The 57,671-nt window shown below is 33.4% G+C and carries 49 protein-coding genes and 1 tRNA gene (1 of these 50 running past the window's edge); 20 read left to right on the top strand and 30 right to left on the bottom strand.

Going from position 1 to position 57,671, the window contains the following annotated elements:
• Nucleotides 1-1,230: the 5' portion of a hypothetical protein gene (locus EIG86_RS02740; RefSeq protein ID WP_240032163.1), read on the bottom strand. Its footprint begins 1,221 nt before the window's first position; only the first 1,230 of its 2,451 coding nucleotides appear in the window; the start codon lies at nucleotides 1,228-1,230; its stop codon lies beyond the left edge, outside the window.
• A 66-nt stretch (nucleotides 1,231-1,296) separates the two neighbouring features.
• Nucleotides 1,297-1,899, bottom strand: coding sequence for a ribonuclease HII (locus EIG86_RS02735; RefSeq protein ID WP_127844617.1), 603 nt, complete (start codon nucleotides 1,897-1,899; stop codon nucleotides 1,297-1,299).
• Between the two features lie 115 nt (nucleotides 1,900-2,014).
• Here EIG86_RS02735 and EIG86_RS02730 point away from each other — a divergent pair, with 115 nt between their 5' ends.
• The 3 genes from EIG86_RS02730 to EIG86_RS02720 are packed head-to-tail and all read left to right on the top strand — an operon-like array spanning nucleotide 2,015 to nucleotide 5,406.
• Nucleotides 2,015-3,994, top strand: a complete 1,980-nt coding sequence (locus tag EIG86_RS02730) for a putative porin (RefSeq protein WP_127844616.1) — start codon at nucleotides 2,015-2,017, stop codon at nucleotides 3,992-3,994.
• An 11-nt stretch (nucleotides 3,995-4,005) separates the two neighbouring features.
• Nucleotides 4,006-4,542 (top strand): DUF1697 domain-containing protein, encoded by a 537-nt coding sequence (locus EIG86_RS02725; protein WP_127844615.1) that lies wholly within the window; start codon nucleotides 4,006-4,008, stop codon nucleotides 4,540-4,542.
• Between the two features lie 39 nt (nucleotides 4,543-4,581).
• A complete protein-coding gene (locus EIG86_RS02720; protein ID WP_127844614.1) occupies nucleotides 4,582-5,406 on the top strand; it encodes a thymidylate synthase in 825 nt (274 codons plus the stop codon).
• 65 nt (nucleotides 5,407-5,471) lie between these two features.
• Here EIG86_RS02720 and EIG86_RS02715 read toward each other — a convergent pair whose 3' ends face one another.
• Nucleotides 5,472-5,942, bottom strand: coding sequence for a hypothetical protein (locus tag EIG86_RS02715; protein WP_127844613.1), 471 nt, complete (start codon nucleotides 5,940-5,942; stop codon nucleotides 5,472-5,474).
• Nucleotides 5,943-6,095: 153 nt separating this feature from the next.
• Between EIG86_RS02715 and egtB the strand changes: the two genes are divergently transcribed.
• Both egtB and EIG86_RS02705 read left to right on the top strand, forming a co-directional pair.
• The gene (gene egtB / locus EIG86_RS02710; protein ID WP_127844612.1) at nucleotides 6,096-7,238 is read left to right on the top strand and encodes an ergothioneine biosynthesis protein EgtB; all 1,143 of its coding nucleotides are present in this window, start codon (nucleotides 6,096-6,098) and stop codon (nucleotides 7,236-7,238) included.
• Between the two features lie 15 nt (nucleotides 7,239-7,253).
• Nucleotides 7,254-8,216, top strand: a complete 963-nt coding sequence (locus EIG86_RS02705; RefSeq protein WP_127844611.1) for an L-histidine N(alpha)-methyltransferase — start codon at nucleotides 7,254-7,256, stop codon at nucleotides 8,214-8,216.
• On the opposite strand, the gene EIG86_RS02700 is transcribed toward EIG86_RS02705, so the two are convergent.
• The gene (locus tag EIG86_RS02700) at nucleotides 8,213-9,298 is read right to left on the bottom strand and encodes an aminotransferase class V-fold PLP-dependent enzyme (RefSeq protein WP_240032162.1); all 1,086 of its coding nucleotides are present in this window, start codon (nucleotides 9,296-9,298) and stop codon (nucleotides 8,213-8,215) included. The two genes, EIG86_RS02705 and EIG86_RS02700, sit on opposite strands and share 4 nt — an antisense overlap.
• 51 nt (nucleotides 9,299-9,349) lie before the next feature.
• On the opposite strand from EIG86_RS02700, the gene EIG86_RS02695 reads away from it, so the two are divergent.
• The 4 genes from EIG86_RS02695 to EIG86_RS02680 all read left to right on the top strand — a co-directional run bounded on the left by EIG86_RS02695 (nucleotide 9,350) and on the right by EIG86_RS02680 (nucleotide 12,362).
• Nucleotides 9,350-9,763, top strand: a complete 414-nt coding sequence (locus EIG86_RS02695; protein WP_127844610.1) for a 2TM domain-containing protein — start codon at nucleotides 9,350-9,352, stop codon at nucleotides 9,761-9,763.
• Nucleotides 9,760-10,251 (top strand): dihydrofolate reductase, encoded by a 492-nt coding sequence (locus EIG86_RS02690; protein WP_240032161.1) that lies wholly within the window; start codon nucleotides 9,760-9,762, stop codon nucleotides 10,249-10,251. Before EIG86_RS02695 ends, EIG86_RS02690 begins: the two co-directional genes overlap by 4 nt.
• Nucleotides 10,187-11,095 carry a fructosamine kinase family protein gene (locus tag EIG86_RS02685; RefSeq protein ID WP_127844609.1) on the top strand — a complete coding sequence of 303 codons (909 nt, stop codon included), beginning with the start codon at nucleotides 10,187-10,189 and terminating at the stop codon, nucleotides 11,093-11,095. The genes EIG86_RS02690 and EIG86_RS02685 overlap by 65 nt, the downstream gene beginning before the upstream one ends.
• 100 nt (nucleotides 11,096-11,195) lie before the next feature.
• A complete protein-coding gene (locus EIG86_RS02680) occupies nucleotides 11,196-12,362 on the top strand; it encodes a BamA/TamA family outer membrane protein (protein ID WP_127844608.1) in 1,167 nt (388 codons plus the stop codon).
• 246 nt (nucleotides 12,363-12,608) lie between these two features.
• Here EIG86_RS02680 and EIG86_RS02675 read toward each other — a convergent pair whose 3' ends face one another.
• From EIG86_RS02675 to EIG86_RS02610, 14 genes are all read right to left on the bottom strand, one after another.
• Nucleotides 12,609-13,502 carry a DUF3078 domain-containing protein gene (locus tag EIG86_RS02675; protein ID WP_127844607.1) on the bottom strand — a complete coding sequence of 298 codons (894 nt, stop codon included), beginning with the start codon at nucleotides 13,500-13,502 and terminating at the stop codon, nucleotides 12,609-12,611.
• Between the two features lie 144 nt (nucleotides 13,503-13,646).
• Nucleotides 13,647-14,156, bottom strand: coding sequence for a DUF2480 family protein (locus EIG86_RS02670; RefSeq protein ID WP_127844606.1), 510 nt, complete (start codon nucleotides 14,154-14,156; stop codon nucleotides 13,647-13,649).
• Nucleotides 14,157-14,161: 5 nt separating this feature from the next.
• The gene (locus EIG86_RS02665; protein ID WP_127844605.1) at nucleotides 14,162-14,485 is read right to left on the bottom strand and encodes an SUF system Fe-S cluster assembly protein; all 324 of its coding nucleotides are present in this window, start codon (nucleotides 14,483-14,485) and stop codon (nucleotides 14,162-14,164) included.
• Nucleotides 14,486-14,489: 4 nt separating this feature from the next.
• A complete protein-coding gene (locus EIG86_RS02660) occupies nucleotides 14,490-14,924 on the bottom strand; it encodes a SufE family protein (RefSeq protein ID WP_127844604.1) in 435 nt (144 codons plus the stop codon).
• A complete protein-coding gene (locus EIG86_RS02655) occupies nucleotides 14,921-15,361 on the bottom strand; it encodes an META domain-containing protein (RefSeq protein ID WP_127844603.1) in 441 nt (146 codons plus the stop codon). The genes EIG86_RS02660 and EIG86_RS02655 overlap by 4 nt, the downstream gene beginning before the upstream one ends.
• Complete coding sequence (locus EIG86_RS02650) at nucleotides 15,358-16,602, bottom strand: aminotransferase class V-fold PLP-dependent enzyme (RefSeq protein WP_127844602.1); 1,245 nt, start codon at nucleotides 16,600-16,602, stop codon at nucleotides 15,358-15,360. Before EIG86_RS02650 ends, EIG86_RS02655 begins: the two co-directional genes overlap by 4 nt.
• A 38-nt stretch (nucleotides 16,603-16,640) precedes the next feature.
• On the bottom strand, nucleotides 16,641-17,954 hold the full coding sequence (gene sufD / locus EIG86_RS02645; protein WP_127844601.1) for a Fe-S cluster assembly protein SufD: 1,314 nt from the start codon (nucleotides 17,952-17,954) through the stop codon (nucleotides 16,641-16,643).
• 34 nt (nucleotides 17,955-17,988) lie between these two features.
• Nucleotides 17,989-18,744: a Fe-S cluster assembly ATPase SufC gene (sufC, locus tag EIG86_RS02640; RefSeq protein WP_127844600.1), complete on the bottom strand. Its 756-nt coding sequence runs from the start codon at nucleotides 18,742-18,744 to the stop codon at nucleotides 17,989-17,991.
• 13 nt (nucleotides 18,745-18,757) lie between these two features.
• Complete coding sequence (locus tag EIG86_RS02635; RefSeq protein ID WP_127844599.1) at nucleotides 18,758-19,171, bottom strand: hypothetical protein; 414 nt, start codon at nucleotides 19,169-19,171, stop codon at nucleotides 18,758-18,760.
• Nucleotides 19,172-19,196: 25 nt separating this feature from the next.
• Entirely contained in the window at nucleotides 19,197-20,642 is a 1,446-nt protein-coding gene (gene sufB, locus EIG86_RS02630) for a Fe-S cluster assembly protein SufB (RefSeq protein WP_127844598.1), read from the bottom strand.
• Nucleotides 20,643-20,660: 18 nt separating this feature from the next.
• Nucleotides 20,661-20,990: a HesB/IscA family protein gene (locus EIG86_RS02625; protein WP_127844597.1), complete on the bottom strand. Its 330-nt coding sequence runs from the start codon at nucleotides 20,988-20,990 to the stop codon at nucleotides 20,661-20,663.
• A gap of 286 nt (nucleotides 20,991-21,276) precedes the next feature.
• Nucleotides 21,277-21,750: a hypothetical protein gene (locus EIG86_RS02620; RefSeq protein WP_127844596.1), complete on the bottom strand. Its 474-nt coding sequence runs from the start codon at nucleotides 21,748-21,750 to the stop codon at nucleotides 21,277-21,279.
• Between the two features lie 22 nt (nucleotides 21,751-21,772).
• On the bottom strand, nucleotides 21,773-22,873 hold the full coding sequence (dprA, locus tag EIG86_RS02615; RefSeq protein WP_127844595.1) for a DNA-processing protein DprA: 1,101 nt from the start codon (nucleotides 22,871-22,873) through the stop codon (nucleotides 21,773-21,775).
• 13 nt (nucleotides 22,874-22,886) lie between these two features.
• Complete coding sequence (locus EIG86_RS02610; RefSeq protein ID WP_127844594.1) at nucleotides 22,887-24,812, bottom strand: cation:proton antiporter; 1,926 nt, start codon at nucleotides 24,810-24,812, stop codon at nucleotides 22,887-22,889.
• 98 nt (nucleotides 24,813-24,910) lie between these two features.
• Between EIG86_RS02610 and EIG86_RS02605 the strand changes: the two genes are divergently transcribed.
• The 3 genes from EIG86_RS02605 to EIG86_RS02595 are packed head-to-tail and all read left to right on the top strand — an operon-like array spanning nucleotide 24,911 to nucleotide 29,298.
• Nucleotides 24,911-25,768: an MBL fold metallo-hydrolase gene (locus tag EIG86_RS02605; protein WP_127844593.1), complete on the top strand. Its 858-nt coding sequence runs from the start codon at nucleotides 24,911-24,913 to the stop codon at nucleotides 25,766-25,768.
• Nucleotides 25,769-25,786: 18 nt separating this feature from the next.
• Entirely contained in the window at nucleotides 25,787-27,466 is a 1,680-nt protein-coding gene (locus tag EIG86_RS02600) for a S8 family peptidase (protein ID WP_127844592.1), read from the top strand.
• Between the two features lie 2 nt (nucleotides 27,467-27,468).
• A complete protein-coding gene (locus EIG86_RS02595; protein ID WP_127844591.1) occupies nucleotides 27,469-29,298 on the top strand; it encodes a M1 family metallopeptidase in 1,830 nt (609 codons plus the stop codon).
• A 435-nt stretch (nucleotides 29,299-29,733) separates the two neighbouring features.
• Here EIG86_RS02595 and EIG86_RS02590 read toward each other — a convergent pair whose 3' ends face one another.
• The 5 genes from EIG86_RS02590 to rbfA form a co-directional block, all read right to left on the bottom strand.
• Nucleotides 29,734-29,907 carry a hypothetical protein gene (locus EIG86_RS02590; protein WP_240032160.1) on the bottom strand — a complete coding sequence of 58 codons (174 nt, stop codon included), beginning with the start codon at nucleotides 29,905-29,907 and terminating at the stop codon, nucleotides 29,734-29,736.
• A gap of 48 nt (nucleotides 29,908-29,955) precedes the next feature.
• Entirely contained in the window at nucleotides 29,956-35,796 is a 5,841-nt protein-coding gene (locus EIG86_RS02585) for a fibronectin type III domain-containing protein (protein WP_127844589.1), read from the bottom strand.
• Between the two features lie 588 nt (nucleotides 35,797-36,384).
• Nucleotides 36,385-36,585: a hypothetical protein gene (locus tag EIG86_RS02580; protein WP_127844588.1), complete on the bottom strand. Its 201-nt coding sequence runs from the start codon at nucleotides 36,583-36,585 to the stop codon at nucleotides 36,385-36,387.
• Between the two features lie 213 nt (nucleotides 36,586-36,798).
• Nucleotides 36,799-37,995, bottom strand: coding sequence for an ABC transporter permease (locus EIG86_RS02575; RefSeq protein ID WP_127844587.1), 1,197 nt, complete (start codon nucleotides 37,993-37,995; stop codon nucleotides 36,799-36,801).
• Nucleotides 37,992-38,384: a 30S ribosome-binding factor RbfA gene (gene rbfA, locus EIG86_RS02570; RefSeq protein WP_127844586.1), complete on the bottom strand. Its 393-nt coding sequence runs from the start codon at nucleotides 38,382-38,384 to the stop codon at nucleotides 37,992-37,994. The genes EIG86_RS02575 and rbfA overlap by 4 nt, the downstream gene beginning before the upstream one ends.
• Before the next feature lie 59 nt (nucleotides 38,385-38,443).
• Here rbfA and mce point away from each other — a divergent pair, with 59 nt between their 5' ends.
• Both mce and EIG86_RS02560 read left to right on the top strand, forming a co-directional pair.
• On the top strand, nucleotides 38,444-38,845 hold the full coding sequence (mce, locus tag EIG86_RS02565; protein ID WP_127844585.1) for a methylmalonyl-CoA epimerase: 402 nt from the start codon (nucleotides 38,444-38,446) through the stop codon (nucleotides 38,843-38,845).
• Nucleotides 38,846-38,931: 86 nt separating this feature from the next.
• Nucleotides 38,932-39,005, top strand: a tRNA-Ile gene (locus EIG86_RS02560).
• Between the two features lie 198 nt (nucleotides 39,006-39,203).
• Here the strand turns inward: EIG86_RS02560 and EIG86_RS02555 are convergent.
• The 7 genes from EIG86_RS02555 to EIG86_RS02525 form a co-directional block, all read right to left on the bottom strand.
• The gene (locus EIG86_RS02555) at nucleotides 39,204-40,958 is read right to left on the bottom strand and encodes a T9SS type A sorting domain-containing protein (RefSeq protein WP_127844584.1); all 1,755 of its coding nucleotides are present in this window, start codon (nucleotides 40,956-40,958) and stop codon (nucleotides 39,204-39,206) included.
• 146 nt (nucleotides 40,959-41,104) lie between these two features.
• Entirely contained in the window at nucleotides 41,105-41,692 is a 588-nt protein-coding gene (locus tag EIG86_RS02550) for a hypothetical protein (RefSeq protein ID WP_127844583.1), read from the bottom strand.
• 156 nt (nucleotides 41,693-41,848) lie between these two features.
• A complete protein-coding gene (locus EIG86_RS02545) occupies nucleotides 41,849-42,631 on the bottom strand; it encodes an SH3 domain-containing protein (RefSeq protein WP_157983108.1) in 783 nt (260 codons plus the stop codon).
• A 272-nt stretch (nucleotides 42,632-42,903) separates the two neighbouring features.
• Nucleotides 42,904-43,368 (bottom strand): RDD family protein, encoded by a 465-nt coding sequence (locus EIG86_RS02540; RefSeq protein WP_127844581.1) that lies wholly within the window; start codon nucleotides 43,366-43,368, stop codon nucleotides 42,904-42,906.
• Between the two features lie 219 nt (nucleotides 43,369-43,587).
• Nucleotides 43,588-44,706 (bottom strand): tetratricopeptide repeat protein, encoded by a 1,119-nt coding sequence (locus tag EIG86_RS02535; RefSeq protein ID WP_127844580.1) that lies wholly within the window; start codon nucleotides 44,704-44,706, stop codon nucleotides 43,588-43,590.
• Nucleotides 44,707-45,003: 297 nt separating this feature from the next.
• Nucleotides 45,004-46,026: a HEPN domain-containing protein gene (locus EIG86_RS02530; protein ID WP_127844579.1), complete on the bottom strand. Its 1,023-nt coding sequence runs from the start codon at nucleotides 46,024-46,026 to the stop codon at nucleotides 45,004-45,006.
• A complete protein-coding gene (locus tag EIG86_RS02525; protein WP_127844578.1) occupies nucleotides 46,019-47,227 on the bottom strand; it encodes a DUF262 domain-containing protein in 1,209 nt (402 codons plus the stop codon). The genes EIG86_RS02530 and EIG86_RS02525 overlap by 8 nt, the downstream gene beginning before the upstream one ends.
• A gap of 408 nt (nucleotides 47,228-47,635) precedes the next feature.
• Here EIG86_RS02525 and EIG86_RS02520 point away from each other — a divergent pair, with 408 nt between their 5' ends.
• The 6 genes from EIG86_RS02520 to EIG86_RS02495 all read left to right on the top strand — a co-directional run bounded on the left by EIG86_RS02520 (nucleotide 47,636) and on the right by EIG86_RS02495 (nucleotide 57,547).
• The gene (locus EIG86_RS02520; RefSeq protein WP_127844577.1) at nucleotides 47,636-48,223 is read left to right on the top strand and encodes a DUF1684 domain-containing protein; all 588 of its coding nucleotides are present in this window, start codon (nucleotides 47,636-47,638) and stop codon (nucleotides 48,221-48,223) included.
• 213 nt (nucleotides 48,224-48,436) lie between these two features.
• Nucleotides 48,437-49,282 carry an alpha/beta hydrolase gene (locus EIG86_RS02515; protein ID WP_127844576.1) on the top strand — a complete coding sequence of 282 codons (846 nt, stop codon included), beginning with the start codon at nucleotides 48,437-48,439 and terminating at the stop codon, nucleotides 49,280-49,282.
• A 487-nt stretch (nucleotides 49,283-49,769) separates the two neighbouring features.
• Nucleotides 49,770-51,188, top strand: a complete 1,419-nt coding sequence (locus tag EIG86_RS02510; protein WP_127844575.1) for an RtcB family protein — start codon at nucleotides 49,770-49,772, stop codon at nucleotides 51,186-51,188.
• A gap of 49 nt (nucleotides 51,189-51,237) precedes the next feature.
• Entirely contained in the window at nucleotides 51,238-51,426 is a 189-nt protein-coding gene (locus EIG86_RS02505; protein ID WP_127844574.1) for a hypothetical protein, read from the top strand.
• A gap of 57 nt (nucleotides 51,427-51,483) precedes the next feature.
• Entirely contained in the window at nucleotides 51,484-52,002 is a 519-nt protein-coding gene (locus tag EIG86_RS02500) for a carboxypeptidase-like regulatory domain-containing protein (RefSeq protein WP_205030452.1), read from the top strand.
• 1,378 nt (nucleotides 52,003-53,380) lie between these two features.
• On the top strand, nucleotides 53,381-57,547 hold the full coding sequence (locus EIG86_RS02495; protein WP_127844572.1) for a glycosyl hydrolase: 4,167 nt from the start codon (nucleotides 53,381-53,383) through the stop codon (nucleotides 57,545-57,547).
• The last annotated feature ends 124 nt before the right edge of the window (nucleotides 57,548-57,671 follow it).

Raw genomic sequence — 57,671 nt, 5'->3', positions numbered from 1 at the left:
TCCCAATTCTTCAGCAGTGTTTTGAAATGCAACAGATTGACTCATCACCGAACCGTTTTTGATGTTGATCAGCGCATTTTCTAAAATATCCTGACTTTGTGCAAACAGAAAATGTCCATCGTACAATGTAAAATAGGACAATTTGTAATTTGGTAAAAGTGGTGTGAAGTCTGCGAAAATATTTTCCGGATCGAATTTATAAATTTTTTCATTTCTAAATTCTGCTACTTCTTCACTAAAACCTCTCAGAGAGTCTAATATTTTAGTGGAGCTTCTACTGACCAAATCATAAACCAAGTCAGATTCCAGCTGAATCAAACCAACTTCATTCACCGACTGAAATAAATTGTTAAACTTTATATCGGTTGAATATTTCAACTCCTGACGCTTTTCTTGTAATTTTTCAAAATCGCTAAAACTCAAACTCAAAAAACCAACGGCAGAATTTGGGGTAACTTCATGAATTCGATAAGGTTTCGGCTTATTATTACTGAATAATTTCAGTTTGTCACGAGAAGCTTCTGATAAAATTACACCACTCCAACGCAATTCATCAGGATCTAAATCTAAATCCAAACTCAACCAACTCCCCAAATCTTTAAAAACCACAGGACTGAAATCTTTCAAATCATTTTCCCATAAACGTTTTGTGTTTTCTAAGTCAATAAATAATGAAGTTTCTCCAGTAGCGGCTTTATAAGCTTTGTAGAAACTCTCATTGAATTTGAATTGATTATTATAGGAGCGAATCACGTTTTCAACAATTATTTTAGATTCTGAAGTCACACGAATTTGCTCGAGAACCGTGGAGTAAAATTGTTGCTTTTCAATATTAAATTCTGTGATTTCCTTGCCTGCGTATTCAATAATTTGACCTCTACTGAGCTGAACAGAATCCATCTGAAACGCATTGTTTTCAATAATTAAAGTTGAAGCCAAATCTCTTTCGCCAAGAGGTGTAATCGCTAAAATAGCTCGACTAGTTTGGTTAAAATGCTTCAGGAATTCAAAGTTTTCCTTCAAATCTTGAAATACAGGCAAATCAAGATTTGCTTTAAAAAAATCATTGTTCTGAAAGCTCGTCAAACTTTCGCTTAAATCTTCAGATTCTAAAATCAATAGAGATTTTGGCGGTATAAAATTAACACTTTCACCTTGTTTTTCAGACTTATCGAAATCACAAGATTGGCAAATCACCACAGCGATAAGAATTAAAAGCAAGTGTTTCATAGTTGAATTTATTTTTTGCAAAATTAGTTTGAAAACTGCAATTTACGAATTTTAAATCAGGGATATTTATTCTAAATTTAAGTAAAATTGTTCCGGCAGTAATCTAAAACTTCTTCTATGATATTTAGTAATTCCATAGGTTCTGATGGCTTCGCGATGCTTTTTGGTTGGATAGCCTTTGTTTTGCGCCCAACCATACATCGGATATTCTTCATGAATTTTCATCATAAAAGCATCTCTTGCCGTTTTGGCCAACACTGAAGCCGCGGCAATACTCAAAAATTTTGCATCGCCTTTGATGATGCATTCGTGTGGAATATTTACGTAAGGCTTGAACCTATTGCCATCTACCAAAATACATTCTGGTCGAGTTTTTAAATCATCAATAGCACGATGCATAGCCAAAATTGAAGCATTTAGAATATTGATGCTATCTATTTCTTTCATATCAACATGTGCAATCCCAAAAGATTCTGCTTCAGATTTCAAAATATGTTCTAATAAATCACGTTTTTTTAGTGACAACTGTTTAGAATCGTTTAGGATTTCATTAGAAAAATCAGGTTTTAAAACAACGGCTGCAGCTGTAACAGGTCCAGCTAGGCAACCGCGGCCGGCTTCATCTGTTCCGCATTCTAATCTGTTTTGTTTAAAGAATTTCTTTAGCATAATTTGAAATGTGGTTTCAAAAATATTAAAATCTAAAAGCAAATGGTATTAAGTCTGATATTAAAAATGAAACTAAACAAAAAATGATACTTTTGCGAAAGTTTTTAAATCACGAATGAAGGTATTTTCAATATTTATTTTTGTCCTTTTAGTTGCAATTTCAGCACCAGCACAAGACCTGAAAATTGACAAACGAAGTAGAGCAAACACTAATCGTAGCAATAATAACGATGAGCGTGGTGAAAATATGCGGTCTGTAAAAGATGGCCGAAAAAAACCACATATTTCTAAATACAAAATTATCAGTATTGAAAACGACACTACTTATGTGGATACAACACTGAATATTCACAAAGATTACAAATACAACTATCTTAGAAAAGACGATTTTGAGCTTTTACCATTTTCAAATATTGGCAGACCTTATAACCGCTTAGGTTACAATTTTGAAGATTTATCGCCCTTACCAAAATTTGGTGCAAGAGCAAGACATTTCAATTTTATGGAAGTTGAAGACATTCATTATTATGAAGTGCCGACACCTTTTACAGAATTGTATTTTAAAACCGTTTTGGAACAGGGTCAAAATGTTGATGCACTTTTTACGACCAATATAAGACCTAACCTCAACCTTTCTATTGCTTACAAAGGTTTGCGTTCGCTAGGTGTCTATCAAAACGATTTAACAAGCACAGGAAATCTAAGACTTGGCTTGAACTACAGAACGCCAAACGACCGATATTATGTGCGCTCTCATTTTGTAGCACAAGATCTAATGAATCAAGAAAATGGTGGTTTAACAACGCGTTCCGAGCAACAATTTAAAGACCAAATTGAAGAAATTGACAATCGTGCCGCTGCTGATGTTCAGTTTCAGGATGCTGAAAATATGTTGGATGCCAAAAGATTTTATTTGAATCAATTTTATAAAATTAGAAAAGGGAATGATTCTACCCAAAATGGGCAGATTCGCTTGAAACATGTTATGGATTTCACAGATAAAGAATACAGTTTCAACCAAGCTGAAGCCAGTCCAGTTTTCGGTTCAAGCTTTGAAAATTCTAACTTATCGGACGAAGTTGAATATCAAAATGTTTCTAACACATTCACTTTGTCTTATTTTCAAAATCACTTAGGAAAAATTGGCTTCAAAGCTGGTCATTCTCATCTTAATTATGGATATAGGTCAATTGTAGTTAGAGAAGATGAAACGATTCCTAACCGCATTAAAACCGATATCATCAGTTTAGGCGGAACTTATCATAAATCTATCAAAGATTTCCTTATTGCTGGTGATGTAACTTACAATATTTCTGGTGATTTTGACGGTTATAATATTCAAGGAAAAGCGAGCTATAAGCCAAGCGATTCGTTGGAGATTTCGGCTGGAATTCAGCTGAATTCCAGTGCGCCAAATTATAATTTCATATTGAACCAAAGCGACTACCAAAATTACAATTGGTACAATCCAAATCTGGAAAATGTCAATACACAGGTTTTAGATTTCAAGGCTGAATCCAAAAAATTTGGTTGGGCTGAAGCCAGTTTGACACAAATTGACAATCACGCTTATTTTGCGTTTACCAACGATGTAGAAAACCCTGCAATGGACAGTTTGGTCAAACCTTTTCAGGCGTCTGACCAAGTGCGATATTTAAAAATAAAAGCGGGAAAAGATTTCAAATATGGGCACATGAACCTTGCCAATACGGTAATGTATCAAAATGTAATGAATGCCGAAAATATTTTCCCCGTACCAGATTTTGTGACACGGAATTCGCTTTACTATGACAACTATTTATTCAAAAGAGCTTTGTATTTGCAAACTGGTTTTACGTTCAATTATTTTACTGAATTCCAATCCAAAGCCTACGATCCAGTTTTGGCAGAATTTGCCATTCAAGACCGTGAAATGCTCGATGGATTTTATACTGTAGATTTTTTCCTAAATGCGAAAGTTCAAGAAGCCAGAATTTTCTTCAAACTTCAGCATCTGAATAGTTTATTTGAAGGTAATAGTAATTTTTCTGCACCAAGTTATCCCTATCGAGATTTTGTGATCCGTTTCGGTTTGGTCTGGAATTTCTTTTTATAAATTTAAAATAAATGGATGTAAAAATCGCTTTACTTAGAGGCATCAACGTTGGCGGAAAACGCAAAATCCTGATGGCTGATCTTCGGCAATTATTAGAACAATCAGGTTTTGAAAACCCAAAAACCTATATCCAAAGCGGCAATGTGGTGTTCAAAAATGATTCTGAAAATTCTGAAATTGCAGAAAAAATTGAACAAAGCATAGCTGGAACTTATGGTTTTGAAGTTCCTGTAATTGTAAAATCCGCTAAAGATTTTGAAAAAATAGTTGATGAAAACCCTTTTAGAGAAATCGGAGCAATTGAAAACTTGCATCTGACTTTCCTAAAAAAGAAACCCTCAAAATCTGATATTGAAAACATCCAAACTTTCAATTTTCCAAACGATAAATTCATCGTAAATAACGATTGTATTTATTTGTATTGTCAAGGTCCTTACCACAAAACCAAACTTTCCAATACGTTTTTTGAGAAAAAATTAAGCACTGGAACGACCACAAGGAATTGGAAAACCACGCTCAAATTGTTAGAAATCGCAAATTCATTTTGAATTAAATTTCGTTACTTTTGAAAAATCAAATTCAAGACAATGAAACAATACCATGATTTAATTCAGCATATTTTAGAGCACGGCACACAAAAGGGCGACCGCACTGGAACTGGTACTAAAAGTGTCTTTGGTTACCAAATGCGTTTTGATTTGGCTGAAGGATTTCCACTGGTCACTACTAAAAAAGTGCATTTGAAATCTATTGTTTATGAGTTGTTGTGGTTTCTGAAAGGCGATACCAACATCAATTATTTGAAAGATCATGGCGTCAAGATTTGGAATGAATGGGCTAATGAAAACGGTGATTTAGGTCCAGTTTACGGTCACCAATGGCGCAATTGGAATTCTGAAGACATCGACCAAATCAAAGATTTGATTCACACGTTAAAGCATAATCCAAACAGCCGTAGAATGTTGGTTTCAGCTTGGAATCCAAGCGTAATGCCAGACACAAGTCAATCTTTTGCACAAAATGTTGCTGACGGAAAAGCAGCCTTGCCGCCTTGCCATGCTTTTTTTCAGTTTTATGTCGCAGATGGAAAATTGTCTTGCCAGTTGTATCAGCGTAGCGCTGACGTATTTTTGGGCGTGCCGTTCAATATTGCATCTTATGCATTGTTCACCATGATGATTGCACAAGTTTGCAATCTGGAAGTCGGTGATTTTGTCCATACGTTTGGTGATGCGCACATTTATAACAATCATTTTGAACAAGTTGAACTCCAATTGTCACGCACACCTAAACCATTGCCGATAATGAAACTGAACCCAGAAGTCAAAGATATTTTTGATTTCAAGTTTGAAGATTTCACACTTGAAAATTATAATCCGCACCCACACATTAAAGGAAAAGTCGCAATTTAAAAAACTAAGGTTAATTATAAATTTTTAAAGGCTGATTTCACTTTGAAGTAATTAATGATTAGCTTTTACTCATTTAATTTCAGTTCAAAAACTTCATCATCAATTATCAATGTTTTTATCTTTTCGTTTTTATCAAAACTAGGTATAAACTGAACAAAAATTGTTCTTGTTTTATTTGGTTTCAATTTTTGTTGAAATCTTTTATTTGTTGAAGTAAACTTCTTTGCCATCACCACACCATCCACTTTATGCAATGCTGAGTTTTGGTCACGAATAAAAAACTTTTCAAAATCAATGATTTGAATTTTTGAAGAATTATTTTTGAATTCAAATACAATAGAAATAAAGCGTCTACCTTTTTTGGCTATTTCAGTATATCTACCGTGATCTTTGTCGATAGTTCTTTTTTTGTTCATTCCTAATAACCTAAACTCAACATCTTGATTATAATCATAAAAAATATTTTTGTCATGAACAGGTCTGAAAACACAAGATACAAAGCAAAATGACAGCAAAATTAAAAAGAGTCTTTTCATTTTATATATTTTAGAAACACTAAACTACACCTTTTTATTTAGCACCCAAAAGAAATCAAAATGAATAGATCTCAACTTGAAAAATTTAGGTTAATTATTCATAAATTTTTACGTCTTAATTTCATTTTTTAGTAATTTTCGAAAAATCATTTTATGCTTCAGGAATTTATCAACACCAGACAATATTCAGAACAAATCTGTCAAGTTTTAGATTTAGAAGACTACTTACTTCAACCCGAAGAACACGTTTCTCCTGCAAAATGGCATTTAGCACATACAACATGGTTTTTTGAAGTTTTCATCTTGGAGAAATATGCTAAGGACTACCAACTTTACCACCCTAAATATCCGTTTTTATTCAATAGTTATTATGAGCTTAAAGGTGAGCGCATTCAAAGGAATCACCGTGGAAACCTATCCAGACCAAGTGTTTCAGAAATATATAAATATAGAAAACATGTCACTGAATCTATTGTGGATTTACTCAAAAATAATGATTCTCCTGAAGTTGAAAAAAGAATAGAAATTGGGATTCATCATGAAAAGCAACACCAAGAATTAATACACTCAGACCTTAAATTTTCATTTAATGAAAATCCACTTTTCCCGGTATTCGATTCCAACTTCAATGAAGACGATCAGGAAGATTTCATCGGAGAATGGATTAATTTTGAAGAAGGAATTTATGATATTGGTTTCGCTGGAGATGGTTTTTGCTATGACAATGAACTCGGTCGACACAAAGTTTTTTTACAAGATTTCAAAATCTTAAACAAATTAGTGACCAATATTGAATTTCTTGAATTTATGCAAGACGGTGCTTATAAAAACCCTTTGCTTTGGCATGCAGAAGCTTGGGATTGGATTAATGAAAAAGGCATAAATTCACCCAAATATTGGCATCAGATCGATGGTGAATGGCATGAATTTAAACTCAACGGATTACAAAAACTCGATAAAGAAGGCATTTTAAGCCATATTTCATTTTATGAAGCTGCTGCTTTTGCGCAATGGAAAAACTTAAGACTACCCACAGAATTTGAATGGGAAGTTGCACAAGAGAAATTCAACTGGGGAAAACGCTGGGAATGGACGGAAAGTGCCTACCTGCCCTATCCAAATTATCAAAAAGCAAGCGGCGCTCTGGGTGAATACAACGGTAAATTTATGGTCAACCAAAAAGTTTTGCGCGGTTGTGCAGTTACAACTTCCCCAAATCACTCTCGACCAAGCTACAGGAATTTCTTTCATCCGCATCTCAGATGGCAATTTTGCGGTGTAAGATTAGCAAAATAACTCGACAATATTTCTATGAATAAAAAGACAAAGAATACAGAATTTGAAAATAATGTAATTCAGGGATTGACAAATAACCCAAAGTATTTATCTTCAAAATTTATATACGATTCGCAAGGTGACAAGCTCTTTCAAGAAATCATGGCCATGCCAAGTTATTACTTGACGAGTTGTGAATTTGAAATTTTGAAAAATCAGTCTCAAGAAATTACTAAAACATTCAATAATAAAGAAGGTTTTGATTTGATTGAGCTCGGTGCTGGTGATGGCAAAAAAACCAAATTGCTGTTGAAACACTTGGTAGACAAACAATCGAATTTCAAATATTTCCCCGTGGACATCAGCCAAAATATATTGGACAGTTTAGAAAAATCACTCCATGATGAAATCCCTGAAGTTGATGTAGAAACTTTGCAAGGCACTTATTTCGATATATTGAATGAACTTTCAACTTACAACAAAAGGCAAAAAGTAATCTTGGTTTTGGGATCTAATATTGGGAATTTAATGCATGACAAAGCAGTAAATTTCCTTGAAAAAATTCAAGAGAATATGTCTGATCAAGACTTATTGTTTATGGGGTTTGATCAGAAAAAAGACCCAGAAATTATTCTGAAAGCCTACAATGACCCAGAGGGAATTACCGAAGCTTTCAATAAAAATTTGCTAAGTCGCATCAATCGCGAGTTTGACGCAGATTTTGACTTGGACAGTTTCAAACATTGGGAAACTTATAATCCTGAAACTGGCACTGCCAAAAGTTTTTTAGTCAGTCAAAAATCTCAAAAAGTCAATATCAAAGCTTTGGATTTACAAGTGAATTTTAACGCTTGGGAGAGTATTCATACAGAAATTTCACAAAAATATGATGATGAAACTGTAGAATGGTTGGCAGGACAAGCGAATTTAGAAATTGACAATATTTTCGAAAATGAAAATGGGTTTTATAAAAACTACATTTTCAAAACCAAACCTTAATCTTTTGAAATTGTAGAAACCAACTTATCCAAATCATCTTCAGTATTGAAATATTGAAACCCAACACGCACACGTCCGCCTCTGAAAGCTGTGAGAATATTATGATTTTTAAGTTTTTCAACTAAAGATTCATCGCCTTTCAAGCTAAAGATGTTGCTGGAAATATTGCGTTTTATGACAGTTTTTTCCAGTAAATCATGTTTTTCGAATTCTGCTTTGGCAAGTTTTGAAAGGTGTTGGATTTGTGTTTCGATTTGTTGAATTCCAACAGTTTCATAATGATATTTTAAGGCGAAATTCAAGCTGGCTAGAGCCACCAAATCATAATGTCCAGGTTCCAAAAAACCTGTTAAACGCGGTTCTCCATCAGGTTTTTCATCTAACGAATTACTGCCAATTGATTTGAAATGAAATTGCTTTAAAAAATTAGATTTGAACAGAAAAAAACCATTACCGAGTCCAGCATTCAACCATTTGTAGCCACTTGTGCCAAAAACATCTATTCCTGAATCTTCAAAATTAAATGATTCCACACCGCAATATTGTGTAGCGTCTGCGATAAAAAAAGTCTGAGGAAAACTGTGTTTCAAAGTCTTCAAAAATTCCAAATCAATTTTAATGCCGCTGATAAATTGTGTGATGCTGAAAATGAAAAAATCAGGTTGATTCTTTTCAAATGCAGATTGAATACCTTGTTCCAAATATTCACTAATTCCGACTTCAGAGACTAAAAAATCTCTAGATTTCACTGGAAAATTCACCGATGGATAATCTTCTTTAATTAGCAAGACTTTGGATTTTTGCGGCAAATCGTTCAAAATCAAGTTTATTCCGACAGAAAAATTACTGACCAATCCAATTTGTTCTGGCTTAGTTGAATAATACTTTGCCAAATTGGCCTTTGTAGATTGAATGATTTCTGCTTCATATTCATCGGCAAACAAACTGCCTTTTATTTGAAATTCATTGTCCAAAAATCGTCGATATTGCTTCAAATCTTCTGAAATCAGACCAGTAAAAGGCGTGTTGAGATATATGTGAGTGTTCAATAGTGGAAATGCAAGTTTAAAATCTTTCATCATTGGCTTTATTTAAAACAAATACTTAAATTTGAATAAACTAATATACATAAAATGGAATCAAAATCTAAGATAGATCAAGAAACAGCGGCACTTTATGAAAATGCACATCGAAGGATAAAACAAAAGAAAAGGTTGGCAACACATGCCGTTATTTTTGTTGCTGGATCAGTGATTCTAATTGTTGTCAATGTAGTCCTGGGCTATAAATCAGATTTTCAGCCTTTCAATACAGATTGGTTTGTTACAGCCATTGTCATTTGGTTATTTTTCCTAATTATTCATGCCATCAATGTATTTGTAGTGAACAAACTCATGGGCAAAGAATGGGAAGAAAAACAAATGCACAAACTTGTAGAAAAACAACTAAGCAGAATTAGCAAATTACAAGGAAAAGTAGATAAAAAACATCCGATTTCTAACGAAGAGACTCAAAATGAAACGCAAAAAACTGATAAGGATTCATGAAGGTTACAATGATTGCTGCAGCAGCTGAAAATGATGCATTAGGAAAAAATAATGACTTGGTTTGGCACTTACCTGATGATTTTAAGCGTTTCAAAAAAATCACTTCTCACCATCACATTATTATGGGACGCAAAACTTTTGAATCTTTTCCAAAACCATTACCAAACCGGACACATATTGTTATAACACGTCAGAAAAATTATGAAAAACCGGGTTGTATCGTGGTTCATAGTTTAGAAAAAGCATTGGAATTCTGCACGTCAGAATCTGAAGTCTTTATCATCGGTGGTGGCGAAATTTACAAGCAAGCCATGCCTTTTGCTGATAAAATTGAATTGACAAGAGTGCATGCTGAATTTGAAGCTGACACTTATTTTCCAAAGATCGATAAATCTGAATGGAAACTCGTCAATGAAAGTTTTCATGCAAAGGACGAACTTCACAACTACGCATTCACTTATCAAACATTCATTAAGATTGATTCATAAAGTTTTAGCTCATATAGAAGAAAAAAACAACTTTAAAGCGACCAATAATTTTGCTTTGAGTGGTGGTGACATCAATCAAGTCTTCAAAATTGAAACCAACATTCGAAATTATGTTATTAAGATCAATTTTGCTGATCGCTTTCCAGAAATGTTTCAAAAAGAAGCTTCAGGACTTGAGATTTTAAGAAATTCTAAAACATTCAAAATTCCTGAAGTTATTGACTTAGGTGAATTTGATGGCTTGTCCTATCTTCTGTTAGAATTCATAGAAAGCGGTCAGAAAAACTCAAGTTTTTATAAGGATTTCGGAGAAACTTTAGCTGAAATGCATCAGGTATCTTCAGAAGAATTTGGTTTGCAAGACAACAATTATATCGGAGAATTGCCACAATACAACGTTTCCAAATCCAGTGCTTCTGAATTTTATTTGAGCCAAAGATTAGAGCCACAATTTAAAATGGCGAAGCAACGAGGTTTTAGTTTTTCAAATTTAAATTCGTTTTACAAAAAAGTGGAACAAAGCGTTCCTGATGAAGCGCCCAGTCTTGTGCATGGAGATTTGTGGTCAGGAAATTATATGGTAGACAAACTTCAAAATCCTGTACTCATCGATCCTGCTGTTGCTTTTGCTCCTAGAGAGTTGGACTTTGGAATGATGAGTTTGTTTGGAGGATTTCCAGATTCAGTGTATGAATCATATCAAAACAAATTTCCTCTGCAATCTGGCTGGCGGTCTCGATTACCGATGTTTCAATTGTATTACCTTTTGGTTCATCTGAATATTTTTGGCTCAAGTTATCTAGGTTCTGTAGAACAAGCCATGCAACGCAGCCTTCAGCTTTAAAAATTCTCATTTCTTTGTTAAGACCCCAAGATTCTTGTTTTGACTCAAAAAAATAACTTAGATTTGAAGCCTATTTTAAAAAACCAGTCAATGTCTAAATATGAATAAAACTTTGATTATCACCATCTTTTCCTTAGCATTAACCTTGAATTTGATAGCCCAAGAAGGAGAAGAAGCGCAAAAAGAAAAAGCTGGTTTTTTTAAGCGCTATATCAATAAAATCATCAACAATAATACCGCACAAGAAGAAGCAGAATTTTTCCTCTATCCTACAATTGGCTATAAACCTGAAACAAATATAGAATTTGGATTCAGCCCTTTGTACGTTTATTATGCCAAAGAAGATACCAACAACCGTTTAAGCGAAGTCAATGGTTATGGATTCATCACTTTACAGAAACAATATGGTGCAAGAATCAATCACGCACTTTATTCCGACCAAGACAAATGGTTTTTTCTTGGCGATATCGATTTTCAACAATTTCCTTTGAAATATTACGGCATCGGAAATGACGTTCCTGAAAAAAATATTGCATTGGTTGATGCTACGCAATTTATTATCAAAGAACGAATTTTACGCCGTGTATTCGAAAACTTTTATATTGGTTTAGAGACAGATTTCAGAAGTTTTGAAAATGTGAAATTTGAAGATCCTGATGGCAATCCTGTAGAATTTGAATTGCCTTTCGGTTCAGAAGGCACCACAAACCTAGGGATTGGTTCTGGCGTTGTTTTTGACGAAAGACACAATGTACTGAATGAAAGGAATGCTTTTTTTACTGAAGTCGCTTATTTGAATTACAGCCCATTTTGGAAAGATAAAGTAGAATACCAAAGCATCACTTCAGATTCTAGATATTTTAGAACTATTGGTGAAAATAACGTAATTGCTGCGCAACTTTTGGGTGAATTCAATTTTGCTGGTGCAGTTCCTTTTAGTCAATTGTCATTTATGGGTGGACAAAATATGATGCGTGGTTATTTTAAAGGTCGATTTCGTGATAAAAATCAAATCGCATTTCAGGTTGAATACCGTATGTTGCCTTTGGATTTAAGTTTTTCCAATCGGCTTGGCGCAACAGTCTTTACTAGTGTTGGAGATGTATTTGACGAATGGAATGAACTTAGTTCCAAAGATTTAAAATTTGCAGCTGGTGTTGGTGTTAGATTTCTACTGTTCCAACAAAAAGACGTGTATTTACGTTTTGATTATGCAATTACGCCAGATGAAAATGGGTTTTACATCGGTGTTGGCGAAGCGTTTTAAAAGTTCACTTAAGTTTGAAGTTTGCTCTATTTTCGGTGGTAAGCTGCGCTGCCGATAGTAGTGGAAAGCCCGTAAAGCGTAAGGCAAAAATTTGTGACTGGACAAGCTTTGACCATCGGAAAAGCCTTGGACAGTTATACAAATTGCAGGCTTGCGCTGCGGACTTGTAACGAATAGCGGGAATTAGCGCCCAAATAAAAAAACCGCTAAAATATAGCTGTTGGAATTCTTTATATAATTAAACTTTTAGAATCCATAATTGAAACCTACGCCCAAAACTTCACGGATTTGAAATCCACGGACAGCATTGTCGTCATATATGGCCTGAAAAGTGAAATTTGCAGAAATATAATCGTTGACTTTCATCACGAGATTCATCGAGTAATCGATATCGATATTTTGCGGGTCTTCAAGATAATTGGAATATAAATTTAAAAGGTTTTCCATTTTGATGTTTTCCATCAATTTGAATTTTCCGTATGCATTGATGGCTGCACCAAATTCTGTGCGAATGGTTTTGCCTTGGTCTAAACCGAAAAAATCGCCGTCTTCGTAGCCTTCTGTTGTCGTAAACTTATCATTTGCAGTGATTATTCTGCCGGTGACTGGAGAAAAATTGACTTTCAGATTATCACTTTTTTTACACATTGCACCAAGACCGAGTTGAGTGAAAGAAGGTGATAAAAACTGAGTCTGAAGGGTTCTTGTTGGGTTACCTTCTTCGTCTTCTCCAAATTCATAACCATTGTCGAATTGGGTTCTGAAATTTACAAATGCTGAAGTATACCAATTAGACGCTTCTATTTGTCTTCCAACTGTGGAGTTGATTTCCAAACGGTCGTTGGTTTTTCTGGTGTATTCTTGGCTTTTGGTTTTGGTAATTCCGTAATCACCTAAAAATTTGGTATCCCAAGTATAACGACCCTTTTTGTAATTGATATCATAATTAACGATGACATTTGCTGAGTAATTAGAGGTTCCACCACCCTGCCATTCATGGTTAAAAGCGGCTTGATTGACTAAAAATTGAAAGTTACCTTCTGTAGTCCAAATGGAATCTTTTGGTGTTTGATTGTCATCTTGTGCTGTGGCTGTTTGACTTAAAATAAATAAGCTAATAAAAAAGTAAAAATACTTCATAAGTTTTTATCGTTTGCTGATTTTAGAATTTTTGAAAAAACAAATGTAAGTATTCTTGTAAATCTAAAACATTTAGATGTTCAAAAAAGGCTTGAAATTATTCTGATTTTAGGTTAAAATTATAACAGTCAGAAAAAAATATAATTAGCGGTTTTTCCTTTTATAAAGTGGCACTGCAGAACAGGCTTCACCGAACATGATAGACTTTGCGACAGGTTGTAGTTTTTGCAACGCCATCAAATAAGCATTTTCTGGCACCGGTTTATTTGAACATCCCTTTATTATTAAAGGCTTATCTTGGTAAATCGAAACATCTAAGTTTTGAATTTGCTCTTCGTATAAGATAGAATTCAGCAATTCTAAATCACCGTAAACCACACGATTGGCGACATCATTCAAGTAAGTTGTGATTAGCAAATAAGCCCAACTAGGCACAATAGCATCGGTTGAACAATATAATGCCACATAACAACCTTTATAATTTGACCAATCATGAGATTTCAAATCTGCTCTAAAATCTTTTTCTTTGAGAACAATGCCTTGAAACAACCAGTCTTTGATATCGATTTGCTTTCTTTCTCCAGAAGGGTAAAAATCTTCTAGATTGAAAGTAATCAGTGGGCTTTTAGCAATTTTATTTACAATTTCTGACATAAAAATTATAACATTCCGAGTTCTAACTTCGCTTCTTCGCTCATCAATTCTTGAGACCATGGTGGGTCAAATGTCAGTTCTACTTCACATTCATTGACAGAATCCAAAGAGGCCGCTTTTTCTTTGACTTCTTGAGGCAAAGATTCGGCAACTGGGCAATTTGGTGAAGTTAAAGTCATCAAGATTTTAACATCATTGTTTTCATTTACGAATACATCGTAAATCAATCCTAATTCGTAAATATCAACTGGTATTTCTGGGTCGTAAATGGTTTTGAGAACACGCACAATTTCGTCTCCTAATTTTTCTGTATTTATTTCTTCTGACATAATTTTAAGCTTGATTTTGTTGACTATTGTAAGCAATAGCGTACATTTTCATTTGTTTAATCATACTCACCAAACCGTTAGCTCTGGTTGGTGACAAGTGTTCTTTGAGTCCGATTTCATCGATAAAATCCGTGTCGGCTTCAAGAATATGTTCTGGTTTTTCATCTGAAAAAACACGAATTAAGATAGCAATAATGCCTTTGGTAATAATGGCATCACTGTCTGCTGTGTACTCAATTTTCTGGTTCTCGTCCATTTCCGCATACAACCAGACTCTACTTTGGCAACCTTTGATAATATTATCTTCTGTTTTATATTTCTCGTCTATAATTGGTAATGATTTCCCTAATTCAATCATATATTCATAGCGCTGCATCCAGTCATCAAACATGCTGAATTCTTCAATAATATCTTCTTGTTTAGTTTTTATACTACTCAATGTCTTCTGTTTTTTTTGGCTTTGATAAGAATTTCTCCTGACTTAGATTTCAAACTTAATGTGTTGTCTTTCAAAACAAAATTAGTAACTAATCCAGCTTTTTGAAAGAATTTAGATTCCAAATCCATACTATCTTCACAGTACATTTTGGTTGCAACGCCAAGTCCTAAATCTAAGCGACCATTCTCATCCAATTCATATTCAAATTTATAATTATTACAACCTGAATAACCCGAAATTCGCTGTTCATCCGCATCGACTTCCATTGTTAATTCTTCATCAGAAACAGTTTCGTCTCCCAAATGTGTAATAAGATAATCTGCATTGACGAGTTTTGTCGTATTTGCCTCATTTTGTTTTTGAGCTTTACAGGCCAAAAGCACCAAACTTGCAAAAATTACAAAACTCAAACTTTTAATTACTTTCATTGTTTTCATGATAACATAGATTTTGCTTTTTTCAAAGCACTAATGAACACATCGATTTCTGATATTGTGTTATAAAAAGAGAAAGATGCACGAACGGTACCAGGAATTTTATAAAAACTCATAATTGGTTGGGCACAATGGTGACCAGTTCTAACCGCAACGCCCATTTTATCTAGCAAAGTTCCTATATCATATGGATGAATTCCTTCTATATTGAAAGACAAAACCGCAGTTTTCTTCTCAGGTTTGGCACCGTAAATTCTTACGCCTTCAATCTCTTCCAATGCTTTGGTCGCATAAACTAAAAGTTGCATTTCATAATCCGCAATTTTATCAAAACCAATTGCATTCATATAGTCTAGAGCTGCACCGAATGCTATTCCGCCAGAGATATTTGGTGTTCCAGCTTCAAATTTATGTGGCAATCCTGCATAAGTGGTTTTTTCGAAACTAACTTCAGCAATCATTTCTCCACCACCTTGATATGGTGGTAACTCATTTAATAATTCTTCTTTTCCGTACAACATTCCAACGCCGGTTGGTCCACAAATTTTATGTGCCGAAACCGTATAAAAATCTACATCCAAAGCTTGAACGTCTGCTTTCAGATGTGGTGCAGCTTGAGCGCCATCTACTAGGACTTTTGCGCCAACTTTATGAGATTTATTAATGATTTCTTCAATAGGATTGATGGTTCCCAAAGCATTTGACACGTGATTCACAAACACCATTTTGGTGCGTTCTGATAATAAATCATCAAAAACTTGCAAATCCAATTCACCATTGTTCAACATTGGGATGACTTTGAGTGTTGCACCAGTTTTATTGCAAAGCATTTGCCAAGGCACGATATTAGAATGGTGCTCCATGGCAGAGACCAAAATCTCATCTCCAGATTTTAAAAAATGAGAATAACCATTGGCTACTAGATTGATACTGTGAGTTGTACCAGCCGTCAAGATAATTTCATTGGCAGATTTTGCATTGAAATGTTTCCTGACAGTTTCACGTGCATTCTCATATGCATCGGTTGCAATTTGTGATAAAGAATGTACGCCACGGTGAATATTGGCATTTTTATTTTCGTAATAATCTACAATGCAATCTATCACGGCTTTAGGTGTCTGCGATGTTGCTGCATTATCGAAATAAACAAGAGGTTTCCCGTTAATTTCTCTTTGAAGTATAGGGAAATCTTGTCGTATTTTTTCAACATCCAAAATTTGTTCAGAAGTATTTATCATTTTCATTGTCTTTTTAACTTCTAAACAAGTTGACTGAATTGAAATTATAGGTTAAAACCTAATTCAACACCTAATTTCAATGCAATTTGTTTAGTAATTCTTTTTTTAATTTCAGGTATTTTCACGCTATCCAGGACATTATTAGCGAATGCAAACATCAATAAAGCACGAGCTTCTTTTTTAGGAATACCTCGTGACCTTAGATAATATAATGCTTCATTGTCTAATTGTCCAATTGTACAACCGTGACTACATTTCACGTCATCGGCGAAAATTTCCAACTGAGGCTTGGAATTGCAAGTCGCTGTATCGTCAATAATAATGTTATTGTTACTTTGAAATGCATCGGTTTTTTGAGCTATACGATCGACGTAAACATTTCCATTGAATACGCCAACTGATTTATCTGAGAAAATTCCTTTATAGTCTTGGTGACTTTCACAATTTGGTTGCGTATGATGAACCAACGTATTGTGGTCAACATGTTGCTTTCCTTCTAAAATTGTAACACCTTTCAAAATCGAATTAATATTTTCACCGTGTTGGTAAAAATTCAAATTATTTCTAGTGATTTTTCCTCCAAATGAAAACGTGTGCATAGAACAAACACTGTCACGAGACTGCTTGATATATGTATTATCAATTAAAGACGCTGAAGTTTTGTCATTTTGAATTTTGTAATAATCCACATTGGCATTCTTTTCAACGAAAACCTCTGTAACAGAATTCGTTAATACTGGATTTTCCGTCAAACTTTGGTGACGTTCAATAATTTGAACTTGTGCACCTTCTTCAGCTATAATCAAGTTTCGTGGCTGAATCATCAACGCACTTTCATTTCCTGTTGAGAAATTCAGTATTTGAATTGGCTTTTCAGCGGCCACGTTTTTAGGAATTCTAATATAAGCTCCTTCGTTAGCAAAGGCTGTATTTAAAGCAACCATGCTTTCTTTCGGCGCAATTTTGTTAAAATACTTATCAACTACTGGCTTATATTTAGGTTTGTTCAATGCTGAAGACATCAAACAAGCATCCAGTTTATCATGTGTTGTTCTAGACAAATGTGAAGAATAAATACCATCTACAAATACAATTGTATAAGTATCAATATCATGAATTAAGTATTTCTTGATGTCTTTGTAATCTATTGCGTCTTCTTTTTTAGGGAAAATGCTGTAGTCTTCTTTCAAAATAGAGTTCAGCGAAGTGTACTTCCAAGCTTCCAATTTTTTGGTTGGAAAACCTGTGGTTTCAAAAAATTTAATCGCTTCGTCCCTAACCTGATGTATATCGTGATCAATATCAACTTGCTCTTCAAAAGCTAAGTAAGATGACATTAATTTATCTTTAAGTTTCATGCTTTTCTTTTTCTTATTCAATTAAAAAGGCAAATTAGGCGTTGACCTGTTCTGCTTTCAACCAGTCATAACCGCGCTCTTCCAATTCTTTAGCCAATTCTTTATCGCCAGATTTCACAATTTTACCGTCTAACAAAACATGAACAACATCTGGCACTACATAATCTAGTAATCTTTGGTAGTGTGTGATGACAAGTGTAGCGTTGTCTTTTGTTTTTAAACGATTTACGCCATCTGAGACAATGCGCAGTGCATCGATATCTAAGCCTGAATCAGTTTCATCTAAAATGGCGAGTTTTGGCTCTAGCATTGCCATTTGAAAAATTTCGTTTCGCTTTTTCTCACCACCAGAAAAACCTTCGTTTAATGATCTGGATAAGAATTTTCTATCCATATCTAACAAGGCTGACTTTTCGCGAATTTTCTTCAACATTTCATTCGCTGGCATATCTTTTTCTCCGCGTGCCTTTCTAACTTGATTTATAGATGTTTTGATGAAATTTGTCACCGAAACGCCTGGTATTTCAACAGGATACTGAAAGGAAAGAAAAATTCCGCGATGAGCGCGCTCTTCTGGAGAAAGCTCTGAAATATTTGCTTTTTCGAAAATAATATCACCTTGTGTGACTTCAAAATCTTCGTTTCCTGCAATTACAGAAGCTAATGTACTTTTCCCAGAACCGTTTGGTCCCATAATGGCATGAACTTCGCCTGGATTGATTTCCAGATTGATGCCTTTCAATATTTCTTCACCTTCTACGCTGGCGTGTAAATTTTGTATCTTTAACATAGTTATTTCAATTTTATTCTAGGCGTAAACTATCGCCATTGTCTAACTTTTCGACTTTTATTATTTTTTGAATATCAAGTAATTTCTCCCAACCTTCACCATTATTATCTTCAACTTTTGCAGTAACGGTAACATTGAAAGTTGCGTAGGGATCGTCTGAAATCCCTTTGGCTTGGGCTAAAAGTGTTTTGGCTTTGTCGTTCATTATCACACCATACATCGTATTTTGACGCTTGATGACTGCGGCTTCATCGCTATAAATAAATTCTCCTGAAATAGTTCTAGGTGAATCTGTTGCGATTTGCTTTTTTGCAGTATTAAGCGTTTCGGTGTTGTTCTTATTGTCTTTATTTTCAGTTTTTTCCTCTGATTTACAAGCTGAAAACAAAACTAAAAGCAGAATGAGATAAGCAAAACTTTTTTTCATTTTATAATAGATTATTTATTAATGATTAACCAACAGAACCTTCTAAAGAAATTTCAAGCAATTTTTGAGCTTCTACTGCAAATTCCATTGGTAATTTATTTAAAACTTCTTTACTGAAGCCATTGACTATTAAAGCAATAGCTTTTTCTGTATCAATACCACGTTGATTGCAATAGAATATCTGGTCTTCACCAATTTTGCTGGTGGTTGCCTCATGTTCCACTTTTGCTGTTTTATTCTTAGCTTCTATATATGGAAAAGTATGTGCACCACATTTGTTACCCATCAATAAGGAATCACATTGAGAGAAATTTCTGGCATTTTCTGCACGTTTATTGATTTGCACTAAACCTCGATAGGAATTTTGAGATTTCCCTGCTGAAATACCTTTTGAAATAATTGTACTTTTGGTATTTTTACCCAAGTGAATCATTTTGGTTCCTGTATCGGCTTGCTGAAAATTGTTCGTCACAGCGATAGAGTAAAACTCTCCTGTAGAATAATCACCTTTTAAAATACAACTTGGATATTTCCAAGTTACGGCAGAACCAGTTTCAACTTGTGTCCAACTGATTTTGGCTTTCTTTTCACAAAGACCGCGTTTTGTAACAAAATTATAAACGCCACCTTTACCTTCTTTATTCCCTGGATACCAGTTCTGTACAGTAGAATATTTTATTTCAGCATTATCTAAAGCGACAAGTTCTACAACGGCAGCATGCAATTGGTTTTCATCACGCATTGGAGCGGTACAACCTTCTAAATAACTTACATAGCTTGAATCTTCAGCTACTACAAGTGTTCTTTCGAATTGTCCAGTTCCAGCTTGATTGATTCTAAAATATGTAGAAAGCTCCATTGGACACCTTACGCCTTTTGGAATATAACAAAATGAACCATCACTAAATACTGCAGAATTTAAAGCAGCAAAATAATTGTCTGTAGAAGGCACGATGCTCCCAATATATTTTTTCACCAATTCTGGATGTTCCTTAATCGCTTCTGAAATAGAACAAAAAATAATTCCTTTCTCAGCTAAAGTTTTCTTGAAAGTTGTTGTTACTGAAACTGAATCCATAACAACATCCATAGCTACTCCAGCTAGTTTTTTCTGCTCATCTATAGAAATACCTAACTTTTTGAAAGTTTCTAGCATTTCGGGATCAACCTCGTCTAAGCTATCATACTTAGGTTTTTTACTTGGTGCAGAATAGTAAGAAATGGCTTGGTAATTTGGTTTTTCATAACCTATGTTTGCCCAGTTTGGCTCTTCCATAGTTAACCAATGTCTGTAAGCGTCTAATCTCCACTGTGTCATCCAATCAGGCTCGCCTTTCTTTTTTGAAATACCAATAACAACATCTTCATTTAGCCCAGGAGGAAACGTGTCTGCTTCCATTTCGGTGTAGAAGCCGTATTCATATTCTTTATTCTGAAGTTCTTTTTCTAATTCTTGTTCTGTATATGCCATAAATAGTATTCTTAAAAATTAAAGTGAAAAACTTTCACCACAACCGCAAGTCCTTTGCGCATTAGGATTATTAAAAACAAATCCTTTTCCATTCAAACCACCGGAATATTCTAAGGTGGTACCTACTAAGTATAAAAAGCTGCTTTTATTGATTACAATTTTAACATTATTGTCTTCAAATATTTTATCATCATCTTTTTGAATCTGATCGAAGTTTAACTCATAAGATAAGCCTGAGCAACCCCCACTTTTTACACCTACTCTAACAAAATGATTATCAACATTATAACCTTCTTCAGCCATAAGATTTGATATTTTTTGTTTTGCTTCTTCGCTGACTTTAATCATCTTTTGTAGATTTATTCTAAATTATTTACAAATATAGGATTTAGCCTTTTACTTACAATATGACTTAACATTATTATTTGTTATGTATGGATTCATATTATTGATAAATAACTGCGATGAATATAGCCGAATGGTTTTTGTAGTTTGAATAGTTATTATTTTAGCTAAAAAAGATTATTTTTCAGCAGCTTTTGAAAACCTCATCGAGCACATGTAGTTTTTTAAATTAAATAAAGCCAGGCTTAAGAACTTGGCTTTATTTAATTTTTAGAAATATAATTTTGTTTTATTTAGCCAAAAGCTTTTGAGCATTCTCTAAAGCATCAGTAATTGCTTTTTTCATCTCCTCTGCACTTTCGTAGTGTGTATTCAATGATTTCATTTTAGCTTTAATACTGTCTTTGTCTTTTGCCTGAAGTCCTTCGTTAATTTCAGTTCTAGAAAAGGTATTACTAAAGTTTTCCATCCAGCTCATCATCATTTCATGCGATCTTTTCAAATCAACAATGGCTTGATCATAAGGACGTAAAGTTTCTTCTTTCAAATCTTCAGATTCAGATTTTAAATTTTCTTTTTCGGCTTCAAGCCTTTCGATCATGCTATTAATTTCGCCCAATTCAGGCATCACATCATCGTGAATTTTAACAGTTTCTTTCATCTGCTTGTCAAAAGCTTTGGATTCTTCTTCATTGTTATTGGACTGACAGGCACCAAGGCTGATAAGTAATGATAAAAGTGAGATTTTAAAAATTTTATACATTGTATTGGTTTTAAATAATTAATTAAATGATTTCATATTGCTTTCCAGGCAATGGACGTACCAAGCCATTAAGCTCCAAATTTAATAAAATTGGCGCTAACTTCGAAGTCGGTAATTCGCAAGATAATGCTAAAACATCTAATTCAGCTTTACCTAATGAACCCAACTTTTCAACAATTTGTTGTTCTTGAGGACTTAAATCAACAAAAAGTTGTGTTTGTTTGTTTTGTTTTTCTTTATCAATATCCCAATTCAAAAAATAAACTACATCAGCAGCACTTGAAATGAGTTGGGCCTTTTGCTGTTTGATTAGCATATTGCAACCACTGCTAAGCTTGTCTTGCGGTCGACCGGGAACCGCAAAAACTTCTCGATTGTATGAATGTGCAATATCCGCAGTAACGAGAGACCCACCTTTTTCGGCGCTTTCTATAACTATTGTAGCCTCGCTTAATCCTGCAACCAATCGGTTTCGACTCAAGAAGTTTTTAGGTATAAAATTGGCATCGCTACAGAAATCTGTCATAAAACCGCCGTTTTTCTCGATATCTTTAACGTATTTATAATGAACTTTTGGATAAATCTGATTCAATCCATGCGCCAAGCAAGCTATGGTTTGCAAATTATACTTTAAGGCAGCTTTATGCGCTGTAATGTCTGCTCCATAAGCTAACCCAGAAACAATCACGGGGTCCAAAGGTGATAAATTTTCAACTAATTCTTCACAAAATGCAATGCCATGACTTGTAATTTTTCGAGTACCAACAATGCTAATGATGCGCTTATTTTGAATATCAATATTACCTCTTGAAAACAACAAAATAGGACTATCTATGCATTGTTTTAAGCGTGATGGATATTTTGGATCTTTATAATCTGTGACTAAAAATTTTTCATCTGAAATAAATTTCAATTCCGATTCGGCTTCTTTTAGATAACTCGGATCTAGAATTTCTTGAATTCGTTTTGCGCCAATACCAGAAATTTGTGACAAGTCTTTTCTACTAGCTTCGAATAAAGCAGTGGCACTACCAAAATGTGAAATAAGTTTTTTGGCATTGATATGACCGACATTGTTCATTCTGTGCAAAGCCAGAAGATGAAGTAATTCGGTGTCTTTCATTGGTTAATTCTATTTATAAATTAGGATTTTTTTCTGAAGTATTTTTTTCTTTTTCTCGTGATTTTGGAGGCTTTTCTTCGTCTTTTATTGATTGTTCTTCAACGATTTTCTTTGAAGGTTCTTTTTTGAAAGCCTTACCAAGGTAAACCAATTTAGAACCACTTTCTACGTCTATATTTTTAGTATCATTAGGTAAAATATTCAGCGTTCCATCTGGTTTCTTTATAAACAAAGGAATAATTTCTGACTCAACTTTACTGATTTCAATTAAACCTTGGAAATGCTCTTCAGAATTCAAGTCTATTTCGTGAATTTCAGGATATTTTCTAGTCAAATTAACCAACTTGATATAGTCATCGGTTTGTGAAAATAAGCCGTCGTTTGGATTGTTTTCTGGATCTTCCATTTCTTCAGAAGAAATCACTCTAAAAGTACCTTGCTCGCCAAATTGTTTGGCAAAATTTTCAATTGCCTTTTTATTGACTGCTGTATTTCCAGTTAACGCCATAAGATACCCAACATCACTTAATTCGACATTATCTATCAAATCATCAGAATAAATATTGGCATTGATTGCATCCAATCCCATTTCTTTAGCTTTGTCGATGTTGCTTTTATTGTTATCTACAATAACCACATGTCTATCGTTATCTTTCAAATATTTAGCAACAATTCTTGAGAATGAGGAAGAGCCAACTATTAAAATACCCTGAGAATCTTTCAAAAATACACCGACAAGTTTTGCAAATGGACGTGCTGTTGTCGCATTTAGCAAAACTGTTCCAAGCACGATGACAAAGACCAATGGCGTAATTAATTCTGCATTTGTGACTTCCTGGTCTACCAATTTCAAACCAAACAAAGACGCCACACCTGCGGCAACAATACCACGTGGTCCAACCCAACTGATAAACAACTTTTCGCGAGTTTCTAAAGTAGAATTATAACTGCTCAAAAACACACCTAGAGGTCTCACCACAAAAACGACAACTGCAAAAAGAATCAATGTTTCCCAATTGAAAACCATCATTAGGTTATCAAAATTGATATTGGCTGCTAGTAAAATAAACAATATGGAAATCAATAAAACACTCAAAGATTCTTTGAAGTACAACAATTCCTTAAGATTTGGCAAATTGGTATTTCCCATAATAATACCCATCACAACAACTGCAAGGAGTCCACTTTCATGTGCAAAATGGTCAGCCAGAACAAAAACACCTAAAACGCTTGCTAAGGTGAATACATTCAACAAATAATGAGGAATAACTTTTTTCTTGATACAAAAAGCCAATGCTTTTGCAAAAGTGAAACCAAAAGTAAATCCAAAAAGCACAATTTTTCCAAACTCAACTAATACAGTTGTAGTAAAAGCTTCTCCTCCACCTGCTGAAATAAATTCAAAGACCAAAACGGCTACCAAAGCACCGATTGGATCTATAAGAATTCCTTCCCATTTTAAAATGGTTGAGACATCCTTTTTGAGCGGTATATTTCGTAAAATGGGAGTGATTACCGTTGGTCCAGTAACAATAATTAAACCAGAAAATAATAATGAAATTTGCCAGCTCAGTCCAAGTATCCAATGTGCTGCCATACCTGCACCGACGAATGTAATAACCACTGCAATTGTAATTAGCTTAACAATCACAGGGCCAACATTCAAAATTTCTCCTCGACGTAAAGTTAAGCCACCCTCAAACAAAATAATTCCTATCGCTAGCGAAACAAAATAAAACAAGCTCTCTCCTGGAAACAAACCAGATTCACCATTCCAAATCGGTTCTATTAACTTAGATCCATCTTCTGTGTATAATGTAGCTATTGGTCCGACCAGAAGGCCAATCAAAATTAAAGGCAAAATAGCTGGAATTTTAAAACGCCAAGCAAACCATTGGGCTAATATTCCTAAAATGATAATCCCTGCTAATTCAATCATAAAATGTTAAATTTGTCTTGTTAAAAATAGCACAATCTAAGTGAAATGAAAGTCAAAGTTAATACACTTTTATTAATTTGCTTTAAAAATATAGAGATATGAAATTATACCCAATAGAAACTGGCAATTTCAAGCTTGATGGTGGCGCCATGTTTGGAGTAGTACCAAAATCACTTTGGCAACGCACCAATCCTGCCGACAGCAACAATATGATCGATATCGCAGCAACGAGTTTATTGATAGAAAATGGCGATAAATTAATATTAATCGATACTGGTTTGGGGGACAAACAAAGTGAAAAGTTTTTCAGTTATTACTACCGTTGGGGAGATCACTCTATCGATAAGTCACTCAAAAAACATGGTTTTCATAGAAACGACATTACAGATGTGTTTTTGACGCATCTACATTTTGACCATTGTGGTGGCAGCATTCAATGGAATAAAGATAAAACAGGTTACGAACCAGCTTTCAAAAATGCAAAATTCTGGACAAACGAAGCACATTGGCATTGGGCAATTCACCCTAATGACCGAGAGAAAGCTTCATTTCTAAAGGAAAATCTTTTGCCGATGCAGGAAAGCGGACAATTGCATTTTTTAGAACGTTCCAAACAAAGACACTTTTACGAAGAACTCGGGTTTGAAGTTTTTTTTGCAGACGGTCACACTGATAAACAAATGATTCCTATTATTGATTATAAAGGTGAAAAAATTGTTTTTTCAGCTGACTTACTACCTACTGCAGGACACATTCCTTTACCATTTGTTATGGGATATGACACAAGACCCCTCATAACTTTAGAAGAAAAAAAATTATTCTTAGATGAGGCTGCTTCAAATAATTATTTTATGTTTCTGGAACATGATGCTCATAATGAAATTGTTTCTTTGAAACAGACGGAAAAGGGCGTTCGCCACGATAAGACTTTTACTTTTAATGAATTATTTAATTAATTTTATACAATTACCAAAATGAGAATACAATATTTAAAAAAAATTGCCGGATTTGGAATTACAGCCGGATTATTAATTGGATGTGCAACCGGACCGAAAATCGAATCTCAACCAATACCAAATTTGAATACGGCCAATGCCAAAACAGTAAAACTTTCTGAGGATGAGCTTAAAAATTGGGGCAGCAAAGATTTAGTTCTTGACACAGTTCCTGGAATGAGCGTTGACCGTGCTTACGATCAAATCATCAAAGATTACGAAGGAGAAACCGTCATAGTTGCGGTTTTAGACAGTGGTATTGACATAGAACATGAAGATTTGGAAGGTGTCATTTGGACCAACATCGATGAAATTCCTAATAACGGAATTGATGATGATGAAAATGGTTATGTAGATGATATTCATGGCTGGAATTTTCTAGGTGATATCGTAGAAGAAAATCTTGAGATGACTAGAATCGTCAGAGATTTTCAAGACAAATTTGAAGGTAAGCGCACTTCAGAAATTTCAGCAGAAGAAGCGGATGAATTTGAAATGTATAAGGCTGCAAAAGCTGAGTTAGAAAAAGAAATTCAGGAATCTCAAGGCGCTTTAAACCAATATTCAGCAATGAATAATCAATTGCAAATGGCTGAAGAAAATTTCAAAGATGAGTTAGACACCAATACATTGAGTATAGAAAAACTCAACAATTTTGAAACTGAAGACGAAGCCTTGCAAAACCAAAAAATATTTTTACTGAATATTATGAACAATATTGGTGAAGATTTAGGTGAAGTTCAAGATCGACTGAGTTCTGCAATAGATTATTTTCAAGGCAGAATGGAAACTCATTTTAATTTGGACTTAAATGCCAGAGCCAAAGTTTTAGGCGATGACGAAGATGATTTTTCAACTAAATATTATGGAAACAACGATGTGAGTGGGCCGCAAGAAGATAAAGCTGACGCCAAACACGGAACACATGTTGCTGGAATTATTGCTGCAGAGAGGAAAAACGAAAAAGGAATGAAAGGTGTTGCAGACAATGTTTTAATTATGCCAATTCGTGCAGTACCTGACGGAGATGAGTATGACAAAGACATTGCACTTGGCATCCGCTATGCTGTAGATAATGGCGCCAAAGTAATCAATACATCTTTTGGAAAATATTACTCTGTCCACCCAGAATGGGTTAAAGCGGCAATAAAATATGCAGAAGAAAACGATGTTCTGATTGTAAATGCTGCAGGAAACGAGGGCATCAATTTAGATAAAAAGCAAGTTTATCCAAATGACGAAACCCCTGAAAATTCAGCAAATTTTGTTGATAACTTCATTAATGTTGGTGCAATCACTTCTCAATACGGAGATAAATTGGTATCAGGTTTTTCTAATTATGGAAAAAATAGTGTGGATATATTTGCGCCAGGATCGGAAATCTACGCAACAACACCTTTGAATAAATATGAATTTTTAGGCGGCACCTCTATGGCTTCTCCAAATGTAGCTGGTGTAGCTGCAATGATAAGATCTTTATATCCGAAACTAAGCGCTAAGCAAGTCAAAGATATTCTTATGGAATCAGGATTGACAACAGACCAAGAAGTTATCGTTGGCGGAGATGCCAATGTCGTTAAACCTTTTAGCGAACTTTCTGTATCTGGAAATATGATTAATATGTACAATGCAATAATATTAGCCTCAAAAACTAAATAATTATGAGAAAAATTAGATTTACACTTTTTACAGTATTATGTATTACGACACTCGCTTTTGGTCAAAACAATACCGGATATTGGCAACAATATGTCAATTATGATATGGATATTGACTTTGATGTCAAAAACTATCAATATGAAGGAAAACAGAAGCTTATCTACACTAACAACTCGCCTGACACACTGAAACGGGCATTCTATCATTTGTATTTTAATGCATTTCAACCCAACAGTGAAATGGACATAAGGTCTAGAACGATAGAAGATCCAGACAGTCGCGTCGGTGACCGAATTTCAAAATTGGAAGAAGATGAAATCGGTTTTATCAAAGTTGAAAAATTACTTCAAAACGGCAATGCTTTGAATTACGAAGTAGAAGGAACAGTGCTTGAAGTAGAATTGAACAAACCAATTTTACCAGGACAATCTACAACTTTTTATATGGAATTCAACGGGCAAGTGCCTAAACAAATTCGAAGATCAGGTAGAAACAACGAAGAAGGTATTGAGTTATCTATGACCCAATGGTATCCTAAATTGGCAGAATACGATTTTGAAGGTTGGCATGCCGATCCTTATATAGGAAGAGAGTTCCATGGGGTTTGGGGTGATTTTGATGTTGAAATTAACATCGATAAAGATTATATCCTAGGTGGTTCTGGTTACATTCAAAATCCTAATGAAGTTGGCTATGGTTATGAGGATGCTGGCGTTGACGTTAAGCGTAAAGGGAAAAAATTGACATGGCATTTTATTGCACCAAATGTGCACGATTTCACTTGGGCAGCAGATCGGGATTATATCCATGATAAACTAAAAGCTATAGATGGAACAACGCTACATTTTCTTTATAAGGATAATGATGACATCAAGGAAAATTGGAAAAAATTACAACCCAAAACAGAAGAATTATTAGCATATTTCAATGAAAATATCGGTCAATATCCATACGATCAATACTCCATCATACAGGGCGGTGACGGTGGTATGGAATATGCCATGTGTACTTTAATCACAGGAGAAAGAGAGTTTGAAAGCTTAGTTGGCGTTACTGCACATGAAATGGCTCATGCATGGTTTCAACACATTTTGGCTACAGACGAAGCGCAACACGAATGGATGGATGAAGGTTTTACAACCTACATTTCTACCTTAGCGATGAACGAAATTATGGATCAAGATCAAACACACCCTCTTGAAAATGCCTATAGAGGTTATGTAAGTTTAGCAAATTCAGGATTTGAACAACCACAAACTACACATGCAGATCGATATAAATACAACCAAGCTTATGGAATTTCAGCTTATTCTAAAGGTGCTGTGTTTTTAGCACAACTTGATTATTTGATTGGAAAAGAAAATGTAGAAAAAACTCTGAAACGCTATTTTGACGAATGGCAGTTTAAACATCCAACACCAAATGATTTCATCCGTATTGCTGAAAAAGTTAGCGGTGCAGAGTTAAATTGGTATCTCAACGATTGGACAAGAACAACTAACGTAGTTGACTATGGCATCAAAGATGTTGATACAGAGCCAGAAGTTACAATTATCACTTTAGAACGAATAGGTCAGACACCTATGCCAATTGAAGTCGAAATTACTTACACCAACGGTGATACAGAAATGAAATATATTCCATTAAGAATTATGAGATGGGAAAAAATGATAGATGCTGATATTCTTGAAGATTGGGCTTGGTCATACCCAACTTACAATTTAGAAGTTCCAACAGCAAGATTTGGCGTCTCTAAAATTGAAATTGACCCATCTAAATTAATGGCTGATATAAATCGAAAAAATAATGTAATTGAACTTATTGAAGATTAAGCACTAGTTTGATTTTTACATTATTGTATTAGTTATTAAATTATAAAAATGTTGAGAAAGAATTTTCTCAACATTTTTTTTTGACCGAATTTTAAGGTTTATAAAAACAGCAAGACTACTCTTCATAAATTGTCACTAACATAGAATTTTTTAGCTTTTTTTAGACAATTCAAACCTATTGAAATATCGAGATTTAATTATTTCTTGAATCCAACTTTAATAATGTAAGCTCTATGTTTAATTTGAAAGTGAAATATATGATTATGAATTCCATAACTCAATATTTATAATAGAAGCTGACTTGAATTGTTTTGATTCCCCTGAAGGTTTAATACCAATTTAAACTTCAGAACTAAGTTATAAACACAAAAAACCGCCTCATGATGAGACGGTTTTTCAATTTTAAAAAAATTAAACAATTATAGTGGACTCTGGTTAGTCTTTTTTGCTTTGACGAAACTTCTTAACACCTATAATTCCACCTATTACTAAACCAAGTGCAATTAAACCACTAATTGGTAGTTCAGCATCTTCTACAGAAGAATCAAAACCAGGTGGCAATTGTGCGTAACTTACACAAGTTACAAAGCTTAGTACAAGCCATATCATGTATGGCTTGTACTGCTTTTTATTTAGCTGATTATTATTCATAATTGCTTATTTAATAATTAATTTCTCTTTGTAAGACTGCTTGCCTTGGGTCAACTCTAGAATGTAGACACCAGATGATAATTGACTGGTCTGAACATTTAAGCTACCATTACCATCGACTTTCAAGTTTTTTGTCATCACAGACTGACCTGAAATATTGAATAGCTTCAAGCTTACCTCTTCTCCTGCCAAATGACTGGTTTGAATTGTAAATTCTTGATTAGTCACTGGATTTGGATACACTCTAAAACTGTTTCCAAACTCATCAGAAACACCTAAAGTGATAACTTCAAAACTGATACTGAATCTAGTCATCGATATGCTTTCTGGAATAGAAGAATCTACACTAAAATCGATATAATTGACACCATTATCAAGTACGGTTTGCGTGCCTGTGTAATTGTCGTTCAAAAACACTGTAACATTATCAGTAAAATATGATAAATCAGCTTCAAATGTATAATTGGTGTGTTCGAAATTGTAAGCTGCAATGCTTAATATTTCTCCATCTTGAGGAAGCTCACGATTTTCAATACTTAAGAAATCATTACCATTCAATCTGGCTAAATTTTCAGCCGGATTACCCATTTTTGGCGCATCTTGAAAATCTACAGCATTATTTCCGCTTGACTTAAATCGAATACCAAAAGCATCGAATTCCATTCCACCATCCTGTAAGATTTGGCTTTCGTATAATCTTAAGTTCAATCGTGGCTCATTATCATTAGAGAAAACCGCATTACTGACTTCATTCACATTTTTAGACGTTTCAGAAAAAGTAACAGAAGCAGGTCCATCAGCGATCGTCATAACAAATGCCGCTTGACCAGGCTGCAAATATTGATTGGCTTGAGAAGTTCCAGGGTTCGATCCATCGCTCAAGTCAACTACAACATAAGAACCATCTACATTCATATTAGGATCCCAGACCCAATAAAAGCTTGGCACTACGTTATCAAAAGTAATGCTGCTCGCATCCACTGTCGCTTGGTATGGATTTCCAATAAAACTAAAATTGTTAGCTGTTTCTCCCAAACCACTTGCAACAACATTTCCTATTTTCAAACTTCCTGTTGCTCTCAAGACAGTCGCACTCTCAGCTTCATTATCCGTTAAGTCGATATTTCTATCGCCGCGAACATAAAGACGATAAGGTGTTCCAGCAACCAATGCATCAACATCTGTATTTGTAACATCTGTCCAAGTTTGGGCTGTATTGTCGAATCCAAAAAATGACAAAGTACCAGTTCCTGTTTGGTCAAAACCATTAGAGCCATCGGTACTTCCGGTAATATGAGTACCATAGCCTGATGGCGAGCTACCGCCTTCTTGCCAGTTATCATAAATACTAGCATCTGAATCTACTGCTGAAGTCACAAATCTAAAGCTACGGTTAGCAGGGAAGTATCTTTCTACAGTAACATCTCCTGTAATTGAGAAGCCTGTGGCATCATCTAATTGTGCTGTACTTGAAGCATTGCTCATAAATTTCACATCTGCAGTTAAGTCTGCCTGTAAGCTTAAGACCGCTACTGGTTCAACAACCACATCGTAAGCATCGGTATCTGCAGTAATTACACCAGTCCCATTCTTTATAATAATCCTATTGAAATCGGAAGCAATACCACTAGGGTCTGCAGGTGTCCAAGTTGAGTTATCATAAACGTAACCAATATCTTCTACACTAATACCAAAAGTGCCTTCCGCTGAGCTTCCCCAACGGTCTACCTGAATAGCATAAGTTTCGCCTTCTGTTAAGTCATATACCTCTAATATGGAATTGAAATTAACAGTAGTTCCACCATCTTGATCAAAAGCAAGTTGAGTATAAGTATCAAAATCATCACAACTACCGACTGAATAGACAGCGATTTCTGTATCAATAAATGTACCGCCTGCATAATCTGTAGAAACTCTTACACTTCCTGAAGCAGGAGCTTCAAAAGTAAACCAAACTGTAGCTTCAGCACCATTGTCTAGATTCTCATCTGGTTCTCCAGTTTGAGCACTTGCACCAAGATTAGAAAAAGTATCACCTAAAGGAACATCACCGACAGTTAAAGCAATAGCATTGCAAGGATTGTCGTTAGAAGGCGGGGTCGTAAAACTAGCAGGATCTGACCATGCACTAACTTCTTCTACTCCACAAATTGTTCTTACATAAAAATCAAAAGTAGTCGAACTAGGAGCACCCTCTAGCGATCCTGAATATGATGTCGATTCTACAAGTAAAGTCTCTGTTTCGTCAGGAGATTGTCCACTAAGAACAATAGCTAATTCATAACCACCACCATCTTCAGTTGGTGATGCATCCCAAGATAAATCTAATGAAGAATTAGCAAAATTGACTACAGCTGAAGGATTTCCCGGAGCTAAGCAAGATGGAAGTTCATTAATTTCAATATCATCTATATAAAATGAATAATAAGTACTGTTTTGTCCATGACGAATTGCAAAATGACTATCAGTGCCAGGAAATATATTGAATTCATAATCTTCATATGAAGACGTTTCCAAAGTGATTGTGGAGATAACTGTAAAAGTAGAGGCATCATTAGGATCTGTAATTGTACCAATTTCTAAATCTTGTCCTGAACTACCATCCACACTAAAGTTCACTTGCGCACCCTCTGTTGCTAACTCAGCAATCTCAGGTGAAATCAACATATAATCGCCAGTTAAATCTCCTGAATTATATAATCGAAAAGAATTTACACCAGATTGTGCCGTTGAACTGGAAACATAAGCATAGCCGCTTCCATCATCTATAAAACTCCAACAATCTGGTGCATTGGAATTACTTGTACTTCCAGTGGTAGATGAATCAAAGTTTTCGGAAAAAGGAATAGAAAAAGCTTCACAAGGTGTTGTAAACCTTAACATTTCAGTTGGTTCACTAAATCCACCATTTTCACTACCACAATTGGTTGCTACATATGCGTCGTAAGTAGTATTCGGACTAAGTCCCGTAACAGTTACTGAACTTTGACCAATAAATGTAGTGTTAAAATCTAGTGGAGAATCTACATTATACTCACCTCCTTCATTATAAACCGCCCATAAATATCCGCCTTGTTCAGTTGGAGAGATATCCCATGATAATTCTACAGAATTTGAAGATGGGTCAGCTGATAAATTTTCTGGAGGCAAGCAGTTTGGTATATCTGTGAATTCAATATCATCTATATAAAATGAATAATAAGTACTGTTTTGTCCATGACGAATCGCAAAATGACTATCGGTTACAGGAAATATATTGAATTCATAATCTTCATACGAAGACGTTTCCAAAGTGATTGTGGAGATAACTGTAAAAGTAGAGGCGTCATTAGGATCTGTAATTGTACCGATTTCTAAATCTTGTCCTGAACTGCCATCCACACTAAAGTTCACTTGCACACCATCGGTTGTTAACTCAGCAATTTCAGGTGAAATCAACATATAATCTCCAGTTGAATCTCCTGAATTATATAATCGAAAAGAATTTACACCAGACTGTGCCGTTGAACTGGAAACATAAGCATAACCGGTTCCACTATCTATAAAACTCCAACAATCTGGTGCATTGGAATTACTTGTGCTTCCTGTAGTAGATGAATCAAAGTTTTCGGAAAAAGGAATAGAAAAAGCTTCGCAAGGTGTTGAAAAACTATGTGCATTAGACCACGCACTATCTTCCTCGCTACCACAATTACTCCGTACAAAAGCATCATAATCCATATTAGGATTCAAACCTGTAGCGTTTACTGTAAAAACACCATTAGCTACACTTCCTGTTGCAACAGCAGAGGCAGCATCTGCAGCATCGCCACTTGCCATAACTACCCACTCGTAACCATTAGTAGCTGTGCTAGGGCTTTCTTCATCCCAACTTAATGTTGCAGAATTTTGACTTAACTCTGAAGCGGTTAGATTGGTAGGTTTAAAACAACTAGGAATTGGTTCCCATACAATATCATCTAAATAAACGTAGTCGTAAGTGTTTGGAAAAGTAGATTTAAAAACTATATAATCATCTGTTGTAGATTGATCAAAATTAATAATAAATTCTTGATAAGTATCCGTCAAACTGACTGATTGTACTGATGTAAAAGTAGCAGCATCAGATGGGTCACTCATCGTTCCTACTTCTAAAATACCATCAGAATTTCTACCATAAAATTTTAATCGATGGGTATCATTTGGTAAATCTGTCAGTTCTGGTGTAACTAAGTAAAATACAGCTTCTGAATCACCTGAATTGTACATTCTAAAATGATTAGCTCCAGAATTTGGTGATGAAAAATTATAAATATCTGCTGAAGCGAAACCACTAGTTGTTTGAGCTACAACACTCCAACAAACAGGAACTGTATCGACTGCATCATCATCAAAATTTTCTATAAAATCTCCAAATGCAGTACATGCTGTAGTAAAACTTTCTGCACTAGACCATTCGCTTGTTAATTCACCACAAAGAGTTCTTACATAAACATCATAGTCTGTAGCTGAATCTAATTCAGATACTGTAGCAGAATTCGAAGTTTCTAACACTGGCGTGCCAGTTTCTACAGCATCGCCACTTGGCACAACCACATATTCATAACCGCCTTCTGATGATTCTGAAGTATCCCAAGATAGATCTGCTGTGGAAATCGTGATATTTTCTGTACTTAAGTTTGACGCCACTGTACAACTCGGTGTTTCCCTAACTCTAAAGTTATCGATAAACAAGTCATGGTCACTTGCAGTTGGAGCACTAGCAATGGCATAAAAACCAACCTGAATCACGCCCGAATAACTTGTCAAATCAATGATTTCACTATCTCCTGTGTTAGAAGGCTCTGAACCCGCAGTGTAAGTCATTAAATTAGTCCAAGTCTGACCATCATCTGTTGTAATCATCACACCAACCTCTTCATCTTCACTAAAAGATGCAGCCGAAGTTGAGTTATAAGCTGTAAGAGCAATATCATATTCCAGTTGGTGATCACCTGCATTTCCAATATTAATACTTTGACTAATTAGCCATTGTGCAGTTGTATTGGTATACATATTATATCTTGCTGCTCCTGTAGTTCCGTTATTAGCAAAACCATCTGATCCCCAAGAGGATGAGCCAAAAGTAGAAGGAGCGATATTGTCACCAGTAGCTTCTGTCCAGCAATCATTTAAATAAGTAGTGAAATCTTCTATATAGTCTGTTTCTGCTACCACACATGCTGTGGTAAAACTTTCTGCACTAGACCAGTCGCTTGTTTCTTCACCACAAAGCGTTCTGACATAAACATCATAAGCTGTATTCGAAGACAATTCTGAAACTGTGACTGAAGTTGAAGCTTCAGCCACTGAAGTGCCGGTTTCTACTCCATCTCCACTTAGGACAATCACATATTCATAACCACCGTCTTCTGTTGAAGAAGCATCCCAAGTTACGTCTGCGGATGTAGATGTAACATTTGAAATTGTAAGGTTTTCTGGTACTAAACACGAAGGACACTCAGCAATAATAGCGGTTGGAATCGATGTTTCTTCACCAGAACCTACTACAGTCCCGTTCACGTTCTTGATTTCATAAGATGTTTCGTAACCATAGCTTCCACCACCATTCCATATTGTTGTGATTTCATCACCAGTTTCAACAGAGAATGATATTTCATTAAAATCTCCTCCATTATCAGAGGCTGATACTGTAACATCGCTTAAAACGACAACACCATTTACTGATACATCCATGGTATTACCATTCCAGCCATCACCATATGAATCTTCCATAAGTAATGTGTAATTACATTGCGCATAGCCAGAATAGCTAACTAGAGCCATAAACATGGCTAAGCAAAATAATCTTAGTAATTTAATTTTCATAATTCTTAGTTTTAATTAGTAATCAAGCGTTAAAATATATTTACAACCTAATGTTAACCAAACATTAAAGATTAAGCTCAAATTAACGAAATATAAAGTTAATTTGCAAATAGAATATACTTTAAAGCATTGTTTATTAAAATAATACATATAAAAAGGATGTTTAAGCCTTCATAAAACAAGCTATACTGACCAAAAAATAAATTATTTTATTTAATTAATATTAACAACAGTTCACCTTATAAAAATTTGGAAATCGGAAATGTAATTTGTGAAAAATTAGAAAAAATTCAGCATTGAAGTGAGGCATATTTTAAAATAGCGAATTTCTATAATGATAACTTCTAAGAATAAAATTCATAAGATTCGTTTCAGCTTATTGAACTGAAATGAATTGAAAAACGCTTTGAAGGAATAGAAATAAAAACAAGAATTAGTTCTGCCCATGAATTCGGTACAAGAATTATTCATAAGCTTTCTAAGTAAGGATACTTAAACAATTATGAGGTAAGTCAAAAAAAAACTTAACACGAAAACCTGTAACAAATTAATGCTACAGGTTGAAAAATTTAATAAGAAAAAACTAACTTATTTTTTCAGCTTTTTTACACCGATAATTCCACCGACAACAAGTCCCAGTGCAACTAAACCACTAATCGGCAGTTCTGCATCTTCTACTGAAGAATCAAAACCAGGAGGTAATTGCGCATAACTAGCAGTGGTTATTAAGGTTAAAACAGCCAAAATCATGGCATTTCGAAATTTAGTAGTTTTAGATAGGTTTTTCATTATTTCTGATTTATATTTTATTTTGTTCTAAATAGTATAAGTTTTAAAGCATACAAAGTTAAAAAAAAATTCAAATTAGTTTAAACTTATAATGCTTTGTAAAGGTAAACAAATTTATTGAGTTCATGTTAATTCAGTATTAAACTTAGGAAAATCGTAGCAAATCAGGCTAAAAAAAGCTGTTAAATTTAAATTTTACAAAAATAAAATCTTTTAATTTAATGATTTTCGGACACTTTTGGAAGCCACATAAGAAGCTATAATTCCTAGTGTAGAAATGGTTATAAATACTATTACCAAATTCTTAATTTCCAAGACTACTGGATACGACAAATTTGGTGTTATCATAATCCACTTAAACCAAATCTGAGTCAAAACCAATATGACACCTAATAGCAAACCTAAACCGCCACCTAATACGGTCATCAAACTGCCTTGAAAAAAGAAAATACGCTGAATGGATAAGTTCGTAAGCCCTAAATGCTGTAGCGTTCTTGAGTTTTGTCTTTTGTCTAGAATCGCCATGATAATTGAACCAATAACGTTGAACAAAGCGATAATCACAACCAAAGTAAAAATAAGATAAACCGCCAAATTTTCAGTATTCAACATTTTGTACAAACTGTCATTCAATTCTATGCGATCTTTTACCTCAACTTGGTTATCGAAAATAGATTTCAATTTGGTTTTTACGGCGGTCAAATCTTGTTCTGGATCAATTTTCAACTCAAGCCCGGACACTTCATTAGCTTTCATTTTCAATAAATTTCGGGCAAATTCAATATCTGTAAAAGCAAATTTCTTATCTAGTTCTTCATTGATAGAATAAATTCCAACCACAGTTGCATTCGCAGTACGGAAGGCATCACGCACGTCCATAATTTGCCCCTTGCCAGGTTTTGGAACATAGAATTTCAAAACTGCAGAATAATCACGAATGCCAGTTGACAACTTGCGAGACAAGTCATTGCCTAAAGCGACTTGGTAAGGGTTATCTCCGATCCATTCACCTAAAAAAATACTGTTTTCAATCGAATTGACATTAGAGTAAGCTGAATCTACGCCTTTGATAAATGCAGGAATCTTTTTATTTTTAAAACTCAGCAAGACGCGCTCTTCAACAACTTCAGAATAGTTGATTACAGCGTCATATTCTTTCAGAGCTTGATGTTGTTTGTCATCGACTAGAAAACTTTTGCCACTTGCGGGGAGCACTTTCAAATCTGGATCGAATTTGTTTGTAAATGACAAACTAAACTCCTTTAAACCAGAAAAGGCAGACAAAACTACAAACAAAGCCAATGCGCCAGTCATAACACCAATAGCAGCAATACCAGTTATGATATTGATGGCATTATTTGTGCTTTTAGAAAATAGATAACGCTTGGCGATGTAAAGAGAAACCTTCAACTTTTTTTACGCTTGTCTAGTAAATCAGGATTTTTAATCGGGTTATCTTTCCCCTTAAAAGCTTGTTCCAAATCGTTGATGTATTCAATAGAATCATCGTTATAAAAACTCAACTCAGGCATACGTCGCAACTGATTCTTAGTACGTTGTGCGATTTGGTGTTTAATTTTCGGTTTCAATTGGCTGATTTCTTCAACCACAGCTTCAGCTCTGTCAGAAGGAAAAATACTTAAGTGCGCTCTAGCTTGAAGCAAGTCTGGCGTCACACGGACTTTCGTGACTGAAACGATCAAATTTGAAGTGCCAGCCGATTTCAGTTCCAACTGTATGACTTCGGCTAAATCTTTTTGGATAATGCCGGCTATTTTTTTTTGTCTATTAGATTCCATTTTGCAAAGGTAAAATTTTAAGTTGTGATACATTTGTAAAAATACCATATTCAGTTAAAATGAAAAAAATAGAACACATTGGCATTGCCGTCAACAATTTAGAGGAAGCTGCAAAAACGTATGAATTACTTATGAATGAAGCACCTTACAAAACAGAACATGTGGAAAGTGAAGGTGTCGCCACGATGTTTTTCAAATCTGGCGAAAGCAAGATTGAATTGTTGGCAGCTACAAATGATGACAGTCCCATTGCTAAATTTATAGACAAAAAAGGAGAAGGTATTCACCATATCGCATTTGCTGTCAGTGATATTGAAACTGAAATTAAAACTCTGGAAGATAAAGGCTTTCAATTACTAAATAAAACGGCTAAAAAAGGTGCCGACAACAAAATGATTGCTTTTCTCCACCCAAAATCAAATCATGGTGTTCTGGTAGAGTTATGTCAAGAAATTGAGTAATATATTTTGAAAATAGTTTTGGCGGATATTAAACTTATCCTTATTTTTGCAACCTCTAACGAAATAAAAATTAATTTTTTGTTTCTGGTCCCATAGCTCAGCTGGTTAGAGCACCTGACTCATAATCAGGTGGCCCTTGGTTCGAGTCCAAGTGGGACCACTTTTTAAACCCTAAATCGCTTGTTTTTCAGTGCTTTAGGGTTTTTTAATTTCTAAATTGTACGATTATTATATGAATTATATGGTCAGTATTAAAAGTTGGGGTTTTTTAATTCAAAATCAGCAACTTTGACATTGTATTTTTATGTTCAAGTAAAATGTGGAAAACCACACAATGCAATCGTGCGGTAGCTGAGTATTATTTTTTAATAACTTTTATGACATCTTCACCCTTACTTGAAAATAAAGAGACGAAATAAATCCCTGAATCGAAATTAGTGAAATCAATATAAAAGCTGGTTAAATCGTCAATTAAAAGTGTATTCACTGTTTGACCTGTAAAAGAGCTTATTGTAACTTTTTCAATATTTTGATGAGATGAAATATTTAATCGGTTATCAACAGGATTAGGATAATATTTAACCGGTATTTTATTATCAAATTCATCTAAGCTTAGATTATTAATTGTAAATGTTTGTTCAACAGAAAACAAAGAACCTTCATATTGATTATCTATAGATTGCACCGCCCAATAGTAAGTTCCATTAGGTAGATTCTCTAAAACTGCCAGACCCTTATACTGTGAGTTCCCTATACTAACAACTTTTCTGTAGCCTGTATTCAAATTCGACATTGGACTAACGACATCTGTCGTTCCTAAAGCTGTTCCTACATAAATATTATAAGTTAATTGATTTGCTGGCGATTCATCATCTGTAGAATCACTCCAATTCAAAACTACATCAGAGGCTGTAACGCTGGAAGATAGATTTTGAGGTGGATTAGGAATTGTATTTTGGATACCTGATTGATTGGTATATGTATTAGAAACATTACTCTCTAGAACGAAAATATCTGTATCATGATCATTATCAAAATCTCCTATTTCAATAGCATTGAAAGCATTATTTAAGATTCCGGTTGTTGTATTTTCTGCCAATGACAAATTACCACTATTCTCAAAAATTGAAGTTGAAAACAATAATTGAGTATATGGCTGTAATCTTCCAGAGACTAAGAAATCCAATTCTCCATTTCCAGTATAATCTGCAGACACAATATTTGCAAAGTCTCCAACCGAGGTTAAACCAATTGAAGTGTTTTCATTAAAAATAAAACTTCCCGTATTTAAATACATTTTAGTAGAATCACCTGTATCTGTAGAACCATTTTTAATGACATCTATAAAACCATTCCCATCAAAATCTCTCAACTCTAGATCACCATTAAAATACCCCTCAAGACTTGTTTGAAAAGTAAAACTGAAATCGCCATTGTTTTCATAAATTTCTAAGTGACTAGTAAAATTAGGTGAATTCAAACCTCCTGTTACAATATCATTATCACCATCGTTATCTATATCTGCAAAAACAATACTCCCTTGACTTAAAGGCAAAAATGATTGACTCATTTCTGTAAAATTATTATTACCATCATTTCTATACAAGTAAGCATATTCATTAAAACCCTCAGAATTTCCCATGAGCAGCAAGTCTAAATCACCATCATTATCTAAATCACCCCAAGCAAACTGATTGTTTATAATATTATCAGCAAATGCGAACGGTATTTCTGTAAAAACATTAGAATTGTTTTGATAAAGTCTTGATTTACTTGTTCCAGACTCTACTAATCCCGAAATAAAAATATCTAAGTCGTTATCATTATCATAATCTATAAACTCTACTTGCCCATTTCTATAGTTATCATTAAATGTTATTGGACTTAATGTGAAATTACCTGTCCCATCATTATTATACACTAATGTGTAATTCGTCCCTGAATTGAAACCCATTATAATGATATCCAAATCACCATCATTATCATAGTCTCCAACATCAGAACTTGAAGCCACTAGTGTTTCAAAAATCATTTCACATGAAGGTAGAAAGTTTTGAGAATACATATTTGTAAACGCAACAAAAAAAGTAATGAGAAATATTTTTTGATTCATGTGGAGTTTTTAGGTTAACAATATGGCTCTAAGTTGATTTGGTTGGGTAAGATATAAAAGTTAATTTTTTACATAACAAATTCACAAGAAACATTTTTCAAACTCAAGCTAACTTAATAACTTAGCCGTTAGTGTGTAGCGTTTTTTTATTTCTTTTTCAATTTAATCGAAGGTTTTTGACTTGAAATCATTTCATTTAAATGAGCATTTCTTTCAGCTTTGAGTGTTTTGAAGAATTCAGTTATGTCATCTCCGTAACTTCTCTTTGAGTAGGCAAGAACGGCAATTCCTTTATCTTTCTTTTTCAAGTCAACTTGTCTGTAGTGATAGACATTAAACTCAACAATTGTCATTTCATCATCATTACTTTCTCCGAGTAAAAAATCAACTATAAATTCTTTTCCATCAGGACTTTCAGTTACTTGATAATTACAAACTGGGTCTGTTTTTTTCCGTTCTTCTAATTCACTAACTTTTTGACTAACAGCACCTTCTAGGTCAATATCTGTGTCAAAAAGATGAATCGTCAACATCTGATTGAAGCTTTCAAGTGATTCGTCTTTGGGTAAGTATTCTTGAATGTAATATTCGTCGTTTGGCTTGTCGCTCCACTTCAAATGGAAATCTGTCTTGTTGAATGTTAATGGTCCTTTTACTGACAGATAATCTTCAACCTTGTCTACTGTGAATGCAAAGAGAATCAATGAGGATAATGCGAATACTAATGATTTCATGATGTTGTTTTTTATATGCTTTATACGTTTAGGCTATTTGTAGTTGCATGGTTTAGCGGTTAGTTTAGCAAGTACACACCAAACTTAAAATCCGCGAGGATTTTTAGAATTAGGCAGAAACAAGCAATTATTTAAAGTCATTATTGGAAAACGTTATTAATTTTCTTCAGTTTCTAATTTGGGAATAATTTCATTTCCATTCCATTCTAAAATTCTACGAGTGGTTTTGGATTCAGTCCATTCCGTTTCATAATCTTTAGTTTCTCCAACCTCACTTTTGTAAACTATTTTTCCCTTTATTCCATCTTCTTCATTTGGGAAAATATAATCCTCGAAAAACCAATATAAGTCAGCGTCAGCAACTTGCGTATAATCAATTGCTTTTTGTATGTCGTTGCCATCATAAAACAAATAAATTCCACCGCCGTTTACTCCGCAAGATTCTGCTAAATAGTCGATTTGAAATATACTTTTTATATTTTCAAGTCCTTTATTTCCAGTCGCTTTTATTGAAAACTCGCCAGTCATAAGTTGAGAAATATTCTCCTTAAAATCCAAACCGTTTTCCAAAACCCTTGTTTTAACAAACAATTTAAGTCCGTCTTTTTTCAAGGATACTAAATAAGTTAAATTTCCATTGGTAGCTTTGTCAAGTGAGATCAGGTTTCCAAGTACGAATCCAACTTTATCGTTTGTTTTTACTTTGTACCAAGGTGATTCAATTCCGTCAAATTCCATTTTAGATTCTGACTTTTCTATAATCTCTATTTGCTCATCAATTTTTAAAAGAGTCAAAACATTAGATTCAGTATTTGGTTGGTCTCGAAGTTTAACATCGTTACCAAACATATATGCAACTTCTCCTTCTTTAAATTCAAAATTTTCATATAGATATTTGGTTTCTTGAGCAAATCCTATTTTAAAAATTATAAGAAACATTATTAGTATTAGTTTGTTCATTTTCATAATAAATGTCAACGTTTTTATGAATGGCTTGTTGGTTGAAAATTAGTCATTATTTTTCAATTTCCGATTTTAACTCCCAGAAAATCCAGAAAACTTCGATTTCAGTCACGAACTCCGCAATGATCTTTAAAGTATTGCTAGCAGTGTTTTATTCAGGAAACAAGAATAATATGAAGAATTTGTAAACCCTAATATTTTTTAGTTTACAAATTCTATTTTTTCCTTCTTGTCATAAAAATAAGTCTTTAAATTGGCTCATTAATAACCAAGGTATTTGCAAATCTATCATGCCAACCTCTTTTTTTCTTATCAAATAGAACATTCAAGAATCCAAGTCCAATAATTGCATATGAAATAAACTTGAATAGGTTTCTGGCTATTGACTTTTTTAATGATATTCGATTTCCGTTCTCGTCCGTAACTTGAATATTCATCATTTGTTTTCCAAGTGTTCCTTGCGCTGTCGAGCAGTCCACAATGATTGAATAAATAATCCAAACGCCGATAAGACTACTTTTACTCAAAACCCAATTCTTAGTGTTGCCTGTTACAAACGGTTCGGCTTTATTAAAAAACAAGGTGTTGCTGAAATCTGGAAAACCTGTTTTAATAACGAATATCAAGATAGTAAGTATGAAAAAATCAATTAAGGCTGCATATAGCCTAATGGTAAAGGTTGCAGTCGAAAATGTATGTGATGTCCTAAGCATTGTTTATTTTTTTGTCGAGTCAATCATTTTAAATTGAAAACTTATTTTAGAATTTAAATCGCATCTGAGAAAACATTCTTGGCTATGGTTTCGTAGCGGAATGCTTCGGCAGAATTATTCATAAACCAAAAGTTAGCAAGCACACAGGAATTTCCGCTGCAATGAACTGTAGCGGTTGTTGCAGGTAGTTTTTTTAGAATTTTGATTCAATATGTTTTTTTAGTTTTCCCTTTTCTGTTGTTTTATTAATTTCTCCATATCAGAGTTTTTCCCAAGTTCTGATTTGTTATTTTCGTAAAATTCTATAGCATATTCAACTCCTGCTATTGCACAATTTACTTTATTGTCAGAATAATCATTTTCTAAACTATATTTTGTCCAACCACTCATAAAAGACATTAAGCAGTCAGCACATCCCAAGGGTACAATTCCAGAAACTAATTCTATAGAAACAGTTGGACTTCCGCTCATCCATTTAATAAGAAAAGCACTTTTCTCTTTTCTTGTTTGGCTATCTTTTTTTAATGGAGTGTTCATTATCCAATTAATATCTTCAATTACTTTTGATTCATATTTTGCATAATCTTCTTTTGTTTTTAACTGAATATTGTCATTATCTGAATGATTTGAGAATATTTCGTTCTCTAAATTCGGGTCAATATTTGCTCCGTTTTCTTTTGCTAATAAGAGATTTTCTTTCGCTTTTTCGGTATTTCCCGAATAATAATAAATCAATCCTGTTAAATAATATCCTTCATTCAGATAATGAGAATCTGTTTGTTTATAAATTTCAACTGTCTTTTCAGCATTTTTTAAAGCTAAATCAAATTTAGAAACCATCATATAAGAATTTGCCAATCCAAAATATCCCTCAGGATTATCAGGTGATAATTTTATAATTTCTTTGTATTCGTTTATTGCATTTTCGTACTCTTCCTTAATTCCATAAACAACAGCAATATTTTGATGCGCCATAATACCATTTGGATATAATTCTATTGATTTTTTATAATTAGAAATTGCTTTATCGTATTTGCCAATTCTTCGATATAATCTTCCTAAATTATCATAAGCTTCTACAAATTTAGGATCTTCTCTTAATGCTTCTAAATAATATTTTTCAGCATTTTGAAAGTCCTGTTTTTCTGAAAATTTTAAAGCCTTTTGAAAAAGAGCTTTAGCATTTTTGGATTTAGTTCCTTTATACATTCCTGTTTTAGTAGTAGAAATATTATTTTTAATTCCATCTTTTTGTACAGTATCTTTTTTAATTTCTTGTGCATAAATGATGGCTCCAATCATTAAAATTCCGATTGTTATTATTCCTTTTAATTTCATATTATTTTTAATTTTTTGTCAAAATTCTGATTAACGTAAAACATACTACTGAATATCAATTAGTTATATTCAATTAAAAAAACCTCATTTTAAACCCTAAATTTACTTAATTTTACGTTAGCCGAGGGACTAAAGTTTCTATGAGTTTATGGTGGATTGTGCCTAACGTTTAGTATATGAAAAGTAGGCGATTTCGAAGCACGAACTTTTGGGTTATAATAAAACTTAATTTTATACTTTTAATTTTGTTATAGCAACAAACCCGCTATTTTTTATATAGGTTGTTGTGAGTCGTTTTTATTCAGTTATAAGTTTAAAATTCATAGTATCCTTTATTTTTTTGTCAAGCTTAATTCCAATTTCAATATTTTTACCTACTTCAGTATTGTTGATACTTTTATTATCCTGCTGGATGTCTTCGATATTAGTTAAATAAACATTTGGAAAATGATTCTCAGATTTAACCAGTATTTTGGAATTTCTATTGATTAACTTTCCTTTTGTATTTAAACACAGGATTTGATTGCTAAAAACTTTTATAGATTCAATTTCATCATTGTTTTGCTCGTAAATTTTCATTAAATAATTGTCATTAATTAATTCAAATAATGCAGTAGAGTAGATATTCATAAAATCGATATACTCAAATAAAATTGTCTTATTTATCAATTGAATATTACTAACTCCGTGTGCAATATCATTTCTTAGATCACAAACGTGTTCTAAAGGTTGAAAAATAATAGAACTCTTTTTTGATGCGTAATCTGAGATATTATTTTTTAGATAAGTTTTTAAAGGATCATATTGTCTAACTAAACTAGATATGTTTTTTATTCCTATCTCTGAAAAATAAGTTTCTACAACTGATATTCTAAAATTTGCATTATGATTTTTAAAGGCATTTATATTAATCGTAGATGAATTTTCATTAATATTCTTATGTAATATTTCAATTACTTTTTCAGGTTTAATGTTTCGGTTTTTTCTGTAATCAAGTTTTTTAATAATCTCTAGAGTCTTGTTTACATTATTTTTTTGTATTTCTAGAGGAAGCAAATCATATGAATTGGTAATTAGACAAATTTCAGTTAAGTACTTAACCAAAAGTTGTTCTATAAAATTTTCGTAAGCTCCATAGATTGAAATTATATGTGAGTTAAAATCAAATTGTTTTATTTTTGATATGGTTAACGTATTAAAAACAGAATCTGGGTTAACTTTTTCAAGCTTTGATTGATTCTTATAACTCTTATTTTGAAAATCAACATAAAACTTAAGCAACTCCATTTCATTTTGAAATTCACTTAAAATATTATTCATTCAGAAAGGAATTTAAATAATCATTTAGAACATCAATTCTTTCCGTAACTTTAGTTTTGTTAGTGTCACGACCTTTAAAAGATTCAAACTTTTCTTTATGTAAATTTTCAATACCAGCAATTATACTTCCTTTTTTAGCCAAAATTTCTTCTTTCTTGTCTAGGTTATTTGCTAATACTTGCATTAATGGGTCATACAATATTTTCGTAGGTCTTTCGTAGTGAAACCATTTATCTTCCCTTTTTCTATGAAGCCAAAATGCTTTTTCTCCAAAAAGGTCAAATGCAAATTTCACAGTTTCATTGAATAATTCTTTTAAACTATTTAAAACACTTTCATCGAACTGTTCATTACCTTTTTTCAAGAACTCATCTAGAAAATATTCCATTGTATTTCCTTGCCATTGTTCAATCTGACGATATGCAAAAAACCTAAGTACAAGTTCAGCATCAGACATATCTTTAAAGTATTTATTATCAATTACCACTTGTCTAGCTTGGCCAGTTTCTAATTCAGTTTCATCAGGTTCTGGAATATTCCATAATTTGCAGAAATATTTGTTTCGCGAAAGACTAATTGTTAAGTAGTTTAAACCTCCAGGAAATAAGGCATTTCTTATTTCTTGAGCCTTTAATTTTTCTCCACCACTGTTAATTCTTTCAAAAACTAATTGCTTTAATCTGTTGGCTTCTGCTTCAGATTTTGCAGTTTCTTGTAATAATATTATTGAAGAAATATATCTTCTGTCAATTCCCTTTTTTATTTGTTCGGGTAACTTAGAGTATTTAAATCCGTTCAATTCTTTCCATTCGACTAAATCTTGTAACTCAAATTTATCTTCATAAAACTGAGAAATAGCTGTGAGTCTCTGTAATCCATCCATAACTTCATAAACAGAGTATTCTTTTTCATAAAGAAAGATTGGTGGAATAGGTACATTCATAATAAATGATTCTATCAATCTTGATTTTCGAATTGCATCCCATCTGTGTCTCCTTTGAAATTCAGGGTTTAGAATATAATCTTCACTATTTACCATATTAACAATAGTGCTTAATGGATAACGAGCTTGTTCAGTAATAATTCTTACTTCCCCTTTTTTATACTTTTCATTAATCTCTTCATTTGTCAACTTAACTTCATTTCCAACATTTTGTTCAGAGAGATTAACTTTTTCATTCTCGTATAATTCGTTACTCATATTACTTTTTATTTTTAATTTGTTCTGTTGTCAATTGGAGCATAATAACTTAACATCACCAAATATATATTATTTATATTTCTTAGTCGTATTTAAACGTTTGTAAACGGATAAATAAGTGATTGTTTCTCTTTATGTACTTATAAAAGTTTGTTTTTCTTCCTGATATACTTTTGTTTTAAACTAATCTCCAAGCATTTTTATTCAAAATATTTGAATAAAAAATAGTCTAAAGAAATAAGGATTTTATAAAAAAGCGGTAATAAAGACAACCAATATATACTGGATTCCGACTAAGTTTGAATTCAGTTAAAATGCTATATTTTGAGCTTAGTCAAAAAAAATACTTATTTTCCCGCCATGGTGAGATACATAAAAACCTTCTCTTAATTTTAAAACACTAAACACATGAAAATAATAATTAGCCTGTTTATTTTATTTCAGATATTGTCTACAGAAGCTCAAACACACAAAGATTCTATCATTGAATTTCAAAATCATTTGACTCAAGAATATAAAAATCCTGATAAATCACCACTTTCAAAAAAGGAAATAAAAAAATTTGAAGGACATGATTTTTTTCCCATTGACGAAAATTTCAAGGTAAAGGCTGAATTCGAAAAGATCCAAAACCCTACTCCTTTCTTAATGAAAACTTCATCGGAGCGGTTACCCACTTATGAAGTATTCGGGATTGCAATATTCGAAATTAATAATCAGAAATTTCAATTAAATATTTATCAAAGTCATAGATTGAGAGAAATAGAGGAGTATAAAAACGACTTATTTCTGCCGTTTACAGACTTAACAAACGGAGATCAAACCTATAGTGGTGGAAGATATATTGACTTAGAAATCCCAGATGGAAATTCAATAGTAATTGATTTCAATAAAGCTTACAATCCATATTGTGCTTATAGCCACAACTATTCTTGCCCTAAGCCGCCTGCAGAAAATGATTTGGACATAGAAATTAAAGCTGGGATAAAGCTTTGAAACTATGTGAGTAACTTCAATTGTTGAGAATTCAGCTAAATCCAAATCTACCTAGAATTGATTACTCCAAAATCTTGTTTTTGACATTCAAAAAACGATGAAATTGAGCTTACCAAAATCCTGGATAAAATTTATTTAATACAACTTAATGACAACAATAGTATATATTTGATAAAAAGAAAGAAATTTTAACCAATTCTAATTAAGCAATCTATGAAAATAAGACTATTAATAATCGTAATTATTGGGCTAACAATAGTTTCATGTCAATCCAATGAATCAGGATCTAATTTAGAATCTAAAATGTTTACTGATTCAATTTATAGCAAACATTTGGATGAGTATAGAAAGCACAATGTATATCTTCCAAAAGACTTTGACAAGACAGTCAAATATCCAATATTGTATAGAACCGATGGAAGCACAAAAATTGAAAATAGTTTTTACAAAAGAACCTTAGACTCTTTAATTGAAAATAAAATAATAAAGCCATTGATATTAATTTCAAGTCATTCAAATTCTAAAATTGCTGACAGCACAAGTGTTAAAAGAGGAAATGAAGATAAAGTATATTTACAATATCGGAATTTTGAATATATTAATGACCATGCAAGCACAAGCGAAGATTCTTTATTGAGAGATCGGTTTAAAAACCATATGTTGTATTTTAAAAATGAATTAATCCCAAAAGCAGAAAATGAGTTTAATCAAAAGTTAAATAAAGAAGACAGGTATTTTTATGGATTTTCGAATGGAGCAGGTTTTGGAATGAGTTTATTAAATGCCCATCCAAATACGATAGGAACTTACCTTTGCTTTTCAACATTCGGTGGAGATATAAAGACAAATGCTTGGAAAGAAGGTGTTGAATATCCTAAAGTTTATTTGGAGTACGGAAGCAAGGAACCTTCATTTTTAAAGAAAGATGCAGCGTTTTTAAGATCAAAGTTTGAAGAACTTGATTTGGAATTGAAAATTAATGAATTTGAAGGTGGACATGACTATAAAATGTGGCAAAAAAAGTTTACAGAAATTATTAGTGAAATTTTAGCAACTTAACATAATATGGCTAATATTTAGATATAAAATAAATATTCTAAATAGCACAAAAATTAATAAATAAAGAAAATTTACGATAGAATTATTTTTGCACTATTTATCATATTCAAAGATTATAGTCAAGATAATGTTGACTCAGTAACAAATTGAATCGGACTTGGAATTATAATCACTGGATTAAATTTATAGGAAAGTAAGAAATCGATTTTACAAGCTAATATCCACTAAGTTTTCATATGATTATGTATTTTATTTTGACATGGAAATAAACAAGTCCCCTACTCTCGATTAATAAAGACTTATACCGACACAACATAACACTCAATTCGGCATTTAATCTGAAATCGAAGTTCTAGGATTTTCTGAAAGTAAAATCAATAATCGAAAAATAATTATTAATTTTCTAGCAAGGATTTGATAAACAAGGCTGCTAGGTTAGAAAAAAACTGGATTAATGAATTTTAATGTAGATTTAAAAATTAAGTAGATGATAACAGGACAAACATTAATTGAATTAGGATTCAAGCCCTCCAAATGGTTTGGAGAAGTAATTGAGTACGCAAATCGAAATAATTTGAAAGGCGACAGCTTGGTTGATTATATCAACTCCGTCCGTCCAAAAATTATTCAACCGTACGAAAAACCACTGAACTATTTTAAAAATATTAGAGCTGAATCTGAAGACGAAAATTCAAATGTAGAACAAGTCATTCAAACAATGGATGAGTTAATGAAAACCCCAACTATTGTAAAAGGAGCAGTAATGCCTGATGCTTGTCCTACTGGTGGAAAAGGACAAATACCAGTTGGCGGTATTGTAGCAACTAGGAATGCAATTCACCCAGCAATGCATAGTGCTGATATTTGTTGTTCAGTAATGATGACTAATTTTGGTATGATTGATCCTAAAAAAGCCTTGGATATCGCACAATCAATAACTCATTTTGGAGGAGGTGGTCGAGATGATTTTTTTGATTTAGATAAAGAACTTCTCGAAAGAATAAAAGATAATAAGTTCCTTAATAATGAAAAAAGCTTGAACCTTGCAAAAAGTCATTTAGGAACTCAAGGCGATGGAAATCATTTTCTATTTATAGGAAATTCTAAAAACACAGGCGAAACAATAATGGTTACTCATCACGGAAGTCGTGGATTTGGAGCTATCTTATATTCAACAGGAATGAAACTGGCTGAATATTTTAGAAAAGAAATATCGCCAAAAACCTTAGCAAAAAATGCTTGGATTCCTTATGATACAGAAGAAGGCAAAATTTATTGGGAAGCACTTCAAATTATCAGAGATTGGACAAAACTCAATCACACTGTAATTCATGATGCAACATATCAAAAATTAAATACTGAACCGGTAAACAGATTTTGGAATGAACACAATTTTGTTTTCAAAGACGAAGATTTGTTTTATCACGCAAAAGGAGCAACACCTTTAGATGATAAATTTGTCCCAGATTCGCAAGATGGACTAAGGTTAATTCCACTAAATATGAGTGAACCTGTCTTGATTGCTAAAGGCGAAACTACTGAAAACAATCTTGGATTTGCACCACATGGCGCAGGGAGAAATACAAGTAGAACGCAACATAAAAAAAGTAAAACAGGAAAAACAAAAGAAGCAATTTTTGCAGAAGAAACAAAAGGCTTGGATATAAGGTTTTTTTCTGAACACATCGACATTTCAGAACTTCCGAGTGCTTACAAAAATGCTCAAAATGTTCAGGAACAAATGAAAGCGTTTAATTTAGGAAATGTCATTGATGAAATTTTACCTTACGGTTGCATAATGGCTGGAGATTGGGACATTGATGCACCATGGAAAGTTAAAGCAAGAAAAAAGCGAGAACAAAAACTAAAGCAAAAAAAGACACTAAATGACAACAGACAGAAGTAATTTTTGTTAACTATTGAATAATAGATCTAAATTGTAGCACATTATAAAAATGAACTCAGTAACGAAAATAAATCTTTCAAACCTTAAAAGTTGTAATCAGGTTTGGACTGATATGCGTGAAAATGAACGAGGACGATTATGCCAAAAATGTCAGAATACCGTAATTGATTTTAGAAATAAAAGTGATTCAGAGGTTGCAGAAATTCATTTATTTACAGAAGGTAAAGTTTGTGGATAATATAATAAAAAGCAAATAAAAGTTCCGAATAAAAAGCAAAAACCAAAGAGAATAAATTTGTTAAATGGTATCTATATTGGACTTTTTAGCTTGCTATCTTTAGAAGGTTTTGGACAAAGCGAAAAGGTTAATGCTGTTCCAACTGAACAAACTGAAAAAGATTTTGATAATAATACAAAACAAAAAATTGATAAGAATAACAATACGAAAAAAAGAGTTCAAAAAGATAGTATTTATATAAAAGGAACATTAACAGATCAAGATGGTTTGCCTCAAGTTGGCGCAAATGTTATAATTAAAGGTACTCAAATAGGAACTTCAACCGATTTTGATGGAAATTATAGGCTTAATGTTACAAAACCGCTTGATTCTTTAGGCAAAATAACTTTGAGTTACTTTCATATTGGATTTGAAACTAAAGAAATAACAATAGATTCAGATTTAATCAAACATAAAGAAAATAGAGAAATAAACGTTTCACTCTTTCAAGGAGAAGTGACTGAATTTATCGTTATAGAAAAAACGCCATTACATAAAAGAATATGGAACGGTATAAAAAACATTTTTAAGGAATAAAATAACGCGATACAACACAACATAAAACTCAATTCGGCATTTAATCTGAAATCGAAGTTCTAGGATTTTCTGAAAGTAAAAACCAATAATCACAACTTCCTTCAATGAATTTATATATCAAAGCATTCGATACTAAATCGAAGGTTTGAGGGAAAAATTTCAAATAGCTTATTATACATAGACTGATAAAGCTACTTTGGTTAATTAATAATTGAAATCCACAAGCTTCCCAAAACAAGTTATTGCGTACACCTCTTCTATCTAATTTTGTTAATAAAAGTTAAAATAGTACCTTGTTATACAAAGTACTGTAACATAAATAGAACTTGAACGTCTTTTAAGTATAACAACATAAAACATTAATCATGAGAACATTAAATTCAAATCAGTTAACACAAAGATCAGAAGAAACAAAAGGCTATGCATGGAATTCAAAAAGACGTTACAGGTCAAATCTCTATTCCTAAATAGTTAAAAGTTAAGATGGCAGAGACATTAAACCATTAAAACTAAGCACCAAATAAAAAAGAGAAATCAAAATCTATTGTTTGGAATTAAATAAAGTGGGTTATGAAATAAGTTGAAAATTACTAACCATAAAAATGAATGAAAATGCGCAAAAAATTAAATATTAAAATTAGACATTGTGTTGAAGCTAATATTTGTAAAAAAATACTGAACCCTAGTTTTCGAAATTACAAAACCGGAAATATATCAGGTCTAGAATCAAATTAAAAAATTAGTTTAAACAAAAACCTTTTCTTAAAAGACACTATTCCGTGTAAAATATAACCTGAATTCACCAGGGTCGGACTTACATTAAAGTCTGACCTTTTTTCTTAGATCGTTAAAGACTGATTTTGAAAAACATAACAGTTCCTTGAATGTAAGGTTTATTTTTTGGTCAATTCGATTCAGTACTTCTGGGCTGAATTTTCAATATCTTCTTGAAATATATTGACAAAGGTTAGCCAATAATTTTATAGACTAAATTTTCAGAACAAATTATTCTTTATTTTTTCGTAATTGAATTTGAAGTGATTTTAAGCCTTAATTTGATCTTTCTGATATATTCGATTAGAGGATTTTCAATTTAAAATTGTACTAAATTTCTTAAAATAATCAATTGACTCTAGTTCCAGCATTATTAAAGTATTTTACAATTTCAAATCTAAATATAGCTAGTAGAATGTAGAATTCTAGAATGTGGATTAAATCCATTTATTAAGTATTTACTTCAGTCAAGCTAAGTGTATGGTTAAAGTATAGGTGTGTTAGTTTATTAATTTCAGAATAATAGTTTTTGTATAGTTTGTATAACATTGATGTTACAAATGCCTCTAAATTTTTAAATTATATTGCGGAAAATTTAAAAATTATGACTTATAATTATCAAAATACCATCAAGGTATTGTTATTATTACTAATGTTTGCTTTTTGCCCACAAATTAATGCACAATTCACACCAGTTGGTGATGGGGGATATACTACTGTATTTCCAGGAACTGACCAAGCAGGCAGAAACGATTTTCCATCTGGAACCCCACAAATAATCGGAAACGCATTAGGAAAACCAGTCCCTACAAATGATTGGTGGTCTAAATTAATTAAAGAAAACCATGTGAGTAATTTATTCAATTACCCAATGGCAATGCGAACGATTAACGAAGGTTTGGTTGTCAGTTATATAGTTCCGACTTCAACTCCCAATGGAAGTACTCAGCCTATAGACGACGCATTGCCAATTGTAGTTGGTGTATCAAATTTAAACGCTACCCAAGCAACAGTTTCAGATTATACAGACTGGACAGTCACGATGAATTGGTCGAATGCTAATCATTCTTTGGAAGCAACGAGCGGAATAGCGATGCCTTTTATTTACTTCAACAAAAATTCAAATGATGTTGCTGAAATTGAAATCAATGAAGGGAATGTCACTATTAATAATGAAATGATTACAATTACAGACTCTCACCAAGGTTCAGACTTTGCAATTTACGCACCAACAGGAAGCACTTGGACTCAGTCTGGAAACACTTATACATCAACGTTAAACGGAGAAAATTATTGGTCTATGGCTTACCTGCCCACATCATCGACCAATGTTTCAACTTTAGCAAATGAGTATAAAAAATATGCCTATGTTTTTCCAAGCAATACCACTACATCCTGGAATTACGATGAAAGTTCATCAAAACTTACGACAGAATTCAATGTGGAAACTGATGTGAAAGAAGGATCTGAAACAAACGTCTTGTTAGGACTTTTACCACATCAGTGGGATTATTTAGCCCCAGGTTCTGCTCAACCAGACGGATACACATTTAGCTCAATTAGAGGAGAAATTAAAACATTAGATGGCAATACTTTTTCTGTAGAAAACACCTTTAAGGGGATTTTGCCTACACTACCCTATGTTGATAATTATAGCGATAGTTTTAATCCTGTATTGATGAATGAAAAAATTTCACAGATTGAAAACGATGGATTGGCAACATGGACTGACACCTATAACGAAGGTCAAATGATGAATCGGTTAATACAAACAGGTCGTATTGCTGATGAATCTGGAGATATAGTTGCCAGAAATAAAATAGTTTCCACCATCAAAGAACGTTTAGAAGATTGGCTTACGGCAGAGTCTGGTGAAGTAGCTTTTCTTTTTTATTATAATGATACTTGGACTTCAATGCTGGGTTATCCCGCAGGTCATGGTCAAGATAGCAACCTAAATGACCATCATTTCCATTGGGGTTATTTCATTCATGCAGCTTCATTTATAGAACAGTTTGAACCTGGTTGGTCTAATCAGTACGGAGAAATGATTAACACTCTAATAAGAGATGCTGCAAATACAGATCGGAATGATCCACTTTTTCCTTATTTAAGAAATTTCAGTCCATATGCTGGACACAGTTGGGCTAATGGTTTCGCAACTTTCCCATTTGGTAATGACCAGGAGTCAACTTCAGAAAGCATGCAGTTTGCTTCTTCATTGATTCATTGGGGAGCAATTACTGAAAATGATGATATCAGAGATTTAGGAATTTATATTTATACTACAGAACAAACAGCCGTAGAAGAATATTGGTTTGATGTTAATGAACGAACTTTTAAACCAGGTTATGGATATAGTGTAGCTTCAAGAATTTGGGGAAATGGTTATGATAACCAAACTTTTTGGACTTCTGATATTGCGGCGGCTTATGGTATTGAACTTTATCCAATCCATGGAGGTTCTCTGTATTTAGGTCATAATGTTCAATATGCAGAATCACTGTGGAATGAGATTTCAGTCAACACAGGAATACTAAATAATGAAGCAAATCCTAACCTCTGGCATGACACTTACTGGAAATATCTTTCATTTACAGATCCACAAGCAGCAATTGATTTGTATGATTCCTATCCAGAACGCGGGCTTAAATTTGGGATTTCGGATGCACAAACTTACCATTGGCTTCATTCTATGAATGCATTAGGAACTGTAAATACAAATGTAACTGCGGATTATCCAATTGCAGCTTCATTTGTGTTAGGTGATGAAACTACTTATGTGGCTCATAATTATTCAGATTCACCAATTTCCGTAAATTTCTCAGACGGTTATATCTTAAATGTTCCAGCCAACGAAATGGTGACTAGTAAAGATGTAGAAGTTTCTGGAGTTTTATCTGCAGACTTTTATCAGGCTTTTCCAAATGGAAGTGTAAACCTAACAGCCACAGTGGAAGGGAATGGCATAACTAAGGTTGAATTTTTCGATGGTGAAACCTCTTTAGGTGAAGATAACTCAGCTCCCTATGAAATGACAGCGAATAATCTTACTTTAGGAATTCATAATATGTATGCAAAAGTATTTGTAGGAGATCAATTTAATGTCACTAATATCATCGAAATTCAAGTTGGTGAACAAGTCCCATTTTTAGGAGAAGCTTTTCAAATACCGGGAACGATTCAAGCTGGAAATTATGATGCCTTTGAAGGTGGAATTGGTCAAAATATTTCTTATTTCGATTCATCACAAAACAATGAAGGAGATTACAGAACTAATGAATATGTGGATGCTGCACAAATCACACAAGAAGGACCAACTGTAGGCTGGATAGCTTCTGGAGAATGGTTAGAGTATACTATAGATGTCGACGATTCAGGGAATTATGATGTAAATCTAAGGTACTCATCAGGAAACCCAAACGGTGGTGGTCCATTTCATTTTGAAATTGATGGAAATATTGTTAGTCCAGATTTTACATTACCAACTACAAGCGACTGGGATAGCTGGCAGGATATCACATTTAATAATGTTCAACTGACAGAGGGAGAGCATATTCTTCGTCTGGCTGTAACGAATGGAGAATTCAATTTAGGTGAAATGACTTTTACGTATGCTAGCGAACTTGATTTTGTTCCACCAATTGCAAATGCTGGACAAAATGTAGTTGTTGTTTTACCCGCTACCACCACAAGTCTGGATGGCTCTGCAAGCTTTGACCCCGAGGGAGAAAGTATTACCTTTTCCTGGGAGCAATTATACGGACCTTCAACCATTTCTTTTGATGACAATACAGCGATGTTACCAAATGTTTCTGGTTTACTAGAAGGTGTATATAAGGTTGAATTAACCGTAAGTGATGGAACTTTTACCGCAACAGATGAAGTTTTGATTTTAGTTTCAGATACTGGTAACACAAATCCTGCAGTATCGATAACATCTCCAACAAATGGAGCCACATTTGTGCAAGGACAAACCATTAATATAAATGCAACAGCAACTGATTTGGATGGTACGGTAGATTTAGTAGAATTCTATGATGGTTCAACTAAAATCGGAGAAGATACAACTCCTCCTTTCTCTTTTGATTATGAATCGCCAGAGGTTGGTGTACACGATCTTACTGTAGTAGCAACCGACGACATGTCGGGACAGACAACTTCACAAATCTTCTCAATTACTGTCGCTGGAGTTGTATCATGTTCAGAAATTTCTGATGAAGCACAACAGGGTTCATTTTCTACTGGTTATGAAGCTACATTTGAAACAGTCGGTAACACTGTTACAATTACATTCGAGATGTTGGACACAGATAAAGAAGGAGTAGTAGCATATCTTTGGGAACAAACTCCTTTTTCTGAAGTACAAATGGATAATGTCGGTGGTTTAACATTCTCAAAAACCATAAACGGACAGACAGACGGTACTACGCTTAGCTATGCTTGCAAATTTGCCTTTGCTGGTGGATTGGCTGTAACTGAGTATATTTCATATACAGTTGGAGATAATTGTGAAACCACAAAAGTTGTAAAAACTGACTTCAATGATAACATCAAAATATACCCAAATCCCGCATCAACTACATTGCACTTTGAATCTAAAATTGTACCAATCACCAAAATAGAGTTGTACAGCGTCTTAGGTAACAAAGTATTGGAGTGTGAAGAAAACTGTGATCAGATCAATGTTGAAAAACTATCAAGTGGATTATACTTGGTAAAGGTTTTTAGCAAATCTCAATCAGTCGTAAAAAAATTAATTATAGAATAAACTAAATTTATTAGAAGTTAAGAAAAAGCGGCTAACTCAAATTAGCCGCTTTTTTATGGTTTTTATTTGAAATATATAGCGATAAAGAAACACTTGTCCTAAAAAAATTCTACTTAATCAGAAT

The sequence above is a fragment of the Psychroflexus aestuariivivens genome (assembly GCF_004010055.1).
In the GTDB taxonomy this organism is placed as follows: Bacteria; Bacteroidota; Bacteroidia; order Flavobacteriales; family Flavobacteriaceae; genus Psychroflexus; species Psychroflexus aestuariivivens.
This window is presented reverse-complemented; position numbering and strand designations above follow the sequence as displayed.

Excerpts from the sequence above, each read along its gene's own strand:
- EIG86_RS02735 (WP_127844617.1), bottom strand. The coding sequence starts at position 1,899 with ATGCTAAAGAAATTCTTTAAACAAAACAGATTAGAATGCGGAACAGAT.
- EIG86_RS02730 (WP_127844616.1), top strand. The coding sequence starts at position 2,015 with ATGAAGGTATTTTCAATATTTATTTTTGTCCTTTTAGTTGCAATTTCA.
- EIG86_RS02725 (WP_127844615.1), top strand. The coding sequence starts at position 4,006 with ATGGATGTAAAAATCGCTTTACTTAGAGGCATCAACGTTGGCGGAAAA.
- EIG86_RS02720 (WP_127844614.1), top strand. The coding sequence starts at position 4,582 with ATGAAACAATACCATGATTTAATTCAGCATATTTTAGAGCACGGCACA.
- EIG86_RS02715 (WP_127844613.1), bottom strand. The coding sequence starts at position 5,942 with ATGAAAAGACTCTTTTTAATTTTGCTGTCATTTTGCTTTGTATCTTGT.
- egtB (WP_127844612.1), top strand. The coding sequence starts at position 6,096 with ATGCTTCAGGAATTTATCAACACCAGACAATATTCAGAACAAATCTGT.
- EIG86_RS02705 (WP_127844611.1), top strand. The coding sequence starts at position 7,254 with ATGAATAAAAAGACAAAGAATACAGAATTTGAAAATAATGTAATTCAG.
- EIG86_RS02700 (WP_240032162.1), bottom strand. The coding sequence starts at position 9,298 with ATGATGAAAGATTTTAAACTTGCATTTCCACTATTGAACACTCACATA.
- EIG86_RS02695 (WP_127844610.1), top strand. The coding sequence starts at position 9,350 with ATGGAATCAAAATCTAAGATAGATCAAGAAACAGCGGCACTTTATGAA.
- EIG86_RS02690 (WP_240032161.1), top strand. The coding sequence starts at position 9,760 with ATGAAGGTTACAATGATTGCTGCAGCAGCTGAAAATGATGCATTAGGA.
- EIG86_RS02685 (WP_127844609.1), top strand. The coding sequence starts at position 10,187 with ATGCAAAGGACGAACTTCACAACTACGCATTCACTTATCAAACATTCA.
- EIG86_RS02680 (WP_127844608.1), top strand. The coding sequence starts at position 11,196 with ATGAATAAAACTTTGATTATCACCATCTTTTCCTTAGCATTAACCTTG.
- EIG86_RS02675 (WP_127844607.1), bottom strand. The coding sequence starts at position 13,502 with ATGAAGTATTTTTACTTTTTTATTAGCTTATTTATTTTAAGTCAAACA.
- EIG86_RS02670 (WP_127844606.1), bottom strand. The coding sequence starts at position 14,156 with ATGTCAGAAATTGTAAATAAAATTGCTAAAAGCCCACTGATTACTTTC.
- EIG86_RS02665 (WP_127844605.1), bottom strand. The coding sequence starts at position 14,485 with ATGTCAGAAGAAATAAATACAGAAAAATTAGGAGACGAAATTGTGCGT.
- EIG86_RS02655 (WP_127844603.1), bottom strand. The coding sequence starts at position 15,361 with ATGAAAACAATGAAAGTAATTAAAAGTTTGAGTTTTGTAATTTTTGCA.
- EIG86_RS02650 (WP_127844602.1), bottom strand. The coding sequence starts at position 16,602 with ATGAAAATGATAAATACTTCTGAACAAATTTTGGATGTTGAAAAAATA.
- sufD (WP_127844601.1), bottom strand. The coding sequence starts at position 17,954 with ATGAAACTTAAAGATAAATTAATGTCATCTTACTTAGCTTTTGAAGAG.
- sufC (WP_127844600.1), bottom strand. The coding sequence starts at position 18,744 with ATGTTAAAGATACAAAATTTACACGCCAGCGTAGAAGGTGAAGAAATA.
- EIG86_RS02635 (WP_127844599.1), bottom strand. The coding sequence starts at position 19,171 with ATGAAAAAAAGTTTTGCTTATCTCATTCTGCTTTTAGTTTTGTTTTCA.
- sufB (WP_127844598.1), bottom strand. The coding sequence starts at position 20,642 with ATGGCATATACAGAACAAGAATTAGAAAAAGAACTTCAGAATAAAGAA.
- EIG86_RS02625 (WP_127844597.1), bottom strand. The coding sequence starts at position 20,990 with ATGATTAAAGTCAGCGAAGAAGCAAAACAAAAAATATCAAATCTTATG.
- EIG86_RS02620 (WP_127844596.1), bottom strand. The coding sequence starts at position 21,750 with ATGTATAAAATTTTTAAAATCTCACTTTTATCATTACTTATCAGCCTT.
- dprA (WP_127844595.1), bottom strand. The coding sequence starts at position 22,873 with ATGAAAGACACCGAATTACTTCATCTTCTGGCTTTGCACAGAATGAAC.
- EIG86_RS02610 (WP_127844594.1), bottom strand. The coding sequence starts at position 24,812 with ATGATTGAATTAGCAGGGATTATCATTTTAGGAATATTAGCCCAATGG.
- EIG86_RS02605 (WP_127844593.1), top strand. The coding sequence starts at position 24,911 with ATGAAATTATACCCAATAGAAACTGGCAATTTCAAGCTTGATGGTGGC.
- EIG86_RS02600 (WP_127844592.1), top strand. The coding sequence starts at position 25,787 with ATGAGAATACAATATTTAAAAAAAATTGCCGGATTTGGAATTACAGCC.
- EIG86_RS02595 (WP_127844591.1), top strand. The coding sequence starts at position 27,469 with ATGAGAAAAATTAGATTTACACTTTTTACAGTATTATGTATTACGACA.
- EIG86_RS02590 (WP_240032160.1), bottom strand. The coding sequence starts at position 29,907 with ATGATATGGCTTGTACTAAGCTTTGTAACTTGTGTAAGTTACGCACAA.
- EIG86_RS02585 (WP_127844589.1), bottom strand. The coding sequence starts at position 35,796 with ATGAAAATTAAATTACTAAGATTATTTTGCTTAGCCATGTTTATGGCT.
- EIG86_RS02580 (WP_127844588.1), bottom strand. The coding sequence starts at position 36,585 with ATGAAAAACCTATCTAAAACTACTAAATTTCGAAATGCCATGATTTTG.
- rbfA (WP_127844586.1), bottom strand. The coding sequence starts at position 38,384 with ATGGAATCTAATAGACAAAAAAAAATAGCCGGCATTATCCAAAAAGAT.
- mce (WP_127844585.1), top strand. The coding sequence starts at position 38,444 with ATGAAAAAAATAGAACACATTGGCATTGCCGTCAACAATTTAGAGGAA.
- EIG86_RS02555 (WP_127844584.1), bottom strand. The coding sequence starts at position 40,958 with ATGAATCAAAAAATATTTCTCATTACTTTTTTTGTTGCGTTTACAAAT.
- EIG86_RS02550 (WP_127844583.1), bottom strand. The coding sequence starts at position 41,692 with ATGAAATCATTAGTATTCGCATTATCCTCATTGATTCTCTTTGCATTC.
- EIG86_RS02545 (WP_157983108.1), bottom strand. The coding sequence starts at position 42,631 with ATGTTTCTTATAATTTTTAAAATAGGATTTGCTCAAGAAACCAAATAT.
- EIG86_RS02540 (WP_127844581.1), bottom strand. The coding sequence starts at position 43,368 with ATGCTTAGGACATCACATACATTTTCGACTGCAACCTTTACCATTAGG.
- EIG86_RS02535 (WP_127844580.1), bottom strand. The coding sequence starts at position 44,706 with ATGAAATTAAAAGGAATAATAACAATCGGAATTTTAATGATTGGAGCC.
- EIG86_RS02530 (WP_127844579.1), bottom strand. The coding sequence starts at position 46,026 with ATGAATAATATTTTAAGTGAATTTCAAAATGAAATGGAGTTGCTTAAG.
- EIG86_RS02525 (WP_127844578.1), bottom strand. The coding sequence starts at position 47,227 with ATGAGTAACGAATTATACGAGAATGAAAAAGTTAATCTCTCTGAACAA.
- EIG86_RS02520 (WP_127844577.1), top strand. The coding sequence starts at position 47,636 with ATGAAAATAATAATTAGCCTGTTTATTTTATTTCAGATATTGTCTACA.
- EIG86_RS02515 (WP_127844576.1), top strand. The coding sequence starts at position 48,437 with ATGAAAATAAGACTATTAATAATCGTAATTATTGGGCTAACAATAGTT.
- EIG86_RS02510 (WP_127844575.1), top strand. The coding sequence starts at position 49,770 with ATGATAACAGGACAAACATTAATTGAATTAGGATTCAAGCCCTCCAAA.
- EIG86_RS02505 (WP_127844574.1), top strand. The coding sequence starts at position 51,238 with ATGAACTCAGTAACGAAAATAAATCTTTCAAACCTTAAAAGTTGTAAT.
- EIG86_RS02495 (WP_127844572.1), top strand. The coding sequence starts at position 53,381 with ATGACTTATAATTATCAAAATACCATCAAGGTATTGTTATTATTACTA.